Below are 57671 nucleotides of genomic sequence, written 5' to 3'. Positions count from 1 at the left end.
CGCCAGCCATCGATGACCTGCTCGGGCGAACCGCGGCTGATCCCCAGTTGCAGGCGTCCGCCCGCGATAAGATCGGCGGCGCTCGCGTCCTCGACCATGTAGAGCGGGTTCTCGTAGCGCATGTCGATCACGGCGGTGCCGATCTCGATGGTGCTCGTTTTCGCGCCGACGGCGGCGAGCAGCGGGAAGGGCGAGGCGAGCTGTCGCGCGAAATGATGCACGCGGAAATACGCGCCGTCCGCGCCGAGTTCTTCGGCGGCGACCGCCAGATCGATGGATTGCAGCAGCGTGTCGGCGGCCGAGCGTGTCTGTGAATGCGGCGACGGCGACCAGTGGCCGAAGGAGAGAAAGCCGATTTTCTTCATGAAGGCGGGGGACTCGTGCGTGTGCGGGTCCGCCTGAGATGGGGATGGTGGGTGTGTGAGGCAAGGTCGTGAAAGATCGTCATTGCGAGGAGCGGCCAGATAGCCGTCATTGCGAGCGGAGCGAAGCAATCCAGTTTGACTATTGGATTTGCAAGAACTGGATTGCTTCGTCGCTATCGCTCCTCGCAATGACGAACGCGTAGATCACGCAATCTCTCAACTCGTCATGGCCGGGCTTGACCCGGCCATCCACGTCTTTCTTATCTGCGATCTTTGGCCCGTATGGAGCGAAGCGCAATACGGGATGCGCACGCGAGCAACGCATGCCGGATTTCGCGCTTCATCCTGGCCACGCTCGCTACATAAAGGGAAGATATGGGCCTACCAAGATTAGCCAATTCTCAATAGCATTCTAAGCAGCGTTAGCTTTATCGAGGAGCAGTGAGAATAGTCCGCTTTTTTCTCCGAAGTATATGGCGAGTCCGCCAATGCCATCAGCGATTTTGCTCTCAACTGCTTTCTTTCCCAAGGTAGAGAGCTTATCGAGTATTTTTCTAAAGAGCCCTGCATTATTTTCGATACGAGCGGCGTCGGGCTTTTCAGATGAAAATTCTTCTGAGAGCTGACTGGCGTGTAGATGCAATTGATTGATATCAGCATCCAGTTCAACAACGGGATCAACTGGCTCGGGCGGATTGTTGTGTCCTAAGCCGGGGCGATTAGAGCCAAAGTCAGAAATTATGGAGTTGAGTTCGTGAAGCCTCCTCAGGGCTTCTTGCCGCCGCTCCTGTTCATCTGGGTGGCCGATGGGAACGTAAGATAATATTGGGCTGTCTTCCGGCTGTTCATAATCTTCGTTCCGTCTTACGGGAGCCCAATCGTAAATGCCGTCTTCCTGAACTTTTGCAACGGCGGATTCAATGTCTACGTCTGAAAGAACGCTTCCAAATTCATTCCCTATCTCATCGGCAGCATCATACGGCCCACCCCAGATATATTGGTAGCCGCCTTCTTTCGATTCATACGGAGTTTCGTTTGCGGGATCTTCAAAATTTCGAAGAAACCATGCGACTGCAATTTTGACGCGTGTGGCCTTCGCAGCTCTCCGAACTTGACTTCTAGTCAAACTCAAATCTGGGTCGTCTATCCAGTATCGTTTCGATTTCTTTGGTGGCATTGAGGTGGCTTTTGTTCAGTCAGGAGTGGCGTCGAATAACTTTTGTGATGAAATGTTTTGTGCTGATCTTTTCGCCAAGATTTTCTTGAACGGTTTTCAGACTCGCCACCAATCGATCCCCGTGACTGAAACTTTCTTCGCCGCTTAAGACGCGTTGCTTGTAATCTTCATCTGCTAATTTCGCAGTTATCGACATGCGCCCATATTTGAACCTCCACATGCCTTCTCCTTCAAGGACAGGAGATACAACTTCAAGAATCGCCTCGATCTCGCTTTCGAGCGGCCGATCTTTTGGTTTGATTGCTTTGAAGTTGGATAAGTCGGTGGCGCTGTAGGAACCAATTTTCCGTCCGCCACGTTTCAGCTCAAGTTGTTTTGCCCCACGACGAACTGGTAACTCCAGCTTTTCGGCGTCGCCTCCAATTCCATTCAGAATGAAGGTATTATAGACGTTTCCGTTTATTACAGTGCTTCGACCACTAACGTTTTCTATTTGAAGCGCATTTCCCTTAGAAACGTTTTGAACTTTTTGCGGAGGCTGCCCTTTGAGAAATTTCAGTAGGTCAAGCCACGCTTTTATAAGACCTGCAACATCTTTGATACCGAATGATAGCGCCGGCAAAGCCGCGAAGGCGGCTTGTGTGGTAGCGGCGACTTCACTGATCCATTGAAGATCAATGGAGCCTGGCTGAACTCGTTCTATGCGCACGGAAGTTTTGGTGATTGATCCGTGATACGCGCGGTTTGCTTTTGTAGTTATGCGCGTGAAAGCGCTTAAAACTTGGATAAGTTCTCTTGCCTCTAAGGTCGCCGGGTTCACCTTGCCTGTGTAGTACAATGATAGATTGTTGTTCTTCGTCATGTAGTCTCGCCCCCGCTGCTACACGCCTAGGTTGTCACAAGTTGGAACTCAAAACAAAGAAAAAGGGGCGGCTTTAGCCACCCCTTTGTAATAAGTCGTTGTTACTCGCCTTAAAGTCTCAGCTACACCCCGTCGTGCTTCCGCACGTATCGCACTTCATGCACGTGCCATTCCGCACCAGGGTGAAGTTGCTGCACTCGGTGCACATGTCGCCTTCATAGCCTCGTGCCTTGGCTTCCGCGCGGCGCTCGGCCTTGCTTGGTGCGGCCTGTGCGGCTGAACCGGCCTTGCTCCACTGCTGCGCTTCCAGCTTTTCGGTCGGCGAGAGTTCGCGCTCGGGCTCGGCCACCTTGAGGGCCACCGCGCCCTCCACATTGTCCTGCCCGTCGTGATGCCGTGCGGTCGCGCCGGCGGACGCAATCGACGTGACGTTGCCTGACGCCTGCGCGTCGGCCGCGCCGCCCTGCATGACGACGAGCTTGTCGGTGCGCGAGCGGGTGAGGCCCTTCGACAGGTACTTCGAGGAGTTCGACGCGTCCGGATTGCGGCCTTCCTCGACGCCCTTGCCGAGCGCGTCGAAGTTGGTCTCCGACGGATCGACATGGGCGAGATCGAAGCGCGACTGGTACGACACCGCGAGTTCGCGGAACACGTAGTCGAGGATCGAGGTCGCGAACTTGATCGAGTCGTTGCCCTGCACCGGCCCCGCGGGCTCGAAGCGGGTGAAGGTGAAGGCGTCGACATACTCTTCCAGCGGCACGCCGTACTGGAGGCCCAGCGACACCGCGATGGCGAAGTTGTTGATGAAGGAGCGCAGCGCCGCGCCTTCCTTGTGCATGTCGATGAAGATTTCGCCGAGGCGCCCGTCATCGTATTCGCCGGTGCGCAGATAGACCTTGTGCCCGCCGACGACTGCTTTTTGCGTGTAGCCCTTGCGGCGATCCGGCATCTTCTCGCGCTCGCGCATCACGACGATGCGCTCGACCAGCTTCTCGACGATCTTCTCCGAGACCTGGGTGGTGCGCGCCGCCATCGGCTTGTCGTAGAACGCCTCGATCGCATCGTCCTCTTCGTCATCATCGCTGACGAGCTGCGAGTTCAGCGGCTGCGACAGCTTCGAGCCGTCGCGATAGAGCGCGTTGGCCTTGAGCGCGAGCTTCCACGACAGCAGGTAGGCGGATTTGCAATCCTCCACCGTGGCGTCGTTCGGCATGTTGATGGTCTTGGAGATCGCACCCGAGATGAAGGGCTGCGACGCCGCCATCATGCGGATGTGGCTTTCCACCGAGAGATAACGCTTGCCGATCTTGCCGCAGGGATTGGCGCAATCGAACACCGGGTAATGCTCGGACTTCAGATGCGGCGCGCCTTCCACGGTCATCGCGCCGCAGATGTGGATGTTGGCGGCTTCGATCTCGCGCTTGGTGAAGCCGAGCGCGGTGAGCAGGTCGAAGCCGGGGGCCGCGATAGCCTCCGGATCGAGCTTGAGCGTGTCGCGCAGGAAGTCCTCGCCGAAGGTCCACTTGTTGAAGGCGAACTTGATGTCGAAGGCGGTCGGCAATGCAGCCTCGGCCTTCTTGATCGCTTCATCGGTGAAGCCCTTGGCGCGCAGGGTCGAGGCATTGATGCCCGGCGCGTTGGAGAGCGAGCCGTGGCCGACGGCATAGGCCTCGATCTCGGCGATTTCGTTTTCGGGATAGCCGAGCGCGCGCAGCGCTTCCGGCACGGCGCGGTTGATGATCTTCCAGTAGCCGCCGCCGGCGAGCTTCTTGAACTTCACCAGCGCGAAGTCCGGCTCGATGCCCGTGGTGTCGCAATCCATCACAAGGCCGATGGTGCCGGTCGGCGCGACCACGGTGGTCTGCGCGTTGCGGTAGCCGTGCTGTTCGCCGAGTTCGAGCGCCTGATCCCAGACGAACTTCGCGCGGGTGACGATGTCGCCCTGCGGGCAGCTCGCGTGATCGAGCGGGACGGGGTTCACGGCGAGCGCTTCATAGCCGTTGGAGTGGCCATGGGCCGCGCGGCGATGGTTGCGGATCACGCGCAGCATGTGCTGGGCGTTCTTCTTGTAGCCGGGGAAGGGGCCAAGCTCCTTCGCCATTTCGGCGGAGGTCGCGTAGCTGGTGCCGGTCATGACGGCGGTCAGCGCGCCGCACAGCGCGCGGCCTTCCTTGGAGTCGTACGACAGACCCATGGTCATCAGGAGGCCACCGATGTTGGCGTAGCCGAGGCCGAGGGTGCGGAACTCGTAGGAGAGTTCGGCGATCGCCTTCGACGGGAACTGCGCCATCATGACCGAGATTTCGAGCACGACAGTCCACAGACGGCACAGATGCTCATAGGCTTCGATGTCGAAGCGGCGGGTCTGCGTGTCGTAGAAGGTCAGGAGGTTGGCGGAGGCGAGGTTGCACGCCGTGTCGTCGAGGAACATGTATTCCGAGCACGGATTGGACGCGCGGATGTCGCCGCTGGCCTTGCAGGTGTGCCAGTCGTTCATGGTGGTGTTGTAGTGCAGGCCGGGATCGGCCGAGGCCCAGGCGGCGTAACCGATCTTTTCCCACAGGTCGCGGGCCTTGAGCGTCTTGGTCACCTTCTTGTTGGTGCGGCCGATCAGATTCCAGTCGCCGTCGGTTTCCACCGCGCGCAGGAAATCGTCCTTCAGCGAAACCGAGTTGTTCGAGTTCTGGCCGGCGACGGTGAGATATGCTTCGCTATCCCAGTCGGTGTCGTAGGTGTCGAACGAGATGTCGGTGTAGCCCTGCTTGGCGAACTGCATCACGCGCTTGATCAGATTGTCCTGCACCATGGCGCGGCGCGCGAACTTGATCTCACGGCGCAGCGCCGGGTTCTTCTCGGGATCGAAGCAGTCGTCGCCTGAACCTTCGCAGTTCACGCAGGCCTTCATGATGGCCTTGAGGTGCTTCTGGTTGATCTTGGAGCCGGTGACGAGCGCGGCGACCTTCTGCTCTTCCTTCACCTTCCAGTCGATATAGGTCTCGATATCCGGATGGTCGGCGTCGACCACGACCATCTTGGCCGCGCGGCGCGTGGTGCCGCCCGACTTGATCGCGCCCGCTGCGCGGTCGCCGATCTTGAGGAAGCTCATCAGGCCGGATGAGCGGCCGCCGCCGGAGAGCTTTTCGCCTTCGCCGCGCAGGCGCGAGAAGTTGGAGCCGGTGCCGGAGCCGTACTTGAACAGGCGCGCTTCGCGGACCCACAGGTCCATGATGCCGCCTTCGTTGACGAGATCGTCATCCACGCCCTGGATGAAGCAGGCGTGCGGCTGCGGATGCTCGTAGGACGATTTGGATTTGGTCAGCTTGCCGGTCTTCCAGTCCACGTAGTAGTGGCCCTGGCCGGGACCATCGACGCCGTAGGCCCAGTGCAGTCCGGTGTTGAACCACTGCGGCGAGTTCGGCGCGACCATCTGCTTGGCGAGCATGAAGCGCAGTTCGTCGTAGAATGCCTTGGCATCTTCTTCGGACGAGAAGTACGAGCCCTTCCAGCCCCAGTAGGTCCAGCAGCCGGCGAGGCGATCGAACACCTGCTTGGCGGAATGCTCGCCGCCGATGCGCTCGGATTCAGGGAGCAGGGCGAGCGCTTCGGTATCCGGCACCGAACGCCACAGCCACGACGGGACGGTTTCTTCCTCGACCTTCTTCAGGCGCGAGGCGACGCCCGCTTTACGGAAATACTTCTGCGCCAGAACGTCGGAAGCGACCTGCGACCAGAACTCCGGCACCTCGACGTTCTCAAGGCGGAACACCACCGAGCCGTCGGGGTTGCGGATCTCGCTTGTCGTCAGCCTGAAATCAATCGCGGCGTAGGGTGACTGATCGGCTTTGGTGTAGCGGCGTTCGATTCGCATTGTAGTGCCCCGTCCTTTTTGCCGGCGCTCCCGTCCCTTGACGGTAAGCCGGAGATTTCAATTTGCGAACCGGTTCGTTCGCAGTGTTTTGCCGTTCACGTCGTCCCGTGTCCGGGTCCGAAGCCGCGGCCTGTTAACTCTGGCGGGCACGATCCGGTCCCCAAAACCGGCCTTGCCCGAACGCCCCAAACTCGCCTTTTGCGCCGCGGTTTGCCGCGGTTTCGCCATTACGCCCGGATGGCTCTCCGGCTCCGAAAAAAGAGCAGACAAACCCACGTCCCGCGACCTCGACCGGTCTGACGGAGCTGCCTTCTCGACCCTTTTCGGGAGATGCTCAGCGGGACTGAAAACCCCCGCGCCGAACAGTCCCAAAGCTAGGCCGACTCCATCCGGCACGTCAAGGATTAGTGTCGAAACCTGAATCAAATACTAAATATGGTGGAAAATGCGGATTTCCAGCGGGATGATGCATCGCCGGAACGGTTCGCATTGCGGGAAGTATCGGTGAGTCCTTGTGGATTCGGAAGCCGAAATCTCACCGTCTTGTGAGTTCCTCCAAGGTTTGTCGCGGGCCTTCAAAATCGCGTCCTTGGTATGCGCGTATTTTGGGGATTTCGGGTGGATCACATGCCGCGCGCGTGGTCTTTCTCCCCGTCATCCACATGGTGTGGACACCAGTGTCCCGAATCCGAAGTTCGCCTGACCTTGCAGCAGGTCCCAAGCGAACTTCGGATTCGAAAGGAGACTGGAAACTCATAATTCCAGTGTGGTTTTGGTTCGCGCGTCCGCAAAAGAACAAGCCGCGGAACGTTGCGGACCTGCAAACCACCACACTGGTCGAAGGACCAAACCTGTGGATAGCCGCACACCGCCCGAAGCGCTGACCGAAATGTCGCCGGAAGAACGAGCCATCGCGCAGCGGCGAACGCGGACGGTCGGCTACCTGCTGCTGGTCGCGACCTCGGTCGGCTGGGGATTGAACTGGCCCGTCACCAAACATCTGTTGATGGAATTGCCGCCGCTGTCGGTGCGCGGCCTGTCCGGCATCATCGGCGCCGCGCTGCTTGCGGTGCTGGCATTGGCGTTTCGCCAGCCGCTGCGCGTCCCGCGCGAAACATGGCCGCGGCTTGTGCTGCTGTCATTTCTCAACGTGACGGCATGGATGGCGCTGATGGGCCTGGCGCTGGTGTATCTGCCGGCGAGCGAAGCCGCGGTGATGGCTTATACAATGCCGGTATGGGCCTCGGCGCTGGCGTGGCCGATTCTCGGCGAGCGGATTTCGCTGCTGCGGGTGATCGCCATGGCGATGGCCATCGCCGGACTCGTCGCGCTGATGGGCGGCGGGGGCATCGCCGCGAACTACGCCAAACTGCCGGGCATTGCATTGGCGTTGTCCGGCGCGTTCCTGTTCGCGCTGGGCACCGTGTTCGGCAAACGCTGGCCGCTGGGATTGCCGCCACTGACCTCGGCGGTCTGGCAGATCCTGATCGGCTGTCTGCCGGTGGGGCTGGCGGGCCTCTTGCTTGAACAGCCGCACTTCATGGCGCTGTCGTCACTCGGCTGGACCTTGTTCGGCTATTCGATCGTGGTCCAGTTCTGCGTCGCCTACGCCTGCTGGTTTGCCGCGCTCCAGCGATTGCCGGCCTCGGTCGCCGCCATCGGGACTCTGCTGGTGCCGGTCATTGGTGTGCTGGCGTCCGCCGCGGCGCTCGGCGAGCCGCTCGGTGTGGCTCAGATTGCGGCGCTCGGGTTCACCATTGCAGGTGTCGTTCTGGCGTCACGATCCTGAGACGGTGGTGTCTCAATGCGCGCAGAAAGTGCCTGTTATTACTTCATAAATCAGCGCTGTCTCCCAAATGTAACAGTGCCTGGAACACCGGCCTGATAGGTTCCAGGTGGGCTATCGGCGGCTGACCGTGCCGCCGGGGTAAATGGGATTGGGGCGTGGCGTCGATTGTTGCGGACAGGGCGTTGGAGACGCGCGTGCGGACGGCGCGCGCGATGCAATTCCCAGTGATTGGAATCGTGATCATCGCCGCAGCAACCCTGTCATCGACGGACGCACATGCGCAGTTTGCCTGCGTCGGGACGCTCGGCGCGAGTGACGTCTCCTGTACAAACACCGGCGCGACAGCGGTTCCGTTCCTTCAGGATCAACTCGGTACGTTCAATCTGACGACAACGAGTTCGGGTCTGAGCAACGGCATCACCACCACCAGCGTCGATGGCAATGTCACTGCGACGAACTCCGGCATCAACGCCGGCATGCTCGACACCTCGGCCAGCGGCCTTGGCAACGCGACATCGAACAATTCGGGGATCATCGGGACATCCATCAGCACGTTGACCGGCGCGGGCAATGCCACGTCGACCAACTCCGGAACGGTGGCTCAGGATATCACGACATCTGCGCAGGACGGCGGCAAAGCGCTGACAAACAATTCAGGGACCGTGTGAGGCTCGATTTTTACATCGACCAGCATCAACTCGGCGCTCGTGAGTGGCTCGGCGACGACCAACAACTCCGGAAATGTTGGAGGCAGCATCGCGACGACCGCTGATGGCGGCGGCAACGCAACGACCAACAATTCCGGAACGATTGCCGGAATCCTCAATACGCAAACCAGCAACGGCGGCGCTGGATTTGGTGCGGGCACGGCCACATCGATCAATTCCGGGACCGTACAATTCGTCGTCACGCAGACCTCAGATGGCGGAAATGCCGTTACCGTCAATTCAGGAAGTGTACTGAATTTCAACGGTATCCAGACCTTTGCGATCGATGGCGGAAATGCAACGACGATCAATACAGGTTTTGTGAACGGTGGAATTGCAACGTTCACCGGGCTGAGCGGTGGGACGGGAGACGCCACCACGATCAATGCGGGTATGGTCAACGGCAATGTTGTTTCCGCCGCCAATGACATCGGCAACGCATTCTTGACAAATACCGGCACGATTAAAGGCAATGTCGCCGTTGCGACTATCGATGGCAGTGCGGCGGCGTACAACAGCGGCAAGATTTTCGGTGAAGTGCATGTTTTCGCTGGTAACGGAGGAACGGCAACATTCACCAACGCCGGATTGATCGATGCGAGTTCGTCCACCGGCGTCGCCATCGACCTCACGCAGTTCGATTCATCGACGCGGACGACGCTCAACATTATGCCAGGCTCCCGCATTGTCGGAGAAATCATTCTGAATGGCGATACGTCCGATCCATTCGCCGTCGGCACCAGGGTCAACATTCTCAGCGGCCATGACATCTCGTCTGTGCTGACATTTGGTGGCAGCGGTTGCGGATGCACGACCGGTGGCCTCACCGACACCGGCGCGGTTGTGAACGTCACAGGCGGCGCGCCTTATGTCATCAACGGAAACACCGTCGCAATTCTCGACCCGACGTCCTTTGCCGACGCAGATCGCAACGTGGTCGATGTTACGCGCACCATCACCTCGCTGGTCACAAGCCGCCTCACCAATCCAGCGCCGATCGGTGGCAGTGGATCGGCGGCTATCGGCTTCGCTCCGTCCGGCAATGTCGCGCGCGATATGGCCAACGACGCCTTCTCGGGTATTCCGGTGCTGGCTTATGCCAGCAACGACCGCCTGCTGCTCAGCAATCCGAGCTTCACCGCGGCCGACGGCACCAGCGTCTGGGCGCAGGGTTTCGGCGGCCAGCGCATTCAACAGACGGATGCGCCGACGCTGCGCTCGGTCAGCAACTTCTATGGCGGCGTGCTCGGCCTCGACAAGACGGTCCAGCCCGGCCTGCGTCTTGGCGGGTTCATCGGCGGTGGCGCGATCGACTCCAAAATTGATCTGAATTCCGGGGACACTAAAAGCGACATCTTTTTCGGCGGTCTCTACGGCCGCTATGCGATAGGCCGCGCATTCCTGGATTTCTCGTTGCTTGGTGGTTACAGCAGCAACGATGTGAAGCGCACGATCGCGAATAATCTGGTGCCCGGCGGACTTGAATACGCCGCGGGCAAATACAATGGCTGGTTCATCAGTCCGGAAATCGCCTACGGCCTCAAGCAATCGCTCGGCTATAACCTGACACTGACACCGTCTGCGCGTGTGCGCTATCTCGCTGCCGGTTTCGACGGTTATCAGGAAAGCGGGTCGAGCACGAATTTAACGGTGGCTTCGCGCACGTCGCACAATTTCGAGGAGCGCGGCGAACTAAAGCTCACGCACACGACGAATGCGACACCAACCGAGCAGCTTCAGGTGAGCGGCACCGCGGGCCTGATCGCCTTGCAGCGCGTGGGTGACAGCAACGTCAACACCATCCTGCTTGGACAGAGCATCGCGTTCGCAACGCCGGGCAAGGGCAGCATCGTCGGCTTCTATGCAGGGGCCGGCTTCGACTGGCGTAACGCTACCGGCGTTTCGGTATTTGGCGCCGCCGAGTTCACCGCGATGTCCGACCAAAGCCAGACCATCACCGGCCGTGGCGGTGTGAAAGTTTCGTTCTAGGCGCGCCGCTCTCCGGTTCACTCAGCATCGATACAAAGACAAACGGCGATGCTATGCATCGCCGTTTTCGAAATCAGATGCTGTTCAAACTTACGGGCAGGGGTAGCGGTTGCCGTCATAGTTCAGGTACGTGCCTGATGCGGGATCGTAGGACCGGTAGCGCCGCATGCAGTAGGCTTCAGCATCGCCGCCGCCGTAGCCTGGCGCGACCACCACCGGGGCGGGCGCGGGATAATACGCGGGTCCACCATAGCCGTAACCGTAGCCATATCCCGGACCGTAATATGGATTTGCGCCAGCCGCGATTGCGCCGCCGATAAGTGCGCCGGCGGCAAGTCCTATGCCGAGGCCAGCACCGCCGCCGCGATAGTATCCGCGCCGCCGCCACTGAACCTGAGTAACCAGCGAATTGTCGGCGCCCGCATGAGCAGCCGCGAGAGGCTGGCTCGGCGCCAGCGGGGCAGCATGGCCGGATGACATCGCAGCCATCGGAAGCGCCAGCGCAACGGCTGCGATCGCGCATCCATTCCTAAAGGTGATCATCTTCCTCACTCCAAAGCCCGCATCGATCACTCCGCATCTGGGGCCGCGCGGAATGCGCAGCCCCATGCAGAAGCGAGCAATGTTGGAGGGGATTCAGGCGCTTCTGGGGCGGTTCCATTCACGGAACATCGCCCCAGAGGCCGGACGTCAGGTTTCGCGACCGATTATGGGCAGGGGTAGCGGTTGCCGTCGTAGTTCAGGTAGGTGCCTGACGCCGGGTCGTAGGACTTGTAGCGCTGGGCGCAGTAAGCCGCGTCGCCGTCAGCCGCAGGAGCGGCAGCATACTGTCCGTCGTCGACGTAGGCGTCCGGCGCGTAGGCGTAGGAGTCACCATAGTAGTACGGGTCATTGTAGTAATACGACGAGCCCAACGCGCCAAGCGCCAAGCCTGCGCCGAAGCCGTACCCCGGACCGCGCCAGTGCCTGCGTCCGTTCCAATGCCGGTTTCCGTTCCACTGTCCGCCGCCGAGTTGGGCGACGGGACGACCGGAGATCGCACGATTTCCGAATACGGTTGAAGGCGGACCCGAGAAACGAACGCCGCTATTGCCGACGCTCGGACCACCACTGAAGCCGGGCCGTGCCATAGCAGCCCCGCCGCCAAAACTCGGACGCGCTGCGAACCCGCCGCCACGGAAACCACTACCCCCACCTCCGCCGCGGAACGCAGCACCACCGCCGCCTCCGCCGCGTGAGAATCCTCCGCCGCCGCCGCCGCCGTGTCCTCCCGGCCGCGCATCCACGCTCGTCGCTATGAGGACGGGTGCGACTGCAAGAAGCGCCGCGGCGCCGATTACCTTGAGATTGATCATGTGTTCGAACTCCGGGTGAACTTCATGAAAGAACGGATGCAAACGTGAGATGTTCCGTGCTTTCCAAAGTTTGAGGTTCACGTTCGCACGAGCTGACCCAATGCAGCATGAATGGATTGCGACCAAACGGTGTTCCGGTCAGCCCGCGCGGTGATGCGATACCATCGTGTGAGCCGATAGCGGCGCTTGATATGGTTCGTTGCGTGACACAAACTCCTGGCGCTGGCGCGGCAATGCGCCGGGATACTCTTCCTGCAAGTAGGCGATCAGTTTCTCGCGCACCTCACAGCGCAGATCCCACGCCGCAGGGGCGCTTCGCGCGCTCAGCAATGCACGCAGTTCGACCGTGTGATCCTTGGTGGCGTCGCTGACCTGAAGCACCACGACTCGGCCATCCCAAAGGGGAGAGGCGCGCGCCACCTCCATCAGTTTTTCGCGGAGCTTTTCCACCGGCACGGTGTAATCGACATACAGGAACACAGAGCCGATCAGCGCGGAGGTTTCGCGTGTCCAGTTCTGGAATGGCTTTTCGATGAAGTAACTCAGCGGCACCACCATCCGCCGCCAGTCCCAAAGTTTAATGACAACATAGGTGGTGGTGATTTCTTCGATAGTGCCGTACTCGCCCTCGAGGAAGACAACGTCGTCAAGCCGGATCGGCTGCGCCACCGCGATCTGAACGCCCGCAATCAGGTTCGCGAGCAAGGGACGCGCGGCAATACCGATTGCGAGACCGGCGACGCCCGCCGAGGCGAACAGACTGACGCCGTATTGCCTGACCTGCTCGAAACTCATCATCGCGGCCGCGACCGTCATGATGACGATCAGGGTGTCGGCTGCCCTCTTCAGGATGCCCACTTGCGTGACGTGCTTGCGCGCGAGCAAGTTATCCTCGGCATCGAGGCTGAAGCGCCGCAGATAGATCTGCGATCCGATTTGAGCCGCGATAAGAGCGGTCCATCCCAGCAACGCGATGAAAGCGACATTGAGGATATTGCCGAACACTGTCGCGGCGCGGTCGCCTATGGGAGCGACTCTGACCACGAGCGAAAGCGCCAGGACGATCAACGCCAGCCGAAGCGGTCCCTTGCTGCGGGTGAGCAACGACCGGGTCTTGGGATGACGTACGCCGAGCGTGTTTCTGATCGCATGAACGATCACTGCGTTGGCGATCAGCGCGACGAGAACTCCGCCAATGACGAGCACCGACGCGGTCAGCCAGTCCGGCAGGAGCCAGAGCGTGTTCAGAATCTCGGCATAACTGTATTTGATGACGTCGAGCATCGTCAGAATTCCAGCGGGGATGGTCGGTGAGGGGTGTCAACGCTGAATTCCGCCGGAGGTTCACGCAATGCATCAAGTTGCTGTTAGCGCTGGACAATTGGCGCACCGGATGGCATCAAACAGTGATCGCGCGGCCTTGCGCGCCCACTTCGGATTCTCGCCATGAAGCTGTTTTTCTTACGCTTTTTCACGTGGTGGAACGGCTCGACATTCGGCACGCAGCTCTGGACGCGGCGATTTGGCGAGGTCGTGGGGCAGGACGAGGGTGGCAACACCTACTACCGCACGCGCGGCGGCAAGATCGATCCGACACTCGGATTTGAGCGCCGGTGGGTGATCTATAACGGCTATGCTGAAGCGACACGCGTGCCACCTGCGTGGCACGGATGGCTGCACCACACCGTGGACACGCCTCCGACCGAGATCGATTACAAACCGCGCGAGTGGGAAAAGCCGCACCGCCCCAACATGACCGGTACGCCAGCCGCCTACCGTCCGTCGGGTTCGACGCTCGCTGCCGGTCGCCGGCCGAAGGCAACCGGCGATTATCAATCCTGGACCCCGGGACAGTAACGGCAGGCAAACCGCCCAGGTTGCCAGGCTGCGTGAATTGCCCGCCCTTTCCCCGCCGTATTCGGCGTGTTAACCGATAATCTGCGCGCGGCCCATTTTCTGTAGAATGGCGCGGACACGATTCGGTTGAATCGGATATTGGGGCCGGATCAGTTTATGATCTCGAATGTGATCATTCCGACAGGTGTGGAGCACGATGTTTTCCGCAAATCGCTTCGCACCTTGCGACACCGTGATCCTGTGAAGCTGCGCAAGATGTTCCGAACCATCACCACTCTTTCCTTCGCGGCGTTGAGCGCCTCATTGCTGCTGCTGCCGGCGACGCCGGTCCATGCGCAGATCGGCAACATCTTTTCCGACAGGCCGCGTCCGCCCGCCAACGTGCAGCAGCGTGGTGAGCCCGTTCAGGAGCCGGAAGAGGAGGAGGTGCCTGATCTTCCTCCGCAGGGCCGTCTGCTGCCGACACCCAATCGTCCGCTGCCGGGACAAGGCGTGCCGCCGCCCGGCAATGTTCAGACCCAGCCGCTGCCACCACCTCCGGGCACGGCAGCCGCTCCAAACCAGCCCGCTGTGCCCGGACAGGGCACGCCCAATAACGCCGCGGTTAATCCGTTGCCAGGCCTCCCGCCGGGGCAGAAGCAACCGCGCAACGCGCCGCCGACGGCCGCGACGTTGCAGCCAGGCGATGAGGTGGTGACCGAGCCGCCGGCGCAGAAGATCATAAACAAGCAGGCGGTTTTCGCGGGCCTCGACAAGATCACCGGCCGTATCATCAAGTTCGATGCGGACATCGGTGAGACCGTTCAGTTTGGTGCTCTGCGCGTCAAGCCGCAAGCTTGTTACACGCGGCCATCGACCGAAGCGGCCAACACCGACGCCTTTGTCGAGGTCGATGAAATCACCTTGCAGGGCGAGGTGAAGCGGATTTTCTCCGGCTGGATGTTCGCAGCCAGCCCGGGTCTGCACGGCGTCGAGCACCCGATTTACGATATCTGGCTGACCGACTGCAAAGGTCCGTCCGCAACGGTGGCTCAGCAGGAAGCGCCGAAAGCCGCGCCAGCTCCGCCGCCTCAGCAGCAGCCCAAGCGGCCACCGGCGCCCAAGCAGCCCGCCGTCCAGCGGCCACTGCCGCCACCAAATCCATTCCCGCCATTCCGGCAGTAATTGCTCAGGCCTGGGTCAGGCACGCCAGCGCTTCGGCGCCAGTGACCGGGCGGCCTGCAGGAAGCGCGAAGAAGTCAGCCTGTCCCGTGACCGCATCATCGAGCATGGTGCGGTATCTGCGCCGCGGCACCTCGACCGCGCCGAAGGTACGCAGATGATCCGTCACGAATTGCGTATCGAGCAACACAAAGCCGCCCGCGATCAGACGCGCGACGAGATGGACCAGCGCCACCTTCGAGGCATCGCGCTCGGTATGGAACATGCTCTCTCCGAAGAATGCGCGGCCGAGGCTAACGCCGTAGAGCCCTCCCACCAGCCGATCGCCTTGCCAGGCTTCGACGCTGTGGCAATGCCCGATCTCGTGCAGCGACGTATAGAGGTCGCGTATGCGGCCATTGATCCAGGTATCATCACGGCCCGGCTGAGGCGCGGCGCATCCGGCGATGGTCTGCTTGAAAGCCGTGTTGACGGTGACGCGGAAGGCGTCGGATCGAACCGTGCGCGCGAGACGCGATGTGACGCGGAAACCGTCGAGCGGAATGAGGCCGCGTTTCTCAGGTTCGACCCAGAAAATGGTGGGGTCGTCGGCGCTCTCGGACATCGGGAAGATGCCGCAGGCATACGCGCGCAGCAAAACACTCGGCGTAATTTCGGACGATGCGGCGTCGCGCGAACTCATGCGCAATCGTAACAGATTGTGCGGCCTTCGGCGACCGTCAAGCCGTGCTGGCAAACTGCCTGATTTGTGGCTGTGCGGCGCTCTTCAGCCGCAACACGATACGTGTTCCAGCGTGGGATGGATCACGTTCTGCCTTGGTTTCGAGTTTTTGCGCCATGGCGCTCACGATACGCTGGCCCATGCCGGTGGAGCGGGGATCCTGCTTGACCTGCAAGCCGACGCCATCGTCGGAAATCGACAGCTCGAGGCCTCCATTGCATGACCGCAGTTCGACGTGAATGGGGCCAGCACCGTCTGGATAGGCATATTTGACGGCGTTCATGACCAGTTCGTTGACGATGATGCCGATCGCGACGGCGCGATCAGGGTCGATCTCGACGGGCTCGGCTTTCAGCGTCAGCCGCGACATCCGGTTGCCTTCGGTCGAGCGGCGCAAATCCTCCAGCAAGGCCTCGAGGTACTGGTTCAGCATGACCGTCTTCAGGTCCTGCGATGTATAGAGGCGGCGATGAACCTGCGCGACCGCGGCGACGCGGCCCATAGCATTGGTCAATGCGGCCTTTACGTCGTCGTCTGAGCTTGAATTCGCCTGAAGATGCAGCAGCGAAGCGATGATCTGCAAGCTGTTGCCGACACGGTGGTTCACTTCGCGCAGCAGGACCTCGCGCTCCGCGGCGAGCGCAGCGTAACGGTCACGCGAGGCGTGAACTTCTGCTTCTGCATCGTCGCGGGCCTTGCGCACCAGCGCCTGTTCGATGGCGCCCTTTGCGGCGACGTCGAGCAGGGCGAGAAACTCTCCCTGCGTATCCTTGACCAGATAGTCGGCAGAGCCCGCCTTGAGCGCGGTGACCGCGATCTTGCTGTCCTGCGACGCTGTCACGAAAATGACCGGCGGCGCATCGGGGATCTTCTGGATTTCGGCAAGCGTCTCCAGACCGTCGAGACCGGGCATGTGCTGATCGAGCGCCACCACATCGACACCGCCTTGCTTGATACGTGCAAGCCCACTCGCGCCGTCAGCCGCGTGCTCGACGGCAAAACCCTGCCGCTTCAGCCCGCGCTCGACCAGCCGCGCAAGATCGGCATCGTCGTCAATGTACAAAAGGAGAGGCGTTGCAGGTTTCATGTTTTGACAGGTGGAACCTTGATGACTGAAAAAAACAATCCCAGTTGGCGGATCGCGTTGGCAAAGCTTTCGTAATTCACGGGCTTGGTTATGTAGACGTTGCAGCCCAGCTCGTAGCAGCGTTTGATTTCGTGCTCGTCGTCCGTGGTTGTCAGTACGACAACCGGCGCGCATTTGACGTGACTGTTTTCTTTGATCCGCTTGAGGATCTCGATCCCGGTCATGTCGGGCAGATTCAAGTCAAGCAGGATCAGAAGCGCCTGATCCCTATGATCGACGCCTGAGCCGTCCTTGCCGAACAGGTACTTCACCGCATCTGTACCGTTGGTGAACGGCAAGATCTCATTGTTGACACCGGAGCGCCGGATATTGCGCTCAATCAGGCGGGCATGGCCCTCGTCATCTTCGATCATGATGATCTTAACTGGCAAACTCATTCTTCTTTTCCTTGAGTTCCGAAATTCCACTGCGCAGGCAATGTAACCGTAAAAGTACTGCCCTTGTGAAGTTCTGAGGAGACGTTGATGGTGCCACCCATGCGGCGTACCAACGCATGGACGTGGGCGAGACCGATGCCTTGTCCCGGACGATCCTGAAGACCGGCCCGGCGGAACAGGTCGAATATCCTTTGGTGATCTTTCGGATCGATACCACGTCCGTTGTCAGTGATTTCGAAGATCACAAAACCGAGCTTGGGGCGGCCCTTGATCAGGATGTCGCCCGGCACGCCCGGCTTGAGGTATTTGAGAGCATTATCAACGAGATTGGAGAAGATTTGTTCCAATGCGAGGCGATCGCTGACAATATTCGGCAGCGGCTCGACGCGGATTTGCGCATTGGCCTCAGACGCTTGATGCGCCACGGACGAGATGATTGTCTCGATCAGTTCTCTGGTGTCGATTTCTACAGGGCGAAAATCGCGCCGACCTTCGCGTGTCAGATTGAGTATAGCGGAGATCAGACGATCCATTTTGCCGATAGACGACTTGATGAAGCCAAGTGCTTCCGAAAAGTCCTGCGATAGTTGCTTGTCTTCCGCCTGAAGCTCCGGGGAGACGCCCGGATCCAGGTCATTGATAGCTTCGGGAATTGCGGGCGCTGCTGCGGCGGCGCGGCTGTACTTCGCGATGCGGGTGAAGATGTCGTTGCGCAACTCTTCGAGCTCGCTTGTGAAACCCATAATATTCACAAGCGGCGAGCGCAGGTCGTGGCTTACGATGTAGGCAAAGCGCTGGATTTCTTCATTCGCTTCGCGAAGATCAGCGGTGCGTGTTTCAACAGTCGCTTCGAGGTTGAGATTGTTGTCGCGCAGTTGCCGCTCGGCTTCGTCGCGCGCACGCGTTGATCGCCGCACCAGAAACAGTGAAGCGCCAGCCAAAAGGAGCACCAGGCCTGAACCGGCTGTTGTGACAACCGCTGCGAGAGTCTGGCTGCGGTCGGCTGCGGCGGTTCGTGCCTGGAAAAGACGGTCTTCCTCCGCGCGCATGGCTGTGGCGATCTCAGTGATGCGCTGAACGGCGGTGCCACTACCGTCGCGCAACATCGCCACGCCGCCGGGAATGTCGTTCCTTTTCACGAAGTCGACAGCTTTTGTGAATTCCGCGAGACGCAATTCGATGAATTCGCGGAATTTCTTGCTGTTCTCGATCTGAACCGGGCTGTCGCTGATCTGTCTTGTGAGCGTGTCGATGCCCGGCAAGATGCGTTGGATTGCAGTCTCGTGCTCCGCCAGAAATTTGGGTTGCGACGTGAGGAGGTAACCTCGGGCAGCGCTTTCTGCGCGCCTGATATCCAGCAGGACGGTCGATATCTGATTTTCGACTTCGACGGTGTGAACCACCCAGCGGCTGTCGTCGCGCGCCTTGTTCACCAGAACGATGGAAATGACGCTGATCGCGACCAGCACCAGAAAGCCCGCTGATAGCAAGGCAATCTGCCAAAGCGTACGCCGGCGGGCCTTATCCCGTGTCACGTCCGCCCTGCGATGTTGCCGGAATAAATAAATCGCTGAAAATTCAAATTACTACCCCTGAAGCCTACCCATAGCTTACGTGCGCGATAACGCGCAAATACGAATTTAGTTCCATTTCTGGAACCAACCCGTCGGGAAAACCCGTAGCTCAGGACTTGGTGTCGCCGGCGGCCAGGTAATGCTCAAGCCAGTGGATATGGTAGTCGCCGTCGATAATGCTGGGCTCACGCACCAGTCCGCGGAACAGCGGCAGGGTGGTTTCGACGCCGTCCACCACCATCTCGTCCAGAGCGCGTCGCAAGCGCATCAGGCACTCGCCGCGGGTCTTGCCGTGAACGATAAGCTTGCCGACCAGCGAGTCGTAGTAGGGCGGAATGACATAGCCCTGATACACGGCTGAATCGATCCGCACCCCCAGCCCGCCGGGCGGATGGTACTGCAGGATCTTGCCGGGCGAAGGCCGGAAGGACACCGGGTTCTCGGCGTTGACGCGGCACTCGATCGCGTGACCGTTGATGACGATGTCTTCCTGCGTGCAGGGCAAATCGCCGCCAGCGGCGACGCGGATTTGTTCGATGACCAGATCGATTCCGGTAATCATCTCGGTCACGGGATGTTCGACCTGAATACGCGTGTTCATTTCGATGAAATAGAACTCGCCATCCTCGTAGAGGAATTCGATGGTGCCGACGCCGAGATACTGCATCTCGCGCATCGCCTTGGCACAGGTCTCGCCAATTTTCGCGCGCGCGGCTGCATTCAGAATCGGCGAGGGACCTTCCTCCCACACCTTCTGGTGGCGGCGTTGCAGCGAACAGTCGCGCTCGCCGAGATGGATCGCACCGCCGCGGCCGTCACCGAGAATCTGGATTTCGATGTGGCGAGGCTTGCCGAGATACTTTTCGAGATAGACCGAGCCGTCACCGAACGCCGCCTTGGCTTCGTTGCTGGCAGTGGAGAGGGCCAGCAGGAGATCAGCTTCAGTCGGCGCAACCTTCATGCCGCGGCCGCCGCCGCCCGCCGCCGCCTTCACCAGGACCGGAAAGCCGATCTGCTTGGCGATGGCCATGGCGTCGTCTCCGGGGCCAATGCCGCCGTCGGAGCCGGGCACCACAGGAATGCCGAGGCGCTTGGCGGTCTTCTTGGCTTCGATCTTGTCGCCCATCAGACGGATGTGCTCCGCCTTCGGCCCGATGAAATGCAGATTGTGGTCGGCGAGAATTTCGGCGAACCGTGCATTCTCCGAGAGGAAACCGTAGCCGGGATGGACCGCGTCAGCGCCGGTGATCTCACACGCGGCAAGCAACGCCGGTATGTTCAGATAGCTGTCCTTCGCGGGCGGCGGTCCGATGCAGACGCTTTCATCCGCAAGACGGACATGCATGGCGTTCGCATCGGCGGTGGAGTGAACCGCAACGGTCGCGATGCCGAGTTCCTTGCATGCGCGCAACACGCGCAATGCAATCTCGCCGCGATTGGCAATCAGGATCTTGTCGAACATCGTGCCTGCCTTCTTCCGTCATCCTGAGGCGCGAGCACTTGCGAGCCTCGAAGGGTGACGGCGCCGCATCCTCGGGCCTTGCCCTCGCACCCCAGGACGACGGCGCGTTTCTATTCAATAATGACGAGCGGTTCGCCGAACTCGACCGGTTGGCCGTCTTCGACGAGGATTTGCGTAACGGTGCCTGCGCGCGTCGACGGGATCTGGTTCATCGTCTTCATCGCTTCGATGATGATCAGCGTGTCGCCGACCTTCACCTTGCTGCCGACATCGATAAACGGCTTCGCGCCGGGCTCTGAGGCACGATAGGCCGTGCCGACCATCGGCGACGGCACTGCGCCGGGGTGCTTTGAAATATCGGCGGGTGCGGCCGCAGCCGCAGCCGGCGCAGGTGCGGACGCCGTGGCAGCAGCTACAGCGGCAGGCTGGTAGGAGACGGGTGCCGCGATGCTGATGTTGCGCGCGACCCGCAGACGCAATCCGGCACGCTCGATCTCGATTTCCGTGAGATTGGTTTCATCGAGCAGCATTGCCAGTTCGCGAATGAGTTCGCGCTCGTCGGCCGGTTTTTCCTTGGGAGCAGATGGTTCTTTCGGCGAGGAGGCCATGTGTAATCCGAAGCTTTCTCAGTAAATGACAGGCAGGCGTATCAGGCTTTCGCCTTGGCGCCGATCTTCGCGGCAAGGCCGCTGATTGCGAGGCGATAGCCATCGATTCCGAAGCCGCATAGCGTTGCCACGGCAGCCGATGCGACGAAGGAATGGTGACGAAAGCTCTCGCGCGCGTAGATATTGGAGACGTGGACTTCCACCGTTGGAAGTTTGACAGAAACCAGCGCGTCATGGAGCGCGATCGATGTGTGCGAGTATCCGCCGGCGTTGATGATGATGCCGGCCGCTTTCTTCGCGCCGGCTTCGTGAATGAAATCGATCAGTTCGCCTTCGCGGTTCGACTGGCGGCAGTCGGCCGTCAGGCCATAGCCGGCAGCGCTGTCGTGGCAGAGTTTCTCCACATCAGCGAGCGTGTGATGGCCATAGGTCTCCGGCTCGCGGGTGCCGAGCAGATTGAGGTTCGGCCCGTTGAGCACGTAAATCGTCTTTGCCATCCGAAAATCAAATCCAGCAATGTCGGCGGAATAATGCGGGTGCGCGCAGCTTCGGGCGGTTTATAGGCAACATGGAGCCGGGAGGGAAGCCTGATCGGCTTCGCCATCCCCCGCCAAATCATTCAGAAATCACCTGAAAAGCCCCGGAAAGCCTTGAAATCGTTGGTTAACCAATCTTAACGGATGTTCCTGAAGAACCGTTCGGCCAAGGTGCCTGGCCTAGCAGGTTGCCTTTCCGCAGCGGGCTTCGGATATCTTCTTGGCGAGCCCGGCCGCGCCGACCGCGCCAACGACGACGTCCTTTCCGATCACATAGCTGGGCGTGCCGTTCAGGCCCATTTCCTCGGCGAGCTTGAAGTTCTCGTTGAGGGTGGCGTTGACCTCGGGGCTGGCCATGTCCTTCTCGAGCTTGGCCATATCAAGACCAGCTTCCTTCGCCGCCGCCATGGCGCGCGCCTTGTCGGCCTGTCCCCGCCCGTTCAGCAGCTTCTGATGGAAGTCGAGATACTTCTTCCCGCTCGGGTCCTGCATGCGGACCGCGACAGCGACCTGAGCCGCTTCCACCGAGCTCGGTCCGAGAACTGGGAATTCCTTCAGTACGACCCGCAGCTTCGAGTCCGACTTCATCAGGGTGAGCATGTCGGCCATCGCGTGTTTACAGTAGCCGCAGTTGTAATCGAAGAACTCGACGAAATTCACGTCGCCGTCCCGGTTACCGACAACGACACCGCGCGGCGAGTTGAAGATCACCTCTGCATTTTTCTGGACAGCGGCACGGTGCTTTTCCGATTCTGCGGCTGCCTGCCGCTTCTGCAGCTCTGCGGACATTTCCTCGAGCAGTTCGGGATTGGCGATGAGGTAATCCTTGATGATCTTCTGAATCTCGCTCTTCTGCGTGTCGTTGAACGACTGGGCATACGACACGGCGGGCAGACCCAGCACAAGTGCAAAGGCGAGGGGGGCAAGAGAGCGGAGCGAGAGCATGGATATTCCTTCGGGCTGTGTGCAGCGATGCTACGCCGGGTTCAATTCTTTATCGGCTTCGTATTAACGATGTCGTCGGCCTTGACCCAACCTGGTGTGCCGATCGCAAATCTTGTCTTCGCGCGAGAGGCAAGGTCCCGCGCCGTTTTCTGGTCTCCGCGCAGATAGGCTGCCTGGGCCGAGGCGAGATCGGCTTCCGCATAGTCCCCCTTGCGGCCGTATGCCATCGCAAGCTGCGTATATCCGAGCGCCGCTTCCGGTTCCCGGGAGAGTGCCGTGCGCAGAATCTTGATGGCCTCCTCAGCGTAGGCCTTATTGTCCGATGCCACCAAGGACTGGCCAAGTAACATCTCGATGAGTGGCGCATTGTTGGACAGTTGAACAGCTCTGCGCAGCGGAGCGATGGCCTCGCTGGGCTTGGCTCCTTCCAGCAGCGCCTGACCCTTCAACTCGTAAAAATAAGGGTTATTGGGCTGGACCTTGATCAGGGCATCAATCTGGGAGAGGGCGCTGCGCAGATCGCCGTGACGATAGGTTGAGATGGCGCGGGCGTAGCGGGCGGGCAGGCTGTCGTTCGAAGGCGGATAGCGGCGGTACACGGTGTCCGAGCGCTCCATGAACCCGGACACCTTTGCCCGCATCATGTCATGGCGAAGCTGCAAGGCAGCATCGTCCTTCTTGTCCCAATAGGGGCTCGATTTCGCCAGTTCCTCAAGCGCCCTGACGCGTTCAGCCGGCATCGGATGCGACTGATTGTACGGATCAGCGCCGCGGGACGAGTACAGCCCCTGTTCGGAGAACCGCTTGAACGTCTCGTACATTCCCTTGGACGACTGGCCGGTGGCGTTGAGGAATTTCACGCCGGCCTTGTCCGCGTTTTCTTCCTGCTGCCTCTGGTAGGAGAGCATGGTGCGCATGATCGCGGCTTGAGGTGCCGCAACCGCAGCGGCGCCTGCACTTCCGGCTCCTGCACGCGCGCCTGCAACGGCTGCGCCCAGGCCCAGCAACATGGCGATGATCATCTGGGTCTGGGCGCGGGAAACCTGTTCGCGCAGCTTTGAGAGATGTCCGCCGGCGAGGTGCCCCGTTTCGTGGGCGAGCACGCCGATGATCTGGTTCGGCGTTTCAGATTCTCGCAATGCCCCGTAGTTCACGAAAATGCGGCGTCCGTCCGCGACGAAGGCGTTGAACGTGGGATCGTTGATGATGACGACCTGAATGTTCTGCTTCTCGAGACCGGCGACCCGCAGGATCGGCCGCGTATAGTCGCGTAGAAGTTGCTCGGTTTCGGCATCGCGCAGGAGGGGCGGGCCGCCCTGCTGCGCATGCGCCGGCCATGAGCCGACGAGCAGCGCCGCAGCAGTGACGATCGCCGTCGCACGCCGTGCGAATGACGTTCCGGGCAGCCCTGCGCGAACGCGGGAGGCTTCGGATGGCGTGGTCAAGAGGGCATCTGTCATGGCTTGGTCAGCGAGCTTGGCAATGGAGCGGAGGCCTGTAGGGTGCTAAAATCACGGTCTAACAAGACGCCGAATACGGCGGTACAACGGCACGTTGCCGCATGCTTTCCTTGCATGCCGCGGTTCCAAGGGAATAGCAGATTTCATGCTAGTGTGGTGGTTCGCAAGTCCGCATTACTTCCACAGCGCGCACATTTGCGGACTTGCGAACCAAAACCACACTAGAATTGTAATTTTCCAGTGTCCTTTTGAATCCGAAGTTCGCTATGGAGATTGATGCAAAACGAGGCGAACTTCGGATTCAGGACACTGGACGTGACGCTCACAGACAAGGCAAAAGGCCTTTTAACGCCCTCCACCCGCGGCAATGTCCCGCCGTTCATGGTGATGGATGTGATGGCGGCTGCCGCTAGGATCGAGGCCCAGGGCGGTCGCGTGATTCACATGGAGGTGGGGCAGCCCGCTGCTCCCGCGCCGCAGACGGCCATCGCGGCCGCGCGCGCCGCGCTCGATATAGGCAAGATCGATTATACGGCGGCGATCGGCATTCCATCGCTGCGTCAGCGGATTTCGCGCCACTACCGAGAAACCTACGGACAGGATGTCAATCCTGCTCGCATTGTCATTACTACAGGCTCCTCGGGCGCTTTCGTTCTCGCGTTCCTGTCAGCGTTTGAGCCCGGCGACCGTGTTGCAATCACGTCCCCGGGTTATCCGCCGTATCGTCATATTCTGCGCGCGCTCGGATGTGAGCCCGTCCTGATCGAAACAACCAGCGCCACGCGGCATGCTCTCACAGGAGAGATGCTGCTCGAGGCCCATCGGAAGACGCCGCTCAAGGGCGTACTGGTCGCCAGTCCTGCGAATCCGACCGGCACCATGATGACGCGCGAGGCGATGGCGGATCTGATTGCCGCAGCGGATAGCGCGGGCATTCGCTTCATCTCGGATGAGATCTATCACGGGCTCGACTACGCGTTTCCGGCGGTGACGGCCGCCGAGCTTTCGTCCGAGGCGATCATCATCAATTCGTTTTCGAAGTACTTCTGCATGACCGGCTGGCGTGTGGGCTGGATCGTCGTTCCGGAGGCGCTGGTGCGCTCGGTCGAGACGTTGCAGCAGAACCTGTCGATTTCCGTGCCGACCCTGTCGCAGATCGCGGCAGAAGCCGCATTCGACGGATGTGCCGAAATGGATGTCATCAAGCACGGCTATGAGGAGAATCGGCGCATCCTGATCGAAGGGCTGCCGAAAGTCGGGCTGATGGAATTCCTGCCTGTGGATGGCGCGTTCTATCTTTATGCGGATGTCTCCAAGTTCAGCGCCGACAGCTTCGAGTTCGCCAAGACCATGTTGCAGCAGGCGCATGTCGCGGCGACGCCCGGTGTGGACTTCGACCCATTCCACGGAAAGTCTTTCGTGCGTTTTTCCTACTCGCGCTCGACGCAGGAAATCACCGAAGCGGTGGCGCGCATCACGCGCTGGCTCACCAAAGGCTGATTGCAGATTTGAGGGTCCAAACGCAAACCGCCCGCTGTGAAGCGGGCGGTTTATTCGTGACCAGTACTCGGATGTTACTCGCCGCGGCGCGACCACCAGCCCGCACGGCGCGGCTGGGCGGTCTCGGTCTGCGGCTGTGGAGACTCTGGTTCAGTTGGAGTCTGTGTCTGAACCGGAGTGGGCTGAGACTCCTGTTTCGGCGCCTCACCGAAGAAGAAGCTGACCTTCTCGCGAACAGTCGAGCGCTTGCGCGGAGCTTCGGTCTCTTCCGGGGTTGAGATGTGGTGCGTCACTGGTTCCGGCTGCGGAGCCGGAGCGGGAAGTTCCTCGCGGACCGGCTCTGCCGGCGCTGCCAGATCGGCGACCGCTTCGGCGGATTCGGACTCGGGCGGCGTTCCCAAATCGTCGGCAATCGTCGAAACGATTCCCTCGCCGGGTTGACCGCCTTCTGCTCCGCTCAGGTCGTTACCACCACGCCGGCGACGGCCGCCGCGGCGCCCACGGCGGCGCGGACGGCGTTCGCCATTCGCGTTCTGCTCGGCGCGCGGTTCGCCATTCTGATCGTCCTGCTCGTCGTCACCTTCATCGCCGTCATCGCTGGCGGTGTCGTCTTGTGACGCGATGGCGGGTGCGTCGCCCCGATCGGCCGCCTGTACTCCGTCACGCGCTTCTCCGCCACGGCCACGCCTGCGGCGCCGGCGCTTGCGGCGCGGACCTTCTTCGCCTTCGGCGGCAGGAGCTGCGTCGGCGGATTGCGCTTCTGCGCTGTCCTCATCATCACCTTCAAACTCGGCCTCGGCTTCGAAGGTTTCGTCATCCTCGTAATCGTAGGTGTCCTCGACTGGGGCCGGGGATGCGGCGAGCTGCGCTGCAAGGATAGCCTTGGCGGCTTCAAGCGTATGAACGGCTTCGCCGCGATCGATCACGTAAGACTGCTGCCCGCTGATCGTCGCATCGGCGATGACCGCCAGCGTGACCTTGAAGCTGCTTTCGAGATCACGCAGGTGACCGCGCTTGTGGTTGAGCACATAGAGCGCAACGTCGGTGCGCGTGCGCACCGTCAGATTGTGCGTCGGTCCCTTCATCAGGGTTTCTTCGAGGCCGCGCAGCAGTTGCAGCGCGACGGACGAGACCGAGCGGACGTGACCGGAGCCGCCGCAATGCGGGCACGGCTCGGTAGAGCTTTCGAGCACGCTGGCGCGGATACGCTGGCGCGACATCTCGAGCAGACCGAAATGCGAGATGCGTCCCACCTGGATGCGGGCGCGATCCTGCCGCAGGCAGTCGCTGAGTTTGCGCTCGACCGCACGGTTGTTGCGCTTCTCATCCATGTCGATGAAGTCGATCACAATAAGACCCGCAAGATCGCGCAGCCGCAACTGGCGCGCGACTTCCTCGGCGGCTTCGAGATTGGTCTTGAGCGCTGTATCCTCGATGTGGTGCTCGCGGGTCGAACGCCCCGAGTTGACGTCGATCGAGACCAGCGCTTCGGTCTGGTTGATGACGATATAACCGCCGGACCTCAGCGTTACCGTAGGCGAGAACATCGCGTCCAGCTGGCTCTCCACGCCCATGCGCGAGAACAGCGGCTGGCCGTCGCGGTACTGCTTCACCGCGCGAACGTTGCTCGGCATCAGCATCTTCATGAAATCGCGGGCTTCGTTGAAACCGGCTTCACCGGCGACGAGGACTTCGTCGATTTCCTTGTTGTAGAGGTCGCGCAGCGAACGCTTGATCAGCGAGCCTTCCTCGTAAACGAGAGTAGGGGCCTGCGATTTCAGAGTGGTGTCGCGGACGGTTTCCCACATCCGGATCAGGTATTCGAAGTCGCGCTTGATCTCCGGCTTGGTGCGCGAGGCACCGGCGGTACGCAGGATGATCCCCATGCCTTCCGGCACATCGAGATCCTGCACCACGTCCTTCAGGCGCGAACGATCCTGCGCCGAGGTGATCTTGCGACTGATACCGCCGCCGCGTGCGGTGTTGGGCATCAGTACGGCATAACGGCCCGCGAGCGAGAGGTAGGTTGTCAGCGCAGCGCCCTTGTTGCCGCGCTCCTCCTTGACGACCTGAACCAGCATCACCTGGCGGCGCTTGATGACTTCCTGAATCTTGTACTGGCGGCGCGGACGGAAGGCGCGCTCAGGCACCTCTTCCAGCACGTCGTCGCCGCCAACCGACTCGACGACTTCCTCTTCGGCGTCGTCACCGTCCTCGTCGTCGTCGCCATCCGCATCGTCGGGGTGGTGTTCGTCTTGATGGTCGCCGTGAGGAACGATGGGCGCATCGTGAGCCTCGTCGTGCGCATGCGATTCGTGCTGATGATCGAGGTGCTCATGATCATCATGCCCGTGGTCATGGAAATGATCGTCATGTGCATGGTCATCGTGCGCAGCTACCGGCGCTGACGCTTCTTCGGATGCTGCGACTGGCGCGGCGTCATCGGCATGATGTTCCTGATGGTGAGCGTCGCCGGCGGGGAGGGCAGCAACGTCATGAGCTTCACCATGCTGGTGATCATGTTCGCCATGATGTGCGTCATCATGCGGGTGGTCATGGTCGTGATGGGCATCGTCATGGCCGTAATCTGGCGCGTGGTCGCCGACCTGAGCAGCGTCCGTCAACTGCGCGGCTTCCGCCTCCGGGCTTGCGCCTTCGATAACTTCGCTCTGCACGCGCTCGCCGCTGTTACGGCGTCGCGAACTCCGATGGCGGGACCGGCGGCGGTTGGAGCGGTTTTCCGATTCTTCCTCGGCCTCGCGGTGCGCGCGCTCGTCGGCCTCGATCAAGGCCTGTCGATCGGCAACCGGGATCTGATAGTAATCGGGATGGATTTCGCTGAAGGCCAGAAAGCCATGGCGATTGCCGCCGTATTCGATGAAGGCGGCTTGCAGCGACGGCTCGACGCGCGTGACTTTGGCGAGATAGATGTTGCCGCGCAGTTGCTTGCGCTGGGCAGACTCGAAATCAAATTCCTCGACGCGATTGCCGCGGACCACAACCACCCGGGTCTCTTCCGGATGGGTGGCATCGATCAACATTTTGTTGGGCATTTTTGAGCTCTTGACGGCGAACGGTGCGTTCGGCGGCCAGCGCGTTGCGCGTAGCCGGGTCACGTGACGGTCCACCTGATTCGGGGGTGAGGGGAAGGCCAAAACGCCGCCCGAGGCACCGTGCCGATCGCAACGTCAGCGAAACGCGACGCGGAAAAGATTCGCGTCGTATCGATGCTGGCGTCGATGGGATTTTCTGACCAATCCCGTTCGGCAATAGAGTCTGGCGCATCAAGCGTCGGCCCGTCTAATTCAATGTGGCGGCAAAGTGCCGCCGTATCCTGCCGCCGACGTTGCCAGCGGATTCGCTGCTGGCAGTGCTAACGCGGCGCAAGACGCGCGCGCTGGCTCTCGATGGTCCGCTGCCTTGCGGCAACGGTCGCCGGTCATGAAGGTGGCCGCTCGGGCTGGTAACCGCCGCTCCGTATCAGCCGCGTGCTGCGCTGGCTGTGGAGGGTCGGAAGGTACGCTGGAACCTCTTATTGAATGTGAGGAACTGGCGCTGCACCGGGAAGCTGAACGCGACACAACCGCAAGTTTAAACCGTCAGCCCCTCCTACATACGTCGAATGGCCGTTTCTGGCAAGGGAAGCGTCACAGCGTTGCAACACACTCGGGTAATCGTCGCAGGCGTGGTAAGGGGCCGTTAACTGCGCGGTTCTATTGCGGTATGAGGTGTCCGGAGGCTGCGGATTCATTGACGAGCCACATGAATTATCGCGCATTTTGGGCTGTCGCGCAGGTGTGCGCCGCAGCATTTCTGTGCCTGCCGATTCCCCGGGCTCTCGCGGTCGAATCTCAGCCGCCGCAGCCGGTGGTTGCGGTAGCGTTTCCAGTCGCCTCCGACGTGCGCGTGGCGGGCGATGGTAAGCAGACCCGTTTCATTCTCGACCTCGACCGCAAGATCGATGCCCGGGCGTTTGTGCTCGCAGATCCGTATCGCGTCGTGGTCGATATCCCCCAAGTCACCTTCAATCTTTCCCCCGGCGTGGGGAAGGAAGGGCGCGGTCTGATTCGCGCCTTTCGCTACGGCCTCGTCATGCCCGGCGGATCGCGGGTGGTTTTCGACCTGACCGGTCCGGCCAAGATTGAGAAGACCTACGTCATCGACCCGGCCAACGGGCAGCCGGCGCGCCTCGTGGTCGAACTGGCCGCGGTTGAAGGATCGGCGTTCAAGGCGTCGTCTCCGGGCGAGGACAAAGTGCAGTTGCGTCCTGCAATCATCGCCGACGCCAGTGGCACCGCAGTTGAAACGACGGGCACAACCCGGACAGCGAAGACGACGGATTCCCGTCCGGTCATCGTTATTGACCCCGGTCATGGCGGCATCGACAACGGCACGCAGGCGGCCACCGGCGAAAGCGAGAAGATGCTGGTGCTGGATTTCGCCAAAGCGCTGCGGGATCGGATCGAGAAAAGTGGCAAGTTCCGCGTTGTCATGACGCGCGACGACGACACCTTCGTCCCGCTCGGAGAGCGGGTGAGGATCGCCCGCTCCAATACGGCTGCGTTATTTGTTTCCATTCACGCCGATGCCTTGCCCAAGCGGGAGGGCGATGCCCAGGGCGCGACCGTCTACACGTTGTCGGAACGCGCCTCCGACGCCGAAGCTGAGAAACTCGCCGAGGCCGAGAACAAGGCCGATGCCATTGCCGGCATCAATCTGACCGAGGAACCGGCGGAGGTGGCCGACATCCTGATCGAGCTGACCCAGCGCGAGACCCGAACGTTTTCAAACCGTTTCGCCCGCACTCTCGTCAATGAGATGAAGGGTGTCGCTCGCATGCACAAGCATCCGCTGAAGTCTGCGGGGTTCAAGGTCCTGAAGGCGCACGACGTTCCGTCGGTGCTGGTCGAACTCGGCTACGTGTCCAACAAGGACGATCTCCAGCATCTGGTCTCTGAAAGCTGGCGGTCCCGCACGGTCGGTTCCGTCGCCCAGGCGGTGGATGCCTTCCTCGGAAAACGCGTGGTTTCCACTGGCCCTTCGAATTAAGCCCCTTGGGGTTGAATTTGCAGGGCAATTGGTCGCCGAGGCCCTAGTTTGGCCACAGCAGCGGCTCTATAGAAATTTGGGCCGGGAAGAGACCAGAATCGATCCACGCGCGGATGGCGAATGGTATAGTTCGGTTCGGAATCCCTGAAGTGCGCCGTGATCGCGCCCAGACGCTAAGGACGGATACTGACGATGCGCTTGCTGTTGCGGTTCATGGGCTTCCTGTTCGCGGCCGGAACGATCGTGTTCCTTGTCGGCGTCGCCGCGGTTGCCGGAGCGATCTGGCACTTCTCGAAGGATTTGCCGGACTATTCCCAGTTACAGGATTACGAGCCGGCGGTGATGACTCGCGTTCACGCCGCAGACGGTTCGCTGCTCGGCGAATACTCCAAGGAGCGCCGGCTTTATCTGCCGATCCAGGCGATTCCGAAACCCGTGATCAATGCGTTCCTCGCGGCAGAGGACAAGAATTTCTATGAGCACGGCGGCATCGACTTCACCGGCATGGCGCGCGCCGCGGTCCTCTACGCACAGAATTACGGTTCCAACCGCCGCCCGCAGGGTGCGTCCACCATCACACAGCAGGTCGCGAAGAACTTCCTTCTGACCAACGAAGTCTCTTTCAACCGCAAGATCAAGGAAGCGTTGCTGGCGATGCGCATCGAGCGCACCTACACCAAGGACAAGATCCTCGAGTTGTATCTGAACGAAATCTATCTCGGCCTCAGCGCCTACGGCATTGCGGCTGCGTCGCTTGTCTATTTCGACAAGTCGGTCAACGAACTCACCATTGCGGAAGCCGCCTATCTGGCAGCGTTGCCGAAGGCGCCCTCGAGCCTGCATCCTGTACGTAACCGCGACCGCGCCATCGAGCGCCGCAACTACGTGATCGACCGGTTGGCCGAAAACGGCTGGATCAAGCAGGCCGATGCTGTTGCAGCTCGCAAGGAACCCCTTGTGGTGACGTCGCGCTCCAATGCGGCGCATATTTTCGCAGGTGAATACTTCGCCGAAGAAGTCCGCCGCGACATCTTCGAGCGTTACGGCGAGAAGAAGCTTTATGAGGGCGGTCTCTCGGTGCGCACCTCGCTCGATCCCAAGCTTCAGATCATGGCCCGCAAGGCGATGGTGGCCGGGCTGGTCAAGTTCGACGAAGCCCAGGGCTGGCGCGGCGCGCCGCACAAGATCGATCTTGGCGGCGACTGGGGCGTGAAGCTCGCGGAGGTCAAATCGCTCTCCGACATTTCGCCTTGGCGGATGGCCGTGGTGCTTGAGACCAGCGACCAGTCGGCGCGGATCGGCTTTCAGCCCGGCCGCGAGCTTGGCGGCGCGATCTCCAAGACTCGCGAAACAGGACTGATCTCGCTGGAAGGTGTGAGGTGGGCGAAGGCGGCCGCCGGTCCGACGCGTTTCAAAACGCCGACCGCGGTGACACAGGTGCTTGCACCGGGCGACGCGGTCTATGTCGATCCGCTGCTGGACAAGGATGGCAACAAGGTCGAGGGACAGTACCGGCTGCGTCAGATCCCGGAAGTTTCCGGGGCGATGGTTGCTATGGATCCGTGGACCGGGCGCGTCGTGGCCATGGTCGGCGGCTTCTCGTTTGACCAGAGCCAGTTCAATCGCGCAACGCAGGCCTATCGTCAGCCGGGTTCGTCCTTCAAGCCGATCGTCTATTCGACTGCGATGGATAATGGCTACACGCCGTCGACGGTTGTGGTGGACGCACCGATTGAAATCGATCAGGGGCAGGGCGCAGGCGTGTGGCGTCCGGAAAACTATTCGACCGGAAAGTATTACGGACCGACCACGCTGCGGAACGCGCTCATCAGGTCGCTGAACACGGTGACGGTGCGCCTCGCGCAGGACGTCGGTATGCCGTTGATCGGCGAGTACGCCAAGCGCTTCGGCATCTACGACGAGTTGCCGAACTATCTGTCCTACGCGCTCGGCGCCGGCGAGACGACCGTGATGCGCATGGTGACCGCCTATTCGATGTTCGCCAATGGCGGCAAGCGGGTGAAGCCGACACTGATCGATCGTATTCAGGACCGCTATGGCCACACCATCTTCAAGCACGATCAGCGCGAATGCCGCGGCTGCGATGCCGGCGATGTCTGGAAGAACCAGCCAGAACCTTCGCTGGTCGATCGCCGCGAACAGGTGCTGGATTCCATGACCGCCTACCAGATCACGTCGATGATGGAAGGTGTCGTGCAGAGCGGCACCGCGACCGTCTTGCGTGAAGTTGGCAAACCGATCGCCGGCAAGACCGGCACGACCAACGACGAGAAGGACGCCTGGTTCATCGGCTTCTCGCCCGATCTCGTGGTTGGCGTCTACATCGGCTACGACAAGCCGCGAAATCTCGGCCGAGGCGGCACCGGCGGCCACCTCGCTGCGCCGGTGGTGAAGGACTTCATGAAGCTTGCGCTGGCTGACAAGCCTGCGGTGCCCTTCAAGGTTCCTGCCGGCATCAAGCTCATCCGTGTCGATGCCAAGAGCGGCATGCGGGCAGGGCCGGGTGACAGTGGCCGGACAATCCTCGAAGCCTTCAAGCCCGGAACTGCACCACCCGACAACTACTCGGTTATCGGCGTGGCTGACGCTGACGGGCGCTCACCCGGTGTTTCGCCGGATGCGGACCGCGCCATTTTCCGGCCGGGTACCGGCGGCCTGTACTAGCGCAACGCGCCACGTTGCGCTGACAGCCGTCAGCCGTTACATCCCTCACGTCATTTGAATCGCAGCGTTGCTGCAAGCTGGAATTGTCATGCGCCCCGAAATCGAACGCCTTGTTGAAGAGATCAAGCAGTCAGTCGGGCTGCTGAGGAGGCATCTTTGACGTCGATGCTGCCACGGCACGCCTCGCCGAACTGAACGCTCTCGCCGAAGATCCCAATCTCTGGAACGACCCGCAGAAGGCCCAGAAGCTGATGCAGGAGCGGACGTCGCTCGAGAATCAGCTTACTGGCATCGGCAAGATCGAGCGCGAGCTCGAAGACCAGACTGGAATGATCGAGCTTGGCGAGTCCGAGAAGGACGAGAGCGTCGTTCTTGAAGCTGAAAGCGCGCTCAAAGCTTTGAAAAAAGACGTCGCGAAGCAGGAGCTGGAAGCGCTGTTGTCGGGTGAGGCCGACAGATTCAATACGTACCTCGAAGTCCACGCCGGTGCCGGCGGCACCGAGAGCCAGGACTGGGCCTCGATGCTGCTGCGTATGTACACGCGCTGGGCGGAGAAGCATGGGTTCAAGGTCGAATACCTTGAAGAGACCGAAGGCGAAGAAGCCGGTATCAAATCCGCGACAATCCAGATCAGCGGCCACAATGCCTATGGCTGGCTAAAGACCGAGGCGGGCGTGCACCGGCTTGTTCGGATATCGCCGTTCGATTCCAACGCCCGGCGGCACACGTCATTCTCGAGTGTTGCGATTTTCCCGGTGGTCGATGACAGCATCAAGATCGACATCAAGGAATCCGATGTGCGCACCGATACGATGCGTTCAGGCGGTGCAGGCGGCCAGCATGTCAACAAGACAGAATCGGCTGTGCGTCTGACACATATTCCGACAGGCGTTGCGGTTGTCTGTCAGGCCGGCCGTTCACAGCACAAGAACAGGGCGCAGGCCTGGGACATGCTGCGCGCGCGGCTTTACGAAATCGAACTGAAGAAGCGCGAGGAAAAAGCCGCCGCCGATCAGGCCGCCAAGACCGATATCGGCTGGGGTCATCAGATCCGGTCATACGTGTTGCAGCCGTATCAGATGGTGAAGGACCTGCGCACCGGGGTGCAGACCTCCGATACGTCCGGCGTGCTCGATGGCGATCTCGATGAATTCATGGCAGCGACGCTGGCACAGAAGGCGTTCGGCACCACGCCTGGCGCCATTGAGGACGTGGATTAGAGTCTTGCTATCGCGTTTTCTTAACGCGAACCGGCGCCCACTTCGCTTGAAAACGCTCCAGACGCAGAACCGGGTTGTCGGGAAGCGGGTGGTTCTGAGCAGTGCCACCGCGTATCCCTCTGGGGCATGGCTGTCGTCCAAGAGAGACTTCCCGAAACCGAACTGCGTATGGATGAGCGCGACTGGTCGCGGCTGGTCTTCCTGTCGGTCCTCTGGGGCGGCACATTCTTTTTCACCGGTGTGGCGCTGAAAGAATTGCCGCCGCTCACGCTGGTCTTCCTGCGTCTGTCGATTGCGGCGCTGATCCTGCTGCCGATGCTCTGGATCAACCGCATCCCGTTTCCGGTCGGTATCGCGGGATGGCGCCCTTACGCCATTATGGCGCTGATCAACAATGTGATGCCCTTTTCGCTTATCGTGATGGGGCAAACCTACATCCCGGGCGGGACGGCCTCCGTCGTGAATGCCACGACGCCGGTTTTTACCGTTCTGGTGGCGGCGGTTTTCGGAGAAGAGAAACTCATTCTGCGGCGTGTTGCCGGAGTGCTGCTCGGTCTGTGCGGCGTCTTCATCCTGAAGGGCTTCGATTTCGATCTCGGCTCGCGTCAAAGCATTGGTATCGCGCTCTGCCTCGGCGCAACGATCTGCTTCGGATTTTCCGCTCTATGGGCGACACGCAAGCTGGCCGGCTCGCCGCCGATCGGGACAGCAACGTTTCAGTTGATCTCGGCGAGCGTGATGATGCTCGTTCTGGCCGCGGTCTTCGATCGTCCCTGGCAACTGCAAGTGCCCGGATACGTGACGTGGCTGGCGGTTCTCGGCCTCGCATCGCTCTCGACCGCCCTGGCCTTCATCATTTTCTTTCAGATCGTCATTCGATCCGGTGCAAGCAACGTGATGCTGGTGACGCTGCTCGTTCCGGTCAGCGCGATCCTGCTCGGATACTTCATTCTGGACGAGAGGATCGAAGGCCGCGAGATCATCGGCGCCCTCGTCATTGGAAGCGCGTTGCTGGTCATGGACGGAAGGGTATTTCGGCTGTTCAGTCGCTCAGGAGTTGGAACTTAACCCTGGCTGAGGCGAACGCCGGCGCGGAGGAACTTCTGCGGGTCCACGGCATCGCCATCGATCCGCGTTTCATAGTGCAGGTGAGGGCCGGTCGAGCGGCCTGTCGAGCCGACTTCGCCAATCACCTGACCGATGGTGACTTGCTGGCCAATCTTGACGTTGATGGCCGACAGATGCCCGTAACGCGTCGACAGGCCGTTACCGTGATCGATCTCCACCAAGCGGCCATAGCCGCCGCTCCATCCGGCATTGATGACCTTGCCGTGGGCAGTTGCGCGAACCGGATCGCCCGTAGAGGCGCGAAAATCCAGCCCACTGTGCATCGCGGGGCGGCCAAGGAAGGGATCGCTGCGCACGCCGAAACCGGAGGAGAATTCGACATTGCCGACGACCGGCTTGCGGTACGGGACAAGCGACAGGGTGCGTGTGAGTTTGTCGACCTGTGCACGGCTTAGATTGATCCGGTACAACTGGCGGTCGAACGTGCTGGCATCGGACGATGGCCTGGTGACTGGTATGAACGGCCCGCCCACGCCGCCCTTGGGCGTCGCGGCTTCGAGCTGCGCCATATCGAGACCGAGGTCCGTAATCACACTGCGCATCCGGCGCATCCGCGACTCATAACTCTCTTCGACCGAATTGAGTGCGGCGGTCTGGCGGCCTTCGACCTTGTCGAGCGCGCTTTGCAGGTTGGTCAGGACGCTGTCGACACCACTGGCCTTTGCGAATTCCGTGCGCGGGCGAGCGGCCGGAGGCGTGCGGGATTCAAGCCGCGCTTCGCGGTCGGGCGGTGTCACGAAGATCACGGTGTCGTTGATCGGTGATGGTTTCGGCACGCCTGTGGCCGCGCCGGCGTCGGTCGACTGCGGTCCGCGTGCCGTCGGCTTGATCGAGCCGGTAGGGGCGGTATCCGGCATGGCATTGAGGGCCGCGGCACGTGATTCAAGCAGCGCCTGCCGCCGCATGATCTGGTTGAGCTTCTGGTCATACTGCTCCTGATCGAGCAGTTGACGGCTGGTGGTGCGGTCGACACGCGCGCGCAGCTCGGCGATGCGGTCCTCGTAGGCGTACTGCATCTCCGCCTGGCGGGCGATGAGGCGGGTCAGCACGTCGTCTCGGAAGGCAAAATAGGTGGCCGTCGCCGCCGACCACGCGCCCATGATGACAATAGACCCCGCCACGATCCAGAACACCACCGGTCCGAACCGTACCGCCTTGCCGTGATGGACAATGGTGTAGCCATTTCGGTCGGGACGATGATGACCATGCTGAGGGCGCCGCTGGGGCGCTCTCGCATGGTCATGCGCGTGGTGATGTTGCGGATGTTCAGGATAGTGGGCGGAACGGTTCGACATCGGTACTCCCGCACCGCCCGAAAGCGCCCGGACGGCTCAATTACAGGCGCCGATTTGAACCTTTCATGGTTAATTTACGGAAAACGGAATGGAATTCTCAGGTACTTCGGGCCGCGGCGAGCACCTCGTCGGCATGTCCATCGACCTTCACGTTGCGCCAGATTCTGACGATCTTGCCTTCGGGGTCGATCAAAACCGTTGTCCGAGAGATTCCCATGAAGGTCTTCCCGTACATCGATTTTTCGCCCCAGACGCCATAGGCCGTCAACATGCCAAGCTCTTCATCGGAAACCAGCGGAACCGTCAGCCCGTGCTTGTCGCGAAACTTCTCCTGCGCAGCGATCGGGTCAGCCGAAACGCCGAGAACGGCAGTCCGTGCTTCCGCAAAGGCTTCAGCGAGCCGGCTGAAGGCGACCGCCTCAAGGGTGCATCCCGGCGTGTCGGCGCGTGGATAGAAAAAGATCACCAGATTACGGCCGGCGTAATCCGCGAGCGAGACCGACTGTCCGCCATCACGCGGTAGCGCGAATGCCGGTGCGGATTGCCCTTCGGTGAGGGGTTCGGCCATGCGAACTGGGGTAAGTGCTGCGGGTTTCCTGGCAGCTACAGCCTTCGTACCGGAGCGCCTTGAGGTGGTTGCGGCGCTCTTCTTTTTTGTCGCGGTGCTTTTCGTGGTCCCGGTTTTAGCTTTGGCTTTCTTCGCGACTTTACGGGCAACGGTACCGCTTTTAGCGGTGGGCCGCTTGGCGGGCTTGGCTTTTCCGCCCTTGGCCTTTGATGTCGATTTGGACGATTTCTTACGCGTTTTCTTGGACATACGCCTTCCTTTCGTCGCTTTCAGCGGGGTATTTTGGGATTCGCAAGACTCGCAACCGGACCATTAAAGCTGCCTTCTTCGGCTGGGCAAATCTGACGTCCCCGAGGTATGGTGAATAGCCAACATTCTAAATTTACGACTTTCCCATGCGGACGGTCGAATAACGGGCGATACAGAAAACTAAGACCGGGCTTTTAGTCTGGCGACACTCCGACGGAGCGAGTCTCCAATTTGACGCTTTGACGCCCGGCGGCTCGACCAGGCTGACGATCAATACCGAGAGGCAATGCCGAGATCAGAGCCCCAGAAAGCCTTCGCGAAGGCTGCAGACGAGCACCGGCATTGGGATGATTCCGGCTGGAATCACCATGACGATGCGGCGTGTGACCGGGCGATCAAGCTGCTCAATCGGCCAAGCATCGGAATTCATCGCGTCACGGACTGGTTTCGCGGGCGCCGCCGCCGAATCGCCGGCAGTCCATGGATCGGGCGGACCGTCGTCGTCCTGATGTCGCTCGGCATAATCTTCGCCGGATGTTTTGGCGCGTTGTGGCTGCGGCTTGGCGCGGGACCGGTCAATCTCGATGTCGTGACGCCGTGGCTGGCATCGGCGATCGAGGAGAACCTCGGGCACGATCACACCGTTCAAGTCGGCGGCACGCAGATCGAGCGCGCCGGCCGGATCAGGATTGCGGTCCGGCTGCGTGATATCGTTGTGCGGGACAAGGCGAGCAACATTGTCGCAAGCGCGCCGAAGGCGGAAGTAAGGCTGTCAGGCACGGCGCTGATCATGGGGCGTCTGCGTGCCGAGACGCTTCGCCTTGTCGGCGCCGAACTCGCGGTCCGGATCACGCCCGACGGACGCGTGATTGTTTCGACCGGTCAAAGCAACAGCCCGCTCGCGACCGGCAAGGTTCCCGTCAAGCCGGAGCCACAGACTGTTTCAGGCCCTACGTCTTTGCCGTTTCAGGCATCGCCGGCACCGCCCCCAGTTCCGGCCACGTCGGCCGCGGCTTCGAACGGAACGAGCGGACTGCTCGCCGCACTGGAATGGCTCGATGGTCTCAGCGCCAAAGGGCTCGACGGTCAGAGCCTGAATGAAATCGGATTGCGCAACGGCGTGCTGACGGTTGAGGATCAGCGCAATGGCGGTGTCATCAACTTCAACAACATCAGCCTCAGCCTGCGGCGTCCGCTCGGTGGCGGCGCCGCTTTCAGCGTCGGCGAGGAAGGCAAGAACGGCTGGGAACTGAAAGTGGCCGTGGGTGCGCCGTCGAATGGCGTGCGCTCGATCGATATCAGCGCGAACAAGGTCCCGACCAACAACCTGCTGCTCGCAGCGCGTTTGAAGGATTTTACCTACGCCGCGGACATGCCGCTCAGCGGCGAGTTCAAGGGCGAGATCGGCCGCGACGGGCTTCCAACCTATTTCCGGGGCGAGATCGTCGCCGGCAAGGGCACAATCGTCGACCTCAATGTGCCGGACTATCCGATGGTGATCGACCACGCCGATGCGCGTGTCGAATGGGATGCCGGACGCCGGGTCATGGTGGCGCCATTTCATGTTAACGCAGGCGCCAATCGCATCACTTTGCTGGCGCATCTCGAACCGCCTAATGACAGCATACCGAACTGGCAGCTCGGTTTGAGCGGCGGAACCATTCTGCTTGCCGGCAATGACGGAGAGGCGCCCTCGATCTTCAACCGCATCGCGGTCCGTGTGCGGTTTGATACGGAAAACCGGCGCGTGCTTTTGACTCAATGCGATATCAGCAACGGCGAGATCGGTATCGCGGGTTCGGGAAGCATCGATTATTCAGGCGAGGCACGTTTGCGGCTTGGAATGGCCGCGACGCCGATGCCGATCGCCGTGTTAAAGCGCATCTGGCCTGTGCTGATCGTGCCTGAAGTGCGCGAATGGATCACGGAGCGGGTGGATCGCGGCACGGTCCAGAGGCTCGACATTGCCGTCAATGCGCCGGTTCATACGCTTGTGCGCGGCGGCCCGCCGATCCCGGACGATGGCTTGTCGGTGAATTTTCTGGCGAATGGCCTGACCGTGCGGCCCGTCGATGACATGCCTCTGGTTCGTGATGCCGACATGAAGGGGCGTGTGAGCGGACGGACCGTCAACATCAACGTGGGGCAGGGTGCGGTCGATACTCCGGCCGGCCGACGACTTGGCATCTCCGATCTGACGTTTGAAGTGCCGGATCTCGCACCAAAGCCCGCGCCCACCAAAGTGCGCTTCCGGATCGATGGCCCGGTTCCTGCGGCCGCCGAAGTCCTGCAATCGGAACGGCTGCGCGAAGCTGGCGACACGGTGATCGATCCCAATTCGAGCAAGGGCACGGTGTCCGCGATCGTCACGCTTGCGATGCCTTTGAAGAATGCGCTGACGAAAGCCGACACAACCTATTCGATCAGTCTCGACCTTGGCGCGCTGGCCGTCGACAAGCTCGCGATGAATCAGAAACTCGAAGCGAATTCGCTCAAGGTGGTCGCGGACAATCAGGGTTATCGGGTCAGGGGCGACGTCAAGATTGGCGGACAGCCCGCGGCCCTTGACTACCGCAAGACGAGCGATGGCGACGCCGACGTGCGCGTGTCGGCGACCCTCGACGATGCGGCCCGGGCGCGCCTTGGTGTGGATCTTGGACAAAGCCTGAGCGGCGCCATTCCCATCAAACTGATCGGCAAGATTGCCGGCGGCGAAGGCGACAATCGTGACAATCGCTTCGGCGTCGAAGCCGATCTGACCGCGGCGCGTATCGATAACCTGTTGCCGGGCTGGACCAAGGTCGCGGGCAAAGCGACCAAGATGACGTTTAACGTCATTCAAAAGCCTCAAGGCACACGCTTCGAGGATATCGTCATCGACGGCAACGGCACGTCCATCAAGGGCTCGCTGGAAATCGACGACAAGAATGATCTCGTCAATGCATCGTTTCCGACATTCGCGCCATCTGAGGGCGACAAGGCCAACCTGAAGGCCGAGCGGCAGCCGGATGGAATGCTCAAGGTCACGATGCGGGGTGAGGTGTTCGACGGCCGCGGCTTCATCAAGAGCGCGATGTCGGGCAGGGATCCGAATACCAAGGAAAAATCCAAGAATTTTGACATCGATATCGACGCCAAGCTCGGCGCGCTTGCCGGCTTTTATGGCGAGGCGGTTCGCAGCATAGACCTGAAACTCACGCGCCGTGCCGGAGCGATCCGATCGTTCTCGCTCAGTGGCAAGCTGGGACGCGATACGCCGGTGATCGGCGATCTGCGCGGGCGAGGCCAAGGACAAGGCCAGGGGCGTGACGTGATGTATCTGGAGACGGGCGACGCAGGTGCGTTTTTCCGTTTCACCGATACCTACGCGAAAATGAACGGCGGCAAGATGTGGATCGCGGTCGATCCGCCGACGTCCGACACGTCGCCGCAGGAAGGACTGTTGAACGTCCGCGACTTCACGATCAAAGGCGAAGCCGCGCTTGACCGCGCGGTGGCGAACGCACCGGGAGCGAATTCGCAGGGCGTCGGGTTCTCCGGCATGCGCGCGGAATTCACCCGCCAGAGCGGTCAGTTGCGGGTCAAGGACGGGGTTCTTCGCGGCCCGACGATAGGCGCGACCATCGAAGGGGTGATCGATTATCCCGTCAATCAGGTGAAGATGAGCGGTACTTTCGTTCCGCTCTACGGTCTGAACAATATGTTCGGGCAAATTCCAATTGTCGGACTGTTCCTGGGCGGTGGCAGCAACGAAGGCCTGATCGGCATCACCTACGAAGTCGTCGGAACCCCCGGTGCGCCGGTTCTCAGGGTCAATCCGATTTCGGCGATGGCGCCCGGCGTGTTCCGCAAGATCTTCGACTTCAACACCGGCCGGCAAAGCGTCCCTACCGACTTCACCACGCCCCAGCAGTGACAGCATTTCAGGTTCAGGATCCGGGTTTCGATGCGCGCGTCCGAAAGACATTCGCCGGCCAACCGGCATTGGGTACGTTTGGAATAACGCTGGCGCAGGTCGGGCCGGGAACGCTTGAACTGCGGATGCCGTATGATGCGAAGTTCTCGCAGCAGAACGGTTTCCTGCACGGCGGCGTGGTATCGGCCGGGCTCGATACTGCGTGCGGGCTGGCGTCCTACACGCTGATGCCCGCAACGGCGGACATTCTGACCGTCGAGTTCAAGATCAATTTATTGGCGCCGGCCAAGGGGCAGACGTTCCGTTTCGTCGGCAGAGTCGTGAAGCCGGGCCGTACGCTTGTCGTCTCGGAAGGCCATGCCTATGCCAGCGACGACGGCCGCGAGAAACTGATCGCTACCATGTCGGCGACCATGATGACGATGCTGCGCCAGAGCTAGCCTGCCGCCATATTTTATACCGGCTTGAGCAGGACGTGCTTCTTGCGGCCCATCGACAGCTTGATGACGCCTTCCGGCGTCAGATCCTTCGGTGTCAGGACCATCTTCTCATCGGCAATCGCAACGTCATTGACACGCAGGCCGCCGCCTTTGATCTGACGCCGCGCTTCGCCATTGGAGGCCACAAGACCTGCCTTGACGAACAACCCGAGCACCGGCGCGCTGGCGTCCAGTTCGGTGCGGGAAATCTCGAGCGTCGGCAGATCGCTCGCGATGGCGCCTTCCTCGAACGTCTTGCGCGCGGTCTCCGAGGCCGCGTCCGCCGCTTCGCGGCCGCGGATGAGCGCCGTCGCCTCGGTCGCGAGCACTTTCTTCGCCTCGTTGATCTCCTGGCCCTTCAGCGCGGCGAGTTTTGCAATCTCGTCCATCGGCAGGAGAGTGAACAGCTTCAGGAAGCGCTCGACGTCACCGTCCTCGGTGTTGCGCCAGAACTGCCAGTAGTCGTAGTCGCTGAGCAGATCGCCATTGAGCCACACGGCACCAGCGGCGGTCTTGCCCATCTTGGCGCCAGAGGATGTCGTCAGCAGCGGACAGGTCAGCGCGTAGAGCTGGTGCGTGCCCATGCGGCGGCCGAGGTCGATGCCGTTGACGATGTTGCCCCACTGGTCGGAGCCGCCCATCTGCAGGTTGCAGCCGTAGCGCCGCGACAGTTCGACGAAATCGTAGGATTGCAGGATCATGTAGTTGAATTCGATAAACGACAACTCCTGCTCGCGCTCGAGCCGCATCTTCACCGAGTCCATGGTCAGCATGCGATTGATCGAGAAGTGCCGTCCAACGTCACGAAGCATCTCGATGTAGTTGAGCGCCGTCAGCCACTCTGCGTTGTCGGCCATCGCAGCATCGGTTTTGCCCGCGCCGAACTTGATCAGCTTGGTGAAGGTTCCCTTGATGCTCTCCTTGTTGGCATCGATCTGCTCGTAGGTCAGAAGTTTGCGCGTCTCGTCGCGGCCGGAGGGATCGCCCACGCGGGTGGTGCCACCGCCCATCAGAACGATGGGCTTGTTGCCGGTTTGCTGAAGCCAATGCAGCATCATGATCGAAAGCAGGTGCCCGACGTGCAGGGACGATGCCGTGCAGTCGTATCCGATGTAGGCCGTCACATCGCCCTTGGCTGCAAGTGCATCGAGCCCGGCAGCATCCGAGATCTGATGGATGAAGCCCCGGCTCTGAAGGACGTTGAGGAAATCGGACTTGTAGGCGCTCATGGCGGCACTCTTTAACGATTCAGATATTTAGCGTTTATTTGGGCCTGTGGTGTATCAGGTCCGGCGTCGGATTCAACCAAGCGGTTGGGATCGGAATGCGCGCAAATGAGGGCATTTCTGCCCGAGGGAGATACCCTTGCTGAAGGCGATCGGGCTGATGAGCGGGACGTCCCTTGACGGGGTCGATGTTGCGCTGATTGAAACGGACGGTGAGCATATCGGTGCATTCGGCCCGACGGGTTATCGCGCCTACGCCGACAATGAACGGGAACTCCTGAGGCGGGCGCTTGCCGATGCGGCATCCGTTACCCAGCGCGACGCGCGGCCGGGTGTACTGGCAGACGCCGAGCGATTGGTGACGCGTGCGCACGCCGATGCCGTCGAGAATTTTTTTCAGACGAACACCTTGTCTCGCGACGCAGTCGATGTCGTCGGCTTTCATGGACAGACGGTCCTGCATCGCCCGGAGCAAAAGCTCACCATGCAGATCGGTGACGGTCGTGCGCTGGCCGCGTCACTCGGCGTGCCGGTGGTGTTCGATCTTCGCGCTGCTGACGTTGCCGCCGGCGGACAGGGCGCGCCATTGGTGCCCGTGTATCACAGCGCGCTGGTGCGAATGCTGGCTCGTTCAGGACCGACAGCGGTCGTGAACATCGGCGGCGTTGCCAACATCACCTATATCGACGGTGAGACACTGATTGCCTGCGACACGGGTCCCGGCAACGCGCTGCTTGATGACTTCATGCTGCGCAGAACCGGTAAGGCGGTGGATCGCGACGGGCAAGCAGCGGCGAAGGGCCGCGCTGATGGTGAGTGGATCGCGAAGGCGTTGCGCCGTCCATTCTTCACCGCGCCGCCACCGAAGTCGCTTGACCGAAACGACTTTGCCACGTTGACCGTGGACAGCATGAGCACGGAGGACGGCGCCGCGACGCTGACGGCTTTCACAGCCGCCTCGATCGCGATGATCGCGCCGAGGCTCCCTCAGATTCCCGAAAACTGGATCGTTGTGGGCGGCGGTGCCAGCAATCCCACCCTGATGCGGATTCTGGGCGAGCGCCTGGCGCCTGCCACCGTGACGCGTGGCAGCGACCTCGGATGGTCCGGGGATGCCATCGAGGCGCAGGCCTTCGCATACATGGCCGTTCGCAGCCTCAAAGGTTTGCCGCTGACATTTCCGGGAACGACCGGCGTCACCGTGCCGCTCACGGGCGGGATCCTCGCGAAACCGTGACTTGAATGCATTTGCATGGATGTTGACAGGTCCATGCATCCGCATTTAATTTAATGCATGTGCATGGAAGGAATCGCGATGCTGGTCGCCGAGCTCATTTTCGCAGTTCAGATCATTCGTGATGGCGTTTGGCGCTACATGCGTCAGACCACATCGAATGTTGAAAGTGACAGACCGCCACCATGCTCGCATGAGTGGAGGAAAATGACGTGACCGAGAAACTCAAGCTCATCAGCCACAAGCTCTGCCCCTATGTTCAGCGCGCGGTGATTTCTCTGACCGAAAAAGGCGTGCCGTTCGAGCGGATCGATATCGATCTCGACAACAAGCCCGAGTGGTTTCTGAAGATTTCGCCGCTTGGTAAGGTGCCGGTGCTTCAGGTCGGCGACAAGGTTGTCTTCGAATCTGCAGTCATTCTCGAATATCTCGAGGAAACCCAGCCCAGGCCGCTGCATCCTCAGGATCCGCTGACCCGCGCCGAACATCGCGCGTGGATGGAGTTCGGCTCGGCGGTGCTGGGCGACATCTGGGGGCTGGAAACGGTCACCGATGAAGCTGCCTTCAACGTCAAGGTGAAGCAGGCGACCGAAAAGTTCGCTCGCCTTGAGGCAACGCTTGTCGCAGCTCCGTGGTTTGACGGCGAATCCTTCTCGCTGGTCGATGCGGTGTTTGCGCCGGTGTTCCGCTACTTCGATACGATCGATGAGATCGGTGACTTTGGCATACTCGCCGACAAGCCGAAGATCGCGCGCTGGCGCAAGAGCCTGCGCGAGCGGCCATCAGTGCGCGATGCCGTGAGCCCGGAATACTCCGCGCTGCTGCGCGCCTTCATGAAGAAGCACAAGTCGTATCTTTCCCAACTGGACCAGCGTGCTGCTGCCTAAAGGCGCAGGTCCAGTCACAAGAATGGCGCGGAATGATCCCTCATCCGCGCCATTTCTGTTTTTGGACAGTGGTTGTCGTCAGCGGACGTTGGCGAGCCGCATGTCGAGATATGACGTTACCGACTCCATCAGCGGCTCCATCTTGTCGACGAAGAAGTGGTTGGCGCCGGGAATGACCTGCTGATCGATCACGATTCCCTTTTGCGTCTTCAGCTTCTCGACCAGTGTCGTGACGTCCTTCGCCGGCGCTACGATGTCCTTGTCGCCATGAACGATCAGGCCGGACGAGGGGCAGGGCGCGAGGAACGAGAAGTCGTAACGGTTGGGCTCCGGCGCGATCGAGATGAAGCCTTCGACTTCAGGACGGCGCATCAGAAGCTGCATGCCGATCCATGCGCCAAACGAGAATCCGGCAACCCAGCAGGCGCGGGCTTCAGGATTGATGGTCTGTGCCCAGTCGAGGGCGGATGCAGCGTCCGACAGCTCGCCGGTTCCGTGATCGAATTGTCCCTGGCTGCGGCCGACGCCGCGGAAGTTGAAACGCAGCACCGAAAAGCCGCGCGCCACGAACGCATAATAAACCTGATACACGATCGGGTGATTCATGTTGCCCTGGAACTGCGGATGCGGATGCAGCACCATCGCAATCGGCGCGTTTTTCTGCTTCGCCGGGTGGTAGCGGCCTTCAAGACGGCCGGCGGGGCCGGTGAAAATGACCTCAGGCATCAAAGTTCCTTTGAAGCGTCGTTGTGCAGGCCGGCAGGCCTTAAGCAAACGATATGTCTCTCGAATGTTGTCACGGCGCGCGGTACGCGCGATGAACGGCTGCCGCGTTCTAGCATGGGGCAAGGGGCAAAAAGCAAGCATATTGAGCCTGCAGGAACTATCTAGGAGGTCCGGATTGCTGATTATTTTCATGCGATTGTGCGGTAAAGCGCCCTTCGGACCGGACTGGATCGTCAGACGTTATGCGTGATCGCGTCTATCTCGACTGGAATGCAACGACGCCGCTGCGGCCGGAAGCCCGTGCGGCGATGGCGGCTGCGTTCGACGTCAGCGGCAATCCGTCGTCGGTGCACAGCGAGGGTCGTGCGGCCCGGAAGCTTATCGAGGACGCGCGCGGAGCTGTCGCTGCCGCCGTCGGCGCGGATCCGCGGAGTGTTGTCTTTACATCCGGCGGTACGGAGGCGAACGCGCTGGCCCTAACGCCTGGACTGCGCCGAGGCGGCCGAGGGCCGGCACAGCGGCTGATTGTCTCCGCCATCGAGCATCCGTCGGTGCTCGCGGGTGGGCGATTCGCCCAGGGCGCCATAGAGATTGCGCCGGTGTTGCCTTCGGGCGTGATCGATCTGGAGAGACTCGCGGCGGCGCTGGCGAGTGGTCCTCCCGCTCTGGTTTCGGTCATGCGGGCGAACAACGAGACCGGGGCGATCCAGCCCATTCCCGAGGTGGCTGCGCTGGTTCATGAAGCCGGGGGCATCCTGCATGTCGATGCGGTTCAGGCATTTCTCAAAATACCAATCAATATCAAGGCGCTCGGCGCGGATATTCTCACGGTTTCTGCGCACAAGATCGGCGGTCCCAAGGGCGTCGGGGCGGCTGTCGCTGCGGATGGGCTGGAGGGGCTGCACGCGCAGGTGCGCGGCGGGGGACAGGAGCAGGGCCGCCGGGCCGGAACCGAGAATGTCGCCGGAATAGCGGGCTTTGGAGCGGCCGTCAGAGCCGCCGCCGGTTCCATGGACGTTGACGCGGCGCGCATGAAAGCCCTTCAGGCGCGCCTTGAAAGTGGCCTCAGGGACCATCGGGACACGGTGATCTTTTCGGATACCGCGCCACGGCTTCCCAACACCACGCTGGTCTCGGCCCTCGGGCTCAAGGCTGAAACAGCGGTGATCGGATTCGATCTGGAGGGCATCGCGGTATCATCGGGGTCGGCCTGTTCCTCCGGCAAGGTTCAGCCATCCCATGTCCTCCAGGCGATGAAGGCTGATCCAGCGCTTCTGCTGGGAGCCATTCGTCTCAGTCTGGGGTGGGACAGCACGGAAGCGGACATAGATCGCTGTCTGAAGGCTTGGAGAAAGCTCTCAGGTGTATTAGGTAAGGCTCATGCAATCGGGCTTGAACGGTTCTAACGTTCGCGCAATGCGTGTACTCAAGCCTTCTACAACTTAAATGGTCCACCGCGGTCCTTGAAACCGCGAGCGGAGGATTGAAATGCCGGCCGTACAAGAGACGGTCGATCGGGTTCGCCAGATCGACGTCGATCAATATCGTTATGGATTCGAGACCATCATTGAATCCGAGAAGGCTCCAAAAGGGCTTTCCGAAGACACCGTCCGATTCATCTCCGCCAAGAAGAACGAACCTGAGTGGATGCTCGAGTGGCGTCTGGAGGCGTTCCGACGCTGGCTGACGATGGAAGAACCGACCTGGGCGCGCGTCGATTATCCAAAGATCGACTATCAGGATCTCTATTACTATTCCGCGCCGAAGAAAAAGGCGCTGGCCTCGCTCGACGAGGTCGATCCGGAAATTCTGAAGACCTACGAAAAGCTGGGTATTCCGCTGCGCGAGCAGGAGATGCTGGCCGGCGTTGTGCGCCCTGAAGGCGAGCGCCGTGTTGCGGTCGATGCCGTGTTCGACTCGGTCTCTGTTGCCACGACCTTCCAGGCTGAGCTGAAGGCCGCCGGCGTGATCTTCATGCCGATCTCGGAAGCGATCCGCGAACATCCCGATCTGGTGAAGAAATATCTCGGCACTGTGGTGCCGACCTCAGATAACTATTTCGCGACGCTGAATTCGGCGGTGTTCTCCGACGGGTCGTTCGTCTACGTGCCGCCGGGTGTGAAATGCCCGATGGAGCTGTCGACCTACTTCCGCATCAACGAGCGCAATACCGGCCAGTTCGAGCGCACGCTGATCATCGCCGACAAGGGCGCTTACGTTTCCTATCTCGAAGGCTGCACCGCGCCACAGCGCGACGAGAACCAGTTGCACGCCGCCGTGGTCGAACTCGTCACCCATGACGACGCCGAGATCAAATACTCGACGGTGCAGAACTGGTATCCGGGGAACTCGGAAGGCAAGGGCGGCATCTACAACTTCGTCACCAAGCGTGGCGATTGCCGCGGCAAGAACTCCAAGATTTCGTGGACGCAGGTCGAAACCGGCTCCGCGATCACCTGGAAGTATCCGAGCTGCATCCTGCGCGGCGACAACTCGCGCGGCGAGTTCTATTCGATCGCGATTTCGAACGGCTACCAGCAGGTCGATTCCGGCACCAAGATGATCCATCTGGGCAAGAACACGACCAGCCGCATCATCTCGAAGGGCATCGCCGCCGGCGTGTCGCAGAACACCTATCGCGGCCTCGTCACCGCACATCGCAAGGCGACGGGCGCGCGCAACTTCACCGCCTGCGATTCGCTGCTGATCGGCGACAAGTGCGGCGCGCACACCGTGCCGTATATCGAAGCGAAGAACTCGTCGGCGCTGTTCGAGCACGAGGCGACGACGTCGAAGATTTCCGAAGACATGCTGTTCTATTGCGTGCAGCGCGGACTGAGCCAGGAAGAAGCGGTGGCGCTGGTCGTCAACGGCTTCGTCAAGGACGTGTTGCAGCAATTGCCGATGGAATTTGCGGTCGAGGCGCAGAAGCTGATCTCGATCTCCCTGGAAGGAAGTGTTGGATGACCGCGTTACTCGAAGTCAAAGGCCTCAAGGTTCAGGTGGAAGATAACGAGATCCTGCACGGTCTCGACCTCACCGTGAACCAAGGCGAAGTTCACGCCATCATGGGGCCGAACGGCTCCGGCAAGTCGACGCTCAGCCATGTCATCGCCGGCAAGCCGGGCTATGACGTGACCGCTGGCGAAATCCTGTTCAAGGGCGAAGACCTGCTTGAGATGGATCCCGACGAGCGCGCCGCCAAGGGCGTGTTCCTCGCGTTCCAGTATCCGGTGGAAATTCCCGGCGTCACCACAATGAATTTCCTGCATACCGCTCTCAATGCGCAGCGCAAGGCGCGCGGCGAGACGGAGCTGATGGCGCCTGAATTTCTCAAAAAGGTTCGCGAGATCGCCAAGTCGCTCAACATTCCGATCGATATGCTCAAGCGCGGCGTCAACGTTGGCTTCTCCGGCGGTGAGAAGAAGCGCAACGAGGTGCTGCAGATGGCGCTGTTCCAGCCAAGCCTGTGCATCCTCGACGAGATGGATTCCGGTCTCGACATCGACGCACTGCGTGTCGCCGCTGACGGCGTCAACGCGCTGCGCTCAAAGGACCGCGCGATGGTCGTTATCACCCACTATCAGCGTCTGCTGAACTACATCGTGCCGGATTTCGTCCACGTCATGTCGAAGGGCCGCGTGGTCAAGAGCGGCGGCAAGGAACTGGCGCTGGAACTGGAGAAGTCCGGTTACGCCCAGTTCGAAGACAAGGCAGCGTAAGCGGGTCCAATCATGAACGTTGCATTGGTTAAGCCCACGACGGACCATGCGCTTGGCGAGCTGTTCGCCGCAGCGCGGGGCCGTTTGCCCGGATCGGGGCCGGTTGCCGAGGTTCGGCAAAACGCCTTCGACGACTTTGCGCGTCTCGGCCTTCCGCACCGGCGCATCGAGGAATGGAAGTACACCGATCTGCGCGCGCTGCTGCGCGAGATCGCGCCGCTGGCACCGGCGCCGGATCAGGCTGATCTCGCGCGTGCGGCCAAGGCGGTAAAGTCGCTCGGCATCGACAGCACCCAGAAGCTTGTGCTGGTGGATGGCGTGTTCGCGCCGCAGTTGTCGGACGTGACGGCGCTGGAAGCGGGTGTCCACCTGCGGACGCTGCGTGAAGTTCTGGAAGACGGCAGCAACAAGGTCCGTTCCGATCTGCTGCAAACCAGCGTGGCGTCGGATGCGATGATTTCGCTGAATGCCGCGCTCGCGACGGATGGCGTTGTGATCGATGTCGTCGAAGGCGCTGCGCTCGCAAAACCGATTCATATCGTTCATGTGGCCACCGACTCGGGCACGTCGCTTGTCACGCGCTCGCTGCTGAAGGTCGGGAAGGGTGCTCGCGTCACGTTCGTCGAGAGCTTCGTAGCAGCGGAAGGCGCGAAGTCGTATCAGACGCACGATTCCGTCGTGATCTGGATCGGCGATGAGGCTGAACTTCAGCACGTTCGTCTGATGGAGGATGCGCTCGATGCCGCCAACATCTCGACCGGCATTTTCACGATCGGCGCCAAAGCCAAACTCAATACGTTCAACCTGACCAACGGCGGCAATATCAGCCGCTATCAGGGCTTCATCACGTTCGCCGGCGAAGGCAGCGAACTGACCACCAACGGGGTCAATCTGCTCGGCGCGCGCCGGCATGGTGACACCACGCTGGTGGTCGATCACGCGGTGCCGCACTGTTCCAGCCGCGAGGTGTTCCGCTCGGTGCTCGACGATCGCGCCCATTCGGTGTTCCAGGGCCGCATCATCGTGCGTCCCGGTGCGCAGAAGACCGACGGCAAGATGATGACGCGCGCCTTGCTCCTGTCGGATGAGGCCGAAGCGGACAACAAGCCTGAACTCGAAATCTTCGCGGATGACGTGACCTGCGGTCACGGCGCCACGACCGGTGCACTTGATGAAAGCCTGCTGTTCTATCTCCGCGCGCGCGGCTTGCCCGAGAGGGAAGCGCAGGCGCTTCTGATCGCTGCGTTTGTCGGGGAGGCTATCGAGTCCATTGCCGACGATAACCTTCGCGACTTTGCAGTCGCCGCTGCCGAGCGATGGCTGGCGACGCGAGGCTGATCATGCATCCGGCAGTTGCCAACGGCTCATATGATGTCGAGCGTGTCCGCCAGGATTTTCCGGCGCTGGCGCTGAAGGTTTACGGCAAGCCGCTGGTTTATCTCGACAACGCGGCATCGGCTCAGAAGCCGAATGCCGTGCTTGACCGCATGACGGAAGCCTACAAGTCCGAATATGCCAACGTTCATCGCGGTCTGCACTATCTCGCCAACGCTGCGACCGACGCCTATGAGGGCGGCCGCACCAAGGTTGCGCAGTTCCTGAACGCAAAGCGCAATGAAGAGATCATCTTCACACGCAATGCCACCGAAGCGATCAATCTCGTGGCGTCGTCCTGGGGCGAGCCGAACATCAAGGCCGGCGACGAAATCGTGCTCTCGATCATGGAGCATCACTCCAACATCGTGCCGTGGCATTTCCTGCGCGAACGGTACGGGGCGGTCATCAAGTGGGCGCCGGTCGATGACGAGGGCAACTTCCTGATCGACGAGTTCGAGAAGCTGCTGACGCCGAAGACCAAGCTGGTCGCGATCACGCAGATGTCGAATGCGCTCGGTACTGTTGTTCCGGTCAAAGACGTCGTGAAGCTCGCGCATGCGCGCGGCATTCCGGTGCTGGTGGACGGCAGTCAGGGCGCGGTTCATCTGAACATCGATGTGCAAGACATCGGCTGCGATTTCTACGTCTTCACTGGCCACAAGCTCTACGGTCCGACCGGGATCGGCGTGCTGTACGCGAAATACGATCATCTGGTCGCGATGCGCCCCTACAATGGCGGCGGCGAGATGATCCGCGAGGTCGCCAAGGACTGGGTGACCTATGGCGATCCGCCGCACAAGTTCGAGGCGGGCACCCCGGCCATTGTCGAGTCCATCGGGCTTGGCGCTGCCATCGACTACGTCAATTCGATCGGCAAGGAACGTATTGCCGCCCACGAGCACGATCTCCTGACCTATGCCACCGACCGGCTGCGGGAAATCAACTCGATCCGGATCATTGGGACGGCGAAGGGCAAGGGTCCGGTGATCTCTTTCGAAATGGCCGGCGCGCACCCACATGATGTGGCGACGGTCATAGACCGGGGCGGCATTGCGGTGCGGGCAGGCACCCATTGCGTCATGCCACTTCTGGAGCGATTCAACGTGACGGCGACGTGCCGTGCCTCATTCGGCATGTATAATACGCGGGCTGAAGTCGACCAGCTGGCACAGGCGCTGATCAAGGCGCGGGAGCTATTCGCATGAACGACACCATCCAGGCCGCTGAACCAGCGGCCCTGAAATTCGACACCCAGTCGGCGCTTCCTGCCGAGGAAACCGAGCGTCTCGGGACGGATATCGTTGCCGCGCTGAAGACGGTTTTCGATCCGGAAATCCCGGCGGACATTTACGAACTCGGCCTGATTTACAAGGTCGATATCAAGGACGACCGCTCCGTCGATGTGCAGATGACGCTGACGACGCCGAACTGTCCCGCCGCCGGCGAGCTGCCGACCATGGTTGAGAACGCGGTTGCCAGCGTTGCTGGTGTGGGTCCCGTTAGCGTCAACGTGGTTTGGGAGCCGACCTGGACCCCTGACCGGATGTCCGACGAGGCGCGCCTCGTCCTCAACATGTGGTGAGTTGAGACGACTCAGTTAGCTTCAGTATTTATCTGCATTTCAGGGTGGCCTTGAACCGCCACGAGGAATGAACAAATGACCGGTATGACGCCAAATGCTCCCGCGCCCTCCAAGCCCGCTGTGCGCCCCCGTCCGCAGGTGATGCGTCTGACGGAAGCGGCTGCGTCGCGCGTCAAGGAACTGTCTGCGCGTGCGGACTCCGAGATCGTCGGCCTTCGTGTCGGCATCAAGAACGGCGGCTGCGCCGGCCAGTCCTACACTGTCGAATATGCCCACGAGGTCCGTCCGACCGACGAGGTCGTGGAAGACAAGGGCGTGAAGGTTCTTGTCGATCCGAAGGCCGTGCTGTTTTTGCTCGGCACTGAGATGGACTACAAGGCCGACAAGATGCAGGCGCAGTTCATCTTCAACAATCCCAATCAGGTCAGCGCCTGCGGCTGCGGCGAGTCCGTCCAGTTGACCCCGGCCAAAGTCGGCTAATTCGTCCGGCTTTTTAGTTTTCGCGTAGTCTGGTCGCAAAACCGATACCACCCTTGGGTCGAGCCCGGGGGCAAGCTTTTGCGGAAGACGCGATGGACCGCGACTATCTCATCGATCTTTTCTCTGAGTTCGGGCCCGTCGTCCTGCGCAGGATGTTCAGCGGTTACGGCATCGTCGCCGACGATGTGAACTTCGCCATGGCGCTGCGCGCCGGAATCATCTTCAGGGTCGATGAGCAGACGGAAGCGCGTTACGAGGCCGAAGGCGTAAAGCCATTCCAGTATGAGACCCGGAACAAGACGGTCATTGTGAAATCCTACCGGCATCTGCCGGAGCGGCTCTACGACGATCCGGAGGAGCTGGCGGTCTGGGCCCGCGAGGCTGTCGGAGCCGCGAAGCGCGCTGCTGCTAAAAAGGCCGGCGTGAAGAAACGCTCAGGCCAGCGGAGCGCGCCGACGAAGGCTGCGCCTCGCAAGTCGGGAACAGGCAAGAAAGCAAAACCGCCCGCGGTCAAGAAGGCCGCCCTGAAAAAGGCAGGCCGAAAACGAGCCCGAAACGGTTGTCCGGAAAAAAGCGCTAGGCGACCTGAATGCGGTCGGCCGGAGAGAATTCCGGATCGGCTTCGCAGATGACGCGGTTGCGGCCGTTGCGTTTGGCGGCATAGAGACAGGCGTCCGCACGCTCGATCAGCCGTTCGCGATCGTCGCCGGGCTGAAGCATCGACACGCCGACCGAGATGGTGACGCGGCCGAGGATCTCGCCTGTCGACTTCTTCTTGAGCTGCTTCGACATCACCGCGCGGCGGATGTTGTCGGCAACCGTCAGGGCCTGCCGCAAGGCAGTGTTCGGCAGCACCACGGCAAACTCCTCGCCGCCATACCGCGCCGTGATGTCTTGCCCCTTGATCGTCTGCTTCAGCGACATCGCGACAAGGCGCAGCACCTGGTCGCCGGTGAGATGGCCATAGTTGTCGTTGAACGATTTGAAATGATCGATATCCAGCATCAGCAGGGATAACGGCTCTCCGCTCTCGGACGCATGCGCCACGGCGCCTTCGAGGGCGCGATCGAAGAACTTGCGGTTGCCGAGCGAGGTAAGTGGATCCGTCAGGCTCTCGGTGCGTATGGCTTCGAGGCTGTGCTGGAGGCTGCTGATCTGCTGCTTGGATGTGGCAAGGCGCGCTTCCAGGGCCTTGTTTGTTTCCTGCATCTCCCGGGTCGATGCCACCAGCGCCTCGACCACGGCCTTGACCTGCTCGCGATCCTTGGCGCCGGACAATTTCTGGGTGGCGCCTTCGAGGCTGCGTCCGAATGTAGAGGTCATTCCCAGCGCGTCGGTGATGAGATTCATCACGTCGTCGATTTCGTTGATCACCCGCGCTCCGACCGTGTCGATGCGCTCCGAGGTCCGGTGCTGGGAAAGATAGGTTTCGTAGATCTGCTCGAGATCGGCTTCGGTCAGCTTGCCGTTGCGCGCGAGTGTCTCGTTGATGATCTTGTTGAGAGCGGAATTGTAGCCGGTCGCGTAGATGTACCAGATTTCGTAGTTGCGAGGCACGGCGTTCTGGCGCAGGGATCGAATCTGGCCCAAAGCAACTTCGGCGAACGCCATGGTGCGTTCATATTCTTCCAGCAGGCCAATCACGTTCCGTGCCCTTCAAGGCAAGCTTCTGCATGCCCTTTAACGAAATGGCTAAAAGTATCGGATGCAAGTTAAGGGACGAGAATGAATGACCCGTAAACGGTTCCAGTCCGCAGACGGGTCAATTGGTTGGGGGTTAACCGCGAGCGCGGACCGGCCGCAGGAGAAACGCGGGCAGATGCGAGTGGTCTGCCGGTTCGGCATGCTGTTCGCGGGCTGATGCTGCGGGCATCGCGCGTCCGATCGACGGGACTTGCGACGCCGGCTTTTCGGCGGCATGGGGCTTCCGCTCAGAACCTTCCGTCTTCCGGGACTTGTTGCGGCCGCCACGGGTCCGCTGCGAGTCGCGGCGCGGCTTGCGCTCTTCCGGCGCACGCTCGGCCTGCTGTTCGCCGGCGGTTGATGGCGAGGCTTCGGTGCTTGCAACAACCGGGGTTACTTCGGCGCGAGCGATTGGCTGACCGATCAATTTCTCGATCGCGGTGACGGACTTCTGGTCCGCCGGGCTGACGATCGAAATCGCGGTCCCGAGGCGTCCGGCGCGGCCGGTGCGGCCGATGCGGTGAACGTAGTCGTCCGGATGATGGGGAACGTCGAAATTGATGACGTGGCTGACTTCGGGAATATCAAGACCGCGGGCGGCGACATCGGAGGCCACCAGCAAGGGAAGTTCGCCCTTGCGGAACTGGTCGAGCGAGGCTGTGCGAGCCGACTGATCCATGTCGCCGTGCAGGGCGCCGACGCTGAAGCCATGCTTCTGGAGGGATTTGTAAACCACCGCGACGTCGCGCTTGCGGTTACAGAAGATGATCGCGTTCTTGAGGTCCTTGGCGTCGCGCAGCAACTGCCGTAGCATTTCGCGCTTTTCGTGCGGTTCGCGGCCCACGCCGACCTGCGATTGAGTCACGGTGATCGCGGTGGAGGCGGGTTTGGAGACTTCGACCTTCTCAGGATTGTGAAGGAAAGTCTCGGTGATGCGCCGGATTTCCGGCGGCATGGTCGCCGTGAAGAACAGGGTCTGCCGGGTGAACGGGACCAGCTTGCAGATACGTTCGATGTCCGGAATGAAGCCCATGTCGAGCATGCGGTCGGCTTCGTCGATCACCAGCAGTTCGACGCCGGTGAGAAGCAGGCCACCGCGCTCGGTGTGATCCAGCAGGCGGCCGGGTGTGGCGATCAGCACGTCGACGCCGCGCATCAGCTTGGTGTCCTGATCGCCGAACGAGACGCCGCCGATGAGCAGCGCGACATTCAGTTTCTGGCCGGCGCCGTACTTGTCGAAATTTTCCTTCACCTGCGCCGCGAGTTCGCGGGTCGGTTCAAGGATGAGGGTGCGCGGCATGCGAGCCCGGGCGCGGCCTTTTTCGAGCAGCGTCAGCATCGGGAGCACAAAAGCGGCAGTCTTGCCGGTGCCGGTCTGGGCGATGCCGAGCACGTCGCGCCGGGCGAGAACGTGGGGGATCGCTTTTTCCTGGATGGGGGTAGGGGTTGTATAACCGGTGGCCGCAACAGCAGCGAGAACCTTGTCGGAAAGGCCGAGATTGGAAAAGGACATTGAGCCTCGAGTCGAAATCGCCGTTCGGACTCTGGAAATTTCTGTCGCGCTCACCCCGGAACGGCACGCTTTAAGGGCACGGGGAGGACATATTTGCCGACAGCGGCTGGCCAGGAAATCGCGTCTCGATTCTGACCGCGTTGCAGCGGAACATAGGCTCGATCCCGCGAAAGTCAATGAATTTAAGGGTTAAACGGCTGAAAAAGCTTAATACGACAATAAGTTGAAGGGTTTCTGGCGTTCAGAATCGGGCCATATGAACCGCCTTTTTGTAGCAGGCGACTATGACATACTCGCTGGAACGCCCGGAGCATGTGCATTCGGTCGAGCGGCCCTATCAGCCCTGCGCGGAATATCCGCCGTCGACCGGGATCGCGGTGCCGGTGACGAAATCGGAGGCGGGCGACGCGAGAAACACGGCAGCGCCTGCGAGATCGTCGATGGTGCCCCAGCGCTTCGCGGGCGTCCGATTCAGCACATTCTCGTTCAGTGCCGGCAATTGTTCACGCGCCTTGCGGGTCAGGTCGGTATCGATCCAACCCGGAAGGATCGCATTGGCCTGGATATTGTCGACCGCCCAAGACGACGCGATTGCTTTGGTGAACTGCACGATACCGCCCTTGCTCGCGGCATAGGCCGGCGCGAAACCCGCACCGAAGATGGACATCATCGAGCCGATATTGATGACCTTCCCGCCGCCAGCCTTCTTCATCGCTGGGTAGGCGGCCTGGGCGCAGAGAAAGGCGCTGGTGAGATTGGTGTCGATGACTGCGTGCCAGTCGTCGAGACTCAACGTGTGTGCAGGGTTGCGGATATTGATCCCGGCATTGTTGATGAGGATATCGAGCCGGCCGAATGCCTTCATCGTGGCCTCGACCATGCCAGCAACCGCGTTCTTGTCAGTCACGTCGACAGCGACTGCCAGCGCCTTTGCGCCAAGCGTCTCGATCTCGCGGGCTGCGCTTTCGGATTTTGCCTGGTTGCGTCCGGCAATAACGACGCTGGCGCCTGCTCGGGCCAGACCCCGTGCCATGCCAAGGCCAATGCCACCATTGCCGCCGGTCACGATGGCGACCTTGCCGGTGAGATCGAATGAGGATTTTTGCATGCTGTCTCCGCTGCGGTCTTCGCCGCTCGCGGGATCAGATCATATCGAGATGCCGCCGCCTAGCGGCGTTGCGCGATGATAATC

General features: G+C 60.9%; 47 protein-coding genes (2 of these 47 cut by a window edge). 22 read left to right on the top strand and 25 right to left on the bottom strand.

Annotated features, from left to right (window positions below; genetic code table 11):
• The 4 genes from ACP7AL_RS21720 to ACP7AL_RS21705 form a co-directional block, all read right to left on the bottom strand.
• Positions 1 to 365: the start of an LLM class flavin-dependent oxidoreductase gene (locus ACP7AL_RS21720; RefSeq protein WP_425994194.1), read on the bottom strand. 658 nt of this gene lie to the left of the window's left edge; only the first 365 of its 1023 coding nucleotides appear in the window; the start codon lies at positions 363 to 365; its stop codon lies beyond the left edge, outside the window.
• Between the two features lie 412 nt (positions 366 to 777).
• The gene (locus ACP7AL_RS21715) at positions 778 to 1542 is read right to left on the bottom strand and encodes a hypothetical protein (RefSeq protein WP_425994192.1); all 765 of its coding nucleotides are present in this window, start codon (positions 1540 to 1542) and stop codon (positions 778 to 780) included.
• Positions 1543 to 1561: 19 nt separating this feature from the next.
• Complete coding sequence (locus tag ACP7AL_RS21710; protein WP_425994190.1) at positions 1562 to 2404, bottom strand: hypothetical protein; 843 nt, start codon at positions 2402 to 2404, stop codon at positions 1562 to 1564.
• A 118-nt stretch (positions 2405 to 2522) separates the two neighbouring features.
• The gene (locus ACP7AL_RS21705) at positions 2523 to 6272 is read right to left on the bottom strand and encodes a vitamin B12-dependent ribonucleotide reductase (protein WP_425994188.1); all 3750 of its coding nucleotides are present in this window, start codon (positions 6270 to 6272) and stop codon (positions 2523 to 2525) included.
• 889 nt (positions 6273 to 7161) lie between these two features.
• Between ACP7AL_RS21705 and ACP7AL_RS21700 the strand changes: the two genes are divergently transcribed.
• The 3 genes from ACP7AL_RS21700 to ACP7AL_RS21690 all read left to right on the top strand — a co-directional run bounded on the left by ACP7AL_RS21700 (position 7162) and on the right by ACP7AL_RS21690 (position 10757).
• On the top strand, positions 7162 to 8061 hold the full coding sequence (locus tag ACP7AL_RS21700) for a DMT family transporter (protein WP_425994475.1): 900 nt from the start codon (positions 7162 to 7164) through the stop codon (positions 8059 to 8061).
• 155 nt (positions 8062 to 8216) lie between these two features.
• Entirely contained in the window at positions 8217 to 8729 is a 513-nt protein-coding gene (locus ACP7AL_RS21695) for a hypothetical protein (protein WP_425994186.1), read from the top strand.
• Between the two features lie 39 nt (positions 8730 to 8768).
• Positions 8769 to 10757, top strand: a complete 1989-nt coding sequence (locus ACP7AL_RS21690) for an autotransporter domain-containing protein (RefSeq protein WP_425994184.1) — start codon at positions 8769 to 8771, stop codon at positions 10755 to 10757.
• Between the two features lie 90 nt (positions 10758 to 10847).
• Here the strand turns inward: ACP7AL_RS21690 and ACP7AL_RS21685 are convergent, their stop codons facing one another.
• From ACP7AL_RS21685 to ACP7AL_RS21675, 3 genes are all read right to left on the bottom strand, one after another.
• Positions 10848 to 11300, bottom strand: coding sequence for a BA14K family protein (locus tag ACP7AL_RS21685; protein WP_425994182.1), 453 nt, complete (start codon positions 11298 to 11300; stop codon positions 10848 to 10850).
• A gap of 164 nt (positions 11301 to 11464) precedes the next feature.
• Positions 11465 to 12112: a BA14K family protein gene (locus tag ACP7AL_RS21680; protein WP_425994180.1), complete on the bottom strand. Its 648-nt coding sequence runs from the start codon at positions 12110 to 12112 to the stop codon at positions 11465 to 11467.
• A 138-nt stretch (positions 12113 to 12250) separates the two neighbouring features.
• Positions 12251 to 13396 (bottom strand): mechanosensitive ion channel family protein, encoded by a 1146-nt coding sequence (locus ACP7AL_RS21675; RefSeq protein ID WP_425994178.1) that lies wholly within the window; start codon positions 13394 to 13396, stop codon positions 12251 to 12253.
• Between the two features lie 162 nt (positions 13397 to 13558).
• Here ACP7AL_RS21675 and ACP7AL_RS21670 point away from each other — a divergent pair, with 162 nt between their 5' ends.
• Positions 13559 to 13969: an NADH:ubiquinone oxidoreductase subunit NDUFA12 gene (locus ACP7AL_RS21670; RefSeq protein ID WP_006020382.1), complete on the top strand. Its 411-nt coding sequence runs from the start codon at positions 13559 to 13561 to the stop codon at positions 13967 to 13969.
• Positions 13970 to 14224: 255 nt separating this feature from the next.
• The gene (locus ACP7AL_RS21665; RefSeq protein WP_425994473.1) at positions 14225 to 15133 is read left to right on the top strand and encodes a DUF2155 domain-containing protein; all 909 of its coding nucleotides are present in this window, start codon (positions 14225 to 14227) and stop codon (positions 15131 to 15133) included.
• Between the two features lie 4 nt (positions 15134 to 15137).
• On the opposite strand, the gene aat is transcribed toward ACP7AL_RS21665, so the two are convergent.
• The 9 genes from aat to ACP7AL_RS21620 form a co-directional block, all read right to left on the bottom strand.
• Positions 15138 to 15812 carry a leucyl/phenylalanyl-tRNA--protein transferase gene (gene aat, locus ACP7AL_RS21660; protein WP_425994175.1) on the bottom strand — a complete coding sequence of 225 codons (675 nt, stop codon included), beginning with the start codon at positions 15810 to 15812 and terminating at the stop codon, positions 15138 to 15140.
• Between the two features lie 37 nt (positions 15813 to 15849).
• Positions 15850 to 16938, bottom strand: coding sequence for a sensor histidine kinase (locus tag ACP7AL_RS21655; protein WP_425994173.1), 1089 nt, complete (start codon positions 16936 to 16938; stop codon positions 15850 to 15852).
• On the bottom strand, positions 16935 to 17375 hold the full coding sequence (locus ACP7AL_RS21650) for a response regulator (protein WP_006020386.1): 441 nt from the start codon (positions 17373 to 17375) through the stop codon (positions 16935 to 16937). The genes ACP7AL_RS21655 and ACP7AL_RS21650 overlap by 4 nt, the downstream gene beginning before the upstream one ends.
• The gene (locus ACP7AL_RS21645) at positions 17372 to 18910 is read right to left on the bottom strand and encodes a sensor histidine kinase (protein WP_425994171.1); all 1539 of its coding nucleotides are present in this window, start codon (positions 18908 to 18910) and stop codon (positions 17372 to 17374) included. Before ACP7AL_RS21645 ends, ACP7AL_RS21650 begins: the two co-directional genes overlap by 4 nt.
• 148 nt (positions 18911 to 19058) lie before the next feature.
• Entirely contained in the window at positions 19059 to 20411 is a 1353-nt protein-coding gene (gene accC, locus ACP7AL_RS21640; RefSeq protein WP_425994169.1) for an acetyl-CoA carboxylase biotin carboxylase subunit, read from the bottom strand.
• 110 nt (positions 20412 to 20521) lie between these two features.
• Positions 20522 to 21019 (bottom strand): acetyl-CoA carboxylase biotin carboxyl carrier protein, encoded by a 498-nt coding sequence (gene accB, locus ACP7AL_RS21635; RefSeq protein WP_425994167.1) that lies wholly within the window; start codon positions 21017 to 21019, stop codon positions 20522 to 20524.
• A gap of 41 nt (positions 21020 to 21060) precedes the next feature.
• A complete protein-coding gene (gene aroQ / locus ACP7AL_RS21630) occupies positions 21061 to 21516 on the bottom strand; it encodes a type II 3-dehydroquinate dehydratase (RefSeq protein ID WP_425994165.1) in 456 nt (151 codons plus the stop codon).
• 219 nt (positions 21517 to 21735) lie between these two features.
• Complete coding sequence (locus ACP7AL_RS21625; RefSeq protein ID WP_425994163.1) at positions 21736 to 22500, bottom strand: DsbA family protein; 765 nt, start codon at positions 22498 to 22500, stop codon at positions 21736 to 21738.
• A gap of 41 nt (positions 22501 to 22541) precedes the next feature.
• Positions 22542 to 23960, bottom strand: coding sequence for a M48 family metalloprotease (locus ACP7AL_RS21620; RefSeq protein WP_425994161.1), 1419 nt, complete (start codon positions 23958 to 23960; stop codon positions 22542 to 22544).
• 381 nt (positions 23961 to 24341) lie between these two features.
• On the opposite strand from ACP7AL_RS21620, the gene ACP7AL_RS21615 reads away from it, so the two are divergent.
• A complete protein-coding gene (locus ACP7AL_RS21615; protein WP_425994471.1) occupies positions 24342 to 25460 on the top strand; it encodes a pyridoxal phosphate-dependent aminotransferase in 1119 nt (372 codons plus the stop codon).
• Between the two features lie 74 nt (positions 25461 to 25534).
• On the opposite strand, the gene ACP7AL_RS21610 is transcribed toward ACP7AL_RS21615, so the two are convergent.
• The gene (locus ACP7AL_RS21610; RefSeq protein WP_425994160.1) at positions 25535 to 28513 is read right to left on the bottom strand and encodes an Rne/Rng family ribonuclease; all 2979 of its coding nucleotides are present in this window, start codon (positions 28511 to 28513) and stop codon (positions 25535 to 25537) included.
• Positions 28514 to 29222: 709 nt separating this feature from the next.
• Between ACP7AL_RS21610 and ACP7AL_RS21605 the strand changes: the two genes are divergently transcribed.
• The 4 genes from ACP7AL_RS21605 (at position 29223) to ACP7AL_RS21590 (ending at position 35482) form a co-directional block, all read left to right on the top strand.
• The gene (locus tag ACP7AL_RS21605; RefSeq protein WP_425994469.1) at positions 29223 to 30509 is read left to right on the top strand and encodes an N-acetylmuramoyl-L-alanine amidase; all 1287 of its coding nucleotides are present in this window, start codon (positions 29223 to 29225) and stop codon (positions 30507 to 30509) included.
• 192 nt (positions 30510 to 30701) lie between these two features.
• Complete coding sequence (locus ACP7AL_RS21600; RefSeq protein WP_425994158.1) at positions 30702 to 33194, top strand: penicillin-binding protein 1A; 2493 nt, start codon at positions 30702 to 30704, stop codon at positions 33192 to 33194.
• 88 nt (positions 33195 to 33282) lie between these two features.
• Positions 33283 to 34414, top strand: a protein-coding gene (prfB, locus tag ACP7AL_RS21595; protein WP_152544108.1) for a peptide chain release factor 2 whose coding sequence is annotated in 2 segments (ribosomal slippage) — positions 33283 to 33351 and positions 33353 to 34414 — 1131 coding nt in all. Because the reading frame shifts where the segments join, the coding sequence is not laid out codon by codon here.
• 126 nt (positions 34415 to 34540) lie between these two features.
• On the top strand, positions 34541 to 35482 hold the full coding sequence (locus tag ACP7AL_RS21590) for a DMT family transporter (protein ID WP_425994155.1): 942 nt from the start codon (positions 34541 to 34543) through the stop codon (positions 35480 to 35482).
• Here the strand turns inward: ACP7AL_RS21590 and ACP7AL_RS21585 are convergent.
• The gene (locus tag ACP7AL_RS21585) at positions 35479 to 36837 is read right to left on the bottom strand and encodes a peptidoglycan DD-metalloendopeptidase family protein (RefSeq protein WP_425994153.1); all 1359 of its coding nucleotides are present in this window, start codon (positions 36835 to 36837) and stop codon (positions 35479 to 35481) included. The two genes, ACP7AL_RS21590 and ACP7AL_RS21585, sit on opposite strands and share 4 nt — an antisense overlap.
• Positions 36838 to 36934: 97 nt before the next feature.
• Positions 36935 to 37654 (bottom strand): peroxiredoxin, encoded by a 720-nt coding sequence (locus tag ACP7AL_RS21580; RefSeq protein WP_425994151.1) that lies wholly within the window; start codon positions 37652 to 37654, stop codon positions 36935 to 36937.
• Between the two features lie 286 nt (positions 37655 to 37940).
• On the opposite strand from ACP7AL_RS21580, the gene ACP7AL_RS21575 reads away from it, so the two are divergent.
• Together ACP7AL_RS21575 and ACP7AL_RS21570 are read left to right on the top strand one after the other, a co-directional pair.
• Positions 37941 to 41570, top strand: coding sequence for a DUF3971 domain-containing protein (locus ACP7AL_RS21575; protein WP_425994149.1), 3630 nt, complete (start codon positions 37941 to 37943; stop codon positions 41568 to 41570).
• A complete protein-coding gene (locus ACP7AL_RS21570; protein WP_425994147.1) occupies positions 41567 to 42010 on the top strand; it encodes a PaaI family thioesterase in 444 nt (147 codons plus the stop codon). The genes ACP7AL_RS21575 and ACP7AL_RS21570 overlap by 4 nt, the downstream gene beginning before the upstream one ends.
• Before the next feature lie 14 nt (positions 42011 to 42024).
• Here the strand turns inward: ACP7AL_RS21570 and tyrS are convergent, their stop codons facing one another.
• Entirely contained in the window at positions 42025 to 43278 is a 1254-nt protein-coding gene (gene tyrS, locus ACP7AL_RS21565; RefSeq protein ID WP_425994145.1) for a tyrosine--tRNA ligase, read from the bottom strand.
• 136 nt (positions 43279 to 43414) lie between these two features.
• Here tyrS and ACP7AL_RS21560 point away from each other — a divergent pair, with 136 nt between their 5' ends.
• Together ACP7AL_RS21560 and ACP7AL_RS21555 are read left to right on the top strand one after the other, a co-directional pair.
• Positions 43415 to 44512, top strand: a complete 1098-nt coding sequence (locus ACP7AL_RS21560; protein WP_425994143.1) for an anhydro-N-acetylmuramic acid kinase — start codon at positions 43415 to 43417, stop codon at positions 44510 to 44512.
• Positions 44513 to 44721: 209 nt separating this feature from the next.
• Entirely contained in the window at positions 44722 to 45396 is a 675-nt protein-coding gene (locus ACP7AL_RS21555) for a glutathione S-transferase family protein (protein WP_425994141.1), read from the top strand.
• Between the two features lie 78 nt (positions 45397 to 45474).
• Here ACP7AL_RS21555 and ACP7AL_RS21550 read toward each other — a convergent pair whose 3' ends face one another.
• Positions 45475 to 46122: an alpha/beta hydrolase gene (locus ACP7AL_RS21550; protein WP_006020406.1), complete on the bottom strand. Its 648-nt coding sequence runs from the start codon at positions 46120 to 46122 to the stop codon at positions 45475 to 45477.
• 242 nt (positions 46123 to 46364) lie between these two features.
• Between ACP7AL_RS21550 and ACP7AL_RS21545 the strand changes: the two genes are divergently transcribed.
• The 8 genes from ACP7AL_RS21545 (at position 46365) to ACP7AL_RS21510 (ending at position 53915) form a co-directional block, all read left to right on the top strand.
• Positions 46365 to 47528 (top strand): cysteine desulfurase family protein, encoded by a 1164-nt coding sequence (locus tag ACP7AL_RS21545; protein ID WP_425994138.1) that lies wholly within the window; start codon positions 46365 to 46367, stop codon positions 47526 to 47528.
• A gap of 82 nt (positions 47529 to 47610) precedes the next feature.
• Positions 47611 to 49089 carry a Fe-S cluster assembly protein SufB gene (gene sufB, locus ACP7AL_RS21540; protein ID WP_006020408.1) on the top strand — a complete coding sequence of 493 codons (1479 nt, stop codon included), beginning with the start codon at positions 47611 to 47613 and terminating at the stop codon, positions 49087 to 49089.
• On the top strand, positions 49086 to 49844 hold the full coding sequence (gene sufC / locus ACP7AL_RS21535) for a Fe-S cluster assembly ATPase SufC (RefSeq protein WP_425994136.1): 759 nt from the start codon (positions 49086 to 49088) through the stop codon (positions 49842 to 49844). The genes sufB and sufC overlap by 4 nt, the downstream gene beginning before the upstream one ends.
• Positions 49845 to 49856: 12 nt before the next feature.
• Positions 49857 to 51182: a Fe-S cluster assembly protein SufD gene (gene sufD, locus ACP7AL_RS21530; protein WP_425994134.1), complete on the top strand. Its 1326-nt coding sequence runs from the start codon at positions 49857 to 49859 to the stop codon at positions 51180 to 51182.
• On the top strand, positions 51179 to 52426 hold the full coding sequence (locus ACP7AL_RS21525; RefSeq protein WP_425994467.1) for a cysteine desulfurase: 1248 nt from the start codon (positions 51179 to 51181) through the stop codon (positions 52424 to 52426). The genes sufD and ACP7AL_RS21525 overlap by 4 nt, the downstream gene beginning before the upstream one ends.
• A complete protein-coding gene (locus tag ACP7AL_RS21520) occupies positions 52423 to 52803 on the top strand; it encodes an SUF system Fe-S cluster assembly protein (protein ID WP_425994132.1) in 381 nt (126 codons plus the stop codon). Before ACP7AL_RS21525 ends, ACP7AL_RS21520 begins: the two co-directional genes overlap by 4 nt.
• 75 nt (positions 52804 to 52878) lie before the next feature.
• Positions 52879 to 53283 carry a HesB/IscA family protein gene (locus tag ACP7AL_RS21515; RefSeq protein ID WP_024577578.1) on the top strand — a complete coding sequence of 135 codons (405 nt, stop codon included), beginning with the start codon at positions 52879 to 52881 and terminating at the stop codon, positions 53281 to 53283.
• A 92-nt stretch (positions 53284 to 53375) separates the two neighbouring features.
• Positions 53376 to 53915, top strand: coding sequence for a TfoX/Sxy family protein (locus ACP7AL_RS21510; RefSeq protein ID WP_425994129.1), 540 nt, complete (start codon positions 53376 to 53378; stop codon positions 53913 to 53915).
• On the opposite strand, the gene ACP7AL_RS21505 is transcribed toward ACP7AL_RS21510, so the two are convergent.
• The 4 genes from ACP7AL_RS21505 to ACP7AL_RS21490 all read right to left on the bottom strand — a co-directional run.
• Positions 53860 to 54927, bottom strand: coding sequence for a GGDEF domain-containing protein (locus tag ACP7AL_RS21505; protein WP_006020415.1), 1068 nt, complete (start codon positions 54925 to 54927; stop codon positions 53860 to 53862). The two genes, ACP7AL_RS21510 and ACP7AL_RS21505, sit on opposite strands and share 56 nt — an antisense overlap.
• Before the next feature lie 133 nt (positions 54928 to 55060).
• On the bottom strand, positions 55061 to 56479 hold the full coding sequence (locus tag ACP7AL_RS21500) for a DEAD/DEAH box helicase (RefSeq protein ID WP_425994127.1): 1419 nt from the start codon (positions 56477 to 56479) through the stop codon (positions 55061 to 55063).
• Between the two features lie 337 nt (positions 56480 to 56816).
• The gene (locus tag ACP7AL_RS21495; protein WP_425994125.1) at positions 56817 to 57587 is read right to left on the bottom strand and encodes an SDR family NAD(P)-dependent oxidoreductase; all 771 of its coding nucleotides are present in this window, start codon (positions 57585 to 57587) and stop codon (positions 56817 to 56819) included.
• A 59-nt stretch (positions 57588 to 57646) separates the two neighbouring features.
• Positions 57647 to 57671, bottom strand: partial view of a hypothetical protein gene (locus tag ACP7AL_RS21490; protein WP_425994123.1) — the final stretch only. Its footprint extends 164 nt past the window's final position; 25 of the gene's 189 nt are visible here — the last part of the coding sequence; its start codon lies off the right edge, out of view; the stop codon is at positions 57647 to 57649.

Source organism: Afipia sp. DC4300-2b1, from assembly GCF_049895725.1.
GTDB classification, from domain to species: domain Bacteria; phylum Pseudomonadota; class Alphaproteobacteria; order Rhizobiales; family Xanthobacteraceae; genus Afipia; species Afipia broomeae.
Note: the sequence above shows the minus strand (reverse complement) of the source record. Positions and strands in the feature narration are given on the sequence as shown.

Excerpts from the sequence above, each read along its gene's own strand:
- ACP7AL_RS21670 (WP_006020382.1), top strand. The coding sequence starts at position 13,559 with ATGAAGCTGTTTTTCTTACGCTTTTTCACGTGGTGGAACGGCTCGACA.
- ACP7AL_RS21705 (WP_425994188.1), bottom strand. The coding sequence starts at position 6,272 with ATGCGAATCGAACGCCGCTACACCAAAGCCGATCAGTCACCCTACGCC.
- ACP7AL_RS21510 (WP_425994129.1), top strand. The coding sequence starts at position 53,376 with ATGGACCGCGACTATCTCATCGATCTTTTCTCTGAGTTCGGGCCCGTC.
- ACP7AL_RS21495 (WP_425994125.1), bottom strand. The coding sequence starts at position 57,587 with ATGCAAAAATCCTCATTCGATCTCACCGGCAAGGTCGCCATCGTGACC.
- ACP7AL_RS21655 (WP_425994173.1), bottom strand. The coding sequence starts at position 16,938 with ATGAAACCTGCAACGCCTCTCCTTTTGTACATTGACGACGATGCCGAT.
- ACP7AL_RS21675 (WP_425994178.1), bottom strand. The coding sequence starts at position 13,396 with ATGCTCGACGTCATCAAATACAGTTATGCCGAGATTCTGAACACGCTC.
- ACP7AL_RS21680 (WP_425994180.1), bottom strand. The coding sequence starts at position 12,112 with ATGATCAATCTCAAGGTAATCGGCGCCGCGGCGCTTCTTGCAGTCGCA.
- ACP7AL_RS21700 (WP_425994475.1), top strand. The coding sequence starts at position 7,162 with ATGTCGCCGGAAGAACGAGCCATCGCGCAGCGGCGAACGCGGACGGTC.
- ACP7AL_RS21620 (WP_425994161.1), bottom strand. The coding sequence starts at position 23,960 with ATGACAGATGCCCTCTTGACCACGCCATCCGAAGCCTCCCGCGTTCGC.
- ACP7AL_RS21550 (WP_006020406.1), bottom strand. The coding sequence starts at position 46,122 with ATGCCTGAGGTCATTTTCACCGGCCCCGCCGGCCGTCTTGAAGGCCGC.
- ACP7AL_RS21500 (WP_425994127.1), bottom strand. The coding sequence starts at position 56,479 with ATGTCCTTTTCCAATCTCGGCCTTTCCGACAAGGTTCTCGCTGCTGTT.
- ACP7AL_RS21710 (WP_425994190.1), bottom strand. The coding sequence starts at position 2,404 with ATGACGAAGAACAACAATCTATCATTGTACTACACAGGCAAGGTGAAC.
- ACP7AL_RS21520 (WP_425994132.1), top strand. The coding sequence starts at position 52,423 with ATGAACGACACCATCCAGGCCGCTGAACCAGCGGCCCTGAAATTCGAC.
- ACP7AL_RS21625 (WP_425994163.1), bottom strand. The coding sequence starts at position 22,500 with ATGCTCTCGCTCCGCTCTCTTGCCCCCCTCGCCTTTGCACTTGTGCTG.
- ACP7AL_RS21605 (WP_425994469.1), top strand. The coding sequence starts at position 29,223 with ATGAATTATCGCGCATTTTGGGCTGTCGCGCAGGTGTGCGCCGCAGCA.
- ACP7AL_RS21580 (WP_425994151.1), bottom strand. The coding sequence starts at position 37,654 with ATGTCCAAGAAAACGCGTAAGAAATCGTCCAAATCGACATCAAAGGCC.
- tyrS (WP_425994145.1), bottom strand. The coding sequence starts at position 43,278 with ATGAGCGCCTACAAGTCCGATTTCCTCAACGTCCTTCAGAGCCGGGGC.
- aroQ (WP_425994165.1), bottom strand. The coding sequence starts at position 21,516 with ATGGCAAAGACGATTTACGTGCTCAACGGGCCGAACCTCAATCTGCTC.
- ACP7AL_RS21650 (WP_006020386.1), bottom strand. The coding sequence starts at position 17,375 with ATGAGTTTGCCAGTTAAGATCATCATGATCGAAGATGACGAGGGCCAT.
- ACP7AL_RS21545 (WP_425994138.1), top strand. The coding sequence starts at position 46,365 with ATGCGTGATCGCGTCTATCTCGACTGGAATGCAACGACGCCGCTGCGG.
- sufB (WP_006020408.1), top strand. The coding sequence starts at position 47,611 with ATGCCGGCCGTACAAGAGACGGTCGATCGGGTTCGCCAGATCGACGTC.
- ACP7AL_RS21600 (WP_425994158.1), top strand. The coding sequence starts at position 30,702 with ATGCGCTTGCTGTTGCGGTTCATGGGCTTCCTGTTCGCGGCCGGAACG.
- ACP7AL_RS21715 (WP_425994192.1), bottom strand. The coding sequence starts at position 1,542 with ATGCCACCAAAGAAATCGAAACGATACTGGATAGACGACCCAGATTTG.
- sufD (WP_425994134.1), top strand. The coding sequence starts at position 49,857 with ATGAACGTTGCATTGGTTAAGCCCACGACGGACCATGCGCTTGGCGAG.
- ACP7AL_RS21575 (WP_425994149.1), top strand. The coding sequence starts at position 37,941 with ATGCCGAGATCAGAGCCCCAGAAAGCCTTCGCGAAGGCTGCAGACGAG.
- accC (WP_425994169.1), bottom strand. The coding sequence starts at position 20,411 with ATGTTCGACAAGATCCTGATTGCCAATCGCGGCGAGATTGCATTGCGC.
- ACP7AL_RS21685 (WP_425994182.1), bottom strand. The coding sequence starts at position 11,300 with ATGATCACCTTTAGGAATGGATGCGCGATCGCAGCCGTTGCGCTGGCG.
- accB (WP_425994167.1), bottom strand. The coding sequence starts at position 21,019 with ATGGCCTCCTCGCCGAAAGAACCATCTGCTCCCAAGGAAAAACCGGCC.
- ACP7AL_RS21615 (WP_425994471.1), top strand. The coding sequence starts at position 24,342 with ATGGTGATGGATGTGATGGCGGCTGCCGCTAGGATCGAGGCCCAGGGC.
- sufC (WP_425994136.1), top strand. The coding sequence starts at position 49,086 with ATGACCGCGTTACTCGAAGTCAAAGGCCTCAAGGTTCAGGTGGAAGAT.
- ACP7AL_RS21610 (WP_425994160.1), bottom strand. The coding sequence starts at position 28,513 with ATGCCCAACAAAATGTTGATCGATGCCACCCATCCGGAAGAGACCCGG.
- ACP7AL_RS21665 (WP_425994473.1), top strand. The coding sequence starts at position 14,225 with ATGTTCCGAACCATCACCACTCTTTCCTTCGCGGCGTTGAGCGCCTCA.
- aat (WP_425994175.1), bottom strand. The coding sequence starts at position 15,812 with ATGAGTTCGCGCGACGCCGCATCGTCCGAAATTACGCCGAGTGTTTTG.
- ACP7AL_RS21590 (WP_425994155.1), top strand. The coding sequence starts at position 34,541 with ATGGCTGTCGTCCAAGAGAGACTTCCCGAAACCGAACTGCGTATGGAT.
- ACP7AL_RS21585 (WP_425994153.1), bottom strand. The coding sequence starts at position 36,837 with ATGTCGAACCGTTCCGCCCACTATCCTGAACATCCGCAACATCACCAC.
- ACP7AL_RS21515 (WP_024577578.1), top strand. The coding sequence starts at position 52,879 with ATGACCGGTATGACGCCAAATGCTCCCGCGCCCTCCAAGCCCGCTGTG.